Here is a 57,671-nt window from a genome sequence, read left to right as displayed (position 1 = left end):
GCCCTTGAAGGATTTAAGGAATACGGGATAGAGGCAGTGGAACAGTGCCTGCCCCACTGGGATATGGAAGGTTCGGCATTCATCCGCAGGAAGGTCAATGGGATCCAGATCATGCTGGATGAATCCATCCATGAGCCTGTGGACGCTGCCAGGGCCTGCCGCCTTCAGGCCGCCGACATACTCAACATCAAGCTGATGAAATGCGGTGGCCTGTATCCGGCTGCCAAAATCAATGCCATTGCCGAGGCAAACGGGGTCACCTGCATGGTGGGCTGCATGCTTGAGACAAAACTGGCAATCACCGCCGGGCTGAGCCTGGTAGCTGCCAAAAAGAACGTGACCGAAGCGGACTGTGACAGTTTCCTGTACTACAGCGCAAACCCGGTGGAAGGCGGCTTTGTCCGTGATAAGGATACCTTCACACTGTTTGACAAGCCTGGATTTGGCGTAACCCTTAACCTGTAGGATCCGGGAAATGAAATGCCGGTATAACAAATAACGAAAGAGGTACGATTATGCAATTCCCCATGTTCCAGACAACCGATGAATTATTAACAGTAATCTTAGTAATGGTGGCATTTTCCCTGTGGGTACAGCGGTTCAGGGTATTCAAATATGTGGGTCCGGCCTTAACGGTCATCCTCATTGGCCTTACGCTGGTCAACCTCCGCATTGTGCCTGGCTATCAGGACGTGTACGGTGTGGTGATTACATACTGTGTCCCCATGTCCATTTCCATCTATCTTCTGAATATCAACCTCAAGGAACTGGCAAAGCTTTCAGGCAAGGCCCTGGTGGCCCTGGTATGCGCCGTATTCAGCGTCTGCCTGGTAGCCACGGCCTTTGGCGCTGTATTTGGCAGCAAGATGTTTGAGGGCTGGAAAATCGCCGGCATGTTCGTGGGAACCTATACAGGCGGCAGTGCCAATCTCACCGCCATCGCAGTGGGCCTTAATGCTGCCAATGAAACCATTGCCGCAGCCAACGCAGCGGACTATGTCATCGGCATGCCCACCCTGTTCCTGATGTTCGCGGCCCCGGCCCTGTTCCAGAACATAAAATTCCTGAAAAAATTCTGGCCCTACCACCTGACGGACGAGGAGCGCATTGGCGACAATGAAGAACCTATACTGATGGCCGAGCAGAAATGGAGCATCCAGGATATTGCGTGTCTTCTGGCTGTCTCGGTTACCGTTGTCACCATTTCCACCAGGCTGGCATCCTTCCTGCCGTCTGACTTTGCCAGCGCGGGCAGGATCCTCCTGATATCCACCCTCTCCATTGCAGCCGCACAGATTCCGGCTGTGGGGAGGCTGAGAGGAAACCTGAACCTTGGCCTGTTCTTTGGCCTTATGTATCTGTCCATCATCGGCTTCAGCGTGGACCTGGCCTCCTTCTTCGGTTCCACCATAACCATTACCCTCTTCTGCTTCTGCGTCATTGTGGGAAGCATCGGGCTTCACCTATTCCTTTCCAGGATGTTCAAGGTCCCATATGAGTATGTCATCCTTGGCATTACCGGAGCCATTGCAGACGGTACCACCGCATCCCTGGTGGCATCCAGCGCCAGATGGAACCGTCTGGTCAGCGTGGGGCTGCTCATGGGGGTTCTCGGCGGCGTCTGCGGAAACTATGTAGGTATCATGGTTGCTTATCTGATCCGGTTCATCATCGGCGCGTAAGGAGTGTGCATATGGAGCAATGGAATTTTTATCTGTCCGGAATACTATACGGAGTATTGGAAAATAGAAACGGCCGCATCTATCACAGACCGCTGGATGTATATACAGGCAAGCTGGATGACTGGCAGGAGCTTGAAAGCGGGAACAACTGGTACAGGGAACTGGGGAAGATGGATGTGCGGGAAGCGCTTCTTGGGCTGAAGGACTATGAGGCCGGGGTGCGGGGGTGCGCAGATGGGGCGGATGACTGCATGGATGGGACGGCTTCCTATACGGCCAGGGCGGCTTCCTATACGGCCGGGGCGGCTTCCTGTACGGCCGGTCCATCTTCCTGTAAACGGTTCATAACCCCCCGGGGTGAAATATTTGAAAAAAAAGATAAAGATGCATATGTACAGCGTAATATAAAATTCCCCAAGGACCTGATACTTGAATCCGGGACTATCGCAGCATTCGTCACCCCCTACCGTGACCAATGCGCAGTCCTGGTAAAGGACGGGCTTGAGGACAGGACAATCCTTAAGCAATGGACAGACATAAACCGTTCTCCCCTTTATGCGGTAAAACCACCTGTAACGGTCACGATTCCCATGCGGGACCAAGTCCGCCTGGCAGCAGACATCTATCTGCCTGCTGCCGCTGTAACCGGAGAAAACAATGGGAATCAGACACCTGGAAAGGTGCCGGAAAGAATCCCGGCAGTATTAATCCGCACCCCGTACGGAAAAGGCGCCGGGGCATCCTCCTATTTCCGTTTCGTACAGCGCGGCTATGCCGTGGTGATTCAGGATGTAAGGGGGAGGGAGGACAGTGAAGGCGAATGGCTTCCCATGTACTACGAAGTGGAGGACGGCGATGACACCCTGACTTGGATCAGCGCCCAGACCTGGAGTGATGGAAATGTGGGAATGACCGGAGGCTCTTATCTTGGATATGTCCAGTGGGCCGCTGCCGCCAGCGGTAACCCACATTTAAAGGCCATGCTCAGCAGTGTCTGCGCCGGAAGCCCGTTCATCGATGTTCCAAGAAGGGGAGGCTGCTTTAACTCAGGCATGCTGGCCTGGGCCTTCATGGTTTCCGGCCAGCGCGCCAATCCATTGCTGATGGCCCGTGATGACTGGGATGAGGTCCTGGATATCCGTCCCCTGGAAGAACTGGCGCCAAAAGCCCTGGGATACGATATCCCGTTCCTGAAAAAATGGTTTGAACACATGGACTATGACGAGCTGTGGCAGCAGGGGAACTGGAAGGAGCGCACCAAATCCCACCGTGTACCGGCGCTGATCATGTCGGGATGGTTTGATGACAATGGGATGGGAACAACGGAAGCCCTGGATTTATACCATGATTACCAGGAGAAGAAGGTAATCCTTGGACCCTGGATGCACTCAGGCAATGCCAACTACGATATCCACGGCTTCGCCCTTGGAAACAACGCACTGCGCTACGATATGGACCTGATATGCCTGGCCTGGCTGGAGCATTACCTGAAGGGTGTGGAAAATGGAATTGACCGCACACCAGCCGTGGAGTATTACACAATGGGCACCAACCAGTGGAAAACCGCAAAAAACTGGCCTGTACCCGGAACAAAAGAACTGAGCCTGTATCTGGACGGCAGTCATGAAAATGCCGGGACAGGAAACAAAGGCCGCCTGTCCCCGAATGCCCCCCTTACCCCTTCCCTGGATTCCTATATCTATGACCCGAAAAATCCGGCAGTCCACCTGGTTGACATGTCCGAAAACGAACTGGAGGTGCCCGGCGATTACGCTGCGGAAGAACAGCGGTCTGATATACTGTGCTATTCCACCGACATATTATCCCAGGACCTTACCATCACGGGAGATGCCTGCGCTGAGCTTTACCTTTCATCCGATTGTGTGGATACGGACCTTGTGGTACGCATCACGGACGTGGATGAGGACGGCCGTTCCATGAAGCTGGCCGATGGCGTCATCAGTGTACGATACCGCAACCAGTTTCATTTTCCTGAGTTCATGGAACCTGGAACCATTTATCCGGTCCATATACGGACCACCAAACTGTCACATACATTTTTAAAAGGACACCGGCTGCGGGTCACCATAACCTCCAGCGCCAGCAATTTCATCTTTCCTAACAGAAATACCAAAGATGGGTTCAACAGCGAGGAAACACGGGTTGCACACAACTGCATCCATAGGGGTGGAGAGTATGCTTCACGGGTGGTTTTTATGCAGGAACCGGAATAGGATATCGCATCTGGGAAGAAGAGATTTTTTTAAATTGTTTTTCTTAGAAGGGTAGGATTTGTTTTTGGTTATTGTTTTATATTGGCAGGTGTAGGTGCAGAAAGGAATTAACAAGTGTTAGTCCTAACTGTTTTCCTGCGGAAAAGAATCCCTTAAGAGCTACAGCCCTTAAGGGATTTGCTTTGTAATACAATGCATATACCATCTTTTTATTGCCGATATCATGATTATGTGGAGTTCTGTATAATACTGATTTTTCTACACCGTTCACTCCTGAATATGAAAAATTTTTTATTTAAAACATCTTTTGAGCAAATACGTGATTTTGCGGCTTTTGCAAGATAAAACCATCTAGCCCTCGAAGGCTGTGACAAAATAATGCGGTTGGAGGATATCGCAGGTGTGACTATTTCAATCCACACAGCCCTCGCAGGCTGTGACTTACCGGGTATTCGCATCCAGGGATGATACGGATGATTTCAATCCACACAACCCTCGCAGGCTGTGACCCGATTTTGTAATATCGTACCGTTCCACCTTTTGAATTTCAATTCACACAACCCTCGCAGGCTGTGACGTAACGAGGGCAGATAGGATGTTTTCATGACACTTATTTCAATCCACACAGCCCTCGCAGGCTGTGACCATGGTAAATGAAGCGTATACCCATACCACGAAATTTCAATCCACACAGCCCTCGCAGGCTGTGACATTATGGAAAGCATGGTATTATAACGATTTCAGAATTTCAATCCACACAGCCCTCGCAGGCTGTGACGTGACCCATTCATGGATTTTTCCAGGTAATTCGGAATTTCAATCCACACAGCCCTCGCAGGCTGTGACCCCTGTCTTTTATTGGTTTCTGATTTGCGTAAAGATTTCAATCCACACAGCCCTCGCAGGCTGTGACCTACGTTACACTGTATAAAGATGATTATACTGATATTTCAATCCACACAGCCCTCGCAGGCTGTGACCTTGCTCATGGGCGTGAAGCTGTTCATGATGCAATTTCAATCCACACAGCCCTCGCAGGCTGTGACGCCCTTGCTGATAAGGTGATGACTAAACTTCTAGAATTTCAATCCACACAGCCCTCGCAGGCTGTGACAAAAGTATGTAGCACAAGTGGTCATCCCTGCAAGGATTTCAATCCACACAGCCCTCGCAGGCTGTGACTGGTTTGTACATAGTAACACAATACTTGCGGGAATTTCAATCCACACAGCCCTCGCAGGCTGTGACTTTCTTGCCAGGCCTGTAGCATTGCAAACATCCTATTTCAATCCACACAGCCCTCGCAGGCTGTGACACAATATCATTCCCCAAACAGTGATGTTTATATGAAATTTCAATCCACACAGCCCTCGCAGGCTGTGACTCAGCCCTTTCATTCCTTGTCGGTTCCCTTTTACGATTTCAATCCACACAGCCCTCGCAGGCTGTGACATTCATATAATCCCCGACATATAACTTTGATACATTTCAATCCACACAGCCCTCGCAGGCTGTGACAGGTACTTAGGCCCCCTCGCTTTATAATATAGATAATTTCAATCCACACAGCCCTCGCAGGCTGTGACCCGTCAGGGTGATGGCTGCGGTCTGGTATCCAGTATTTCAATCCACACAGCCCTCGCAGGCTGTGACTGTGGATAAATATGCGGTAGGTTCTCAGCTTTTTATTTCAATCCACACAGCCCTCGCAGGCTGTGACGGTCAGATATGGCTTAGCCGCCACAACAGTCGGGATTTCAATCCACACAGCCCTCGCAGGCTGTGACTTATAGGATTTTTCACACGGATAAAAGCGGATTGAATTTCAATCCACACAGCCCTCGCAGGCTGTGACGTGTAATATCTAAGGTGGCTTTTGAAACTGAGTTAATTTCAATCCACACAGCCCTCGCAGGCTGTGACTTTGACAAGAAAATTATTGGAATCATACATACCATTTCAATCCACACAGCCCTCGCAGGCTGTGACATATGGACATGGACCAGGTTGTGGACTACAGGGCAATTTCAATCCACACAGCCCTCGCAGGCTGTGACCCTGCCCAACCAGGAATACCGTCTGGGATTTCTGATTTCAATCCACACAGCCCTCGCAGGCTGTGACCCTGATTTGTACTGGTATTCCAGATTGATTATATCATTTCAATCCACACAGCCCTCGCAGGCTGTGACTATTAGAGCCTGATATGCCGCGACATATGTTTTATTTCAATCCACACAGCCCTCGCAGGCTGTGACCCGATGAGTCTGCAAAGCATGTCAAGTCTCTGCAGATTTCAATCCACACAGCCCTCGCAGGCTGTGACCCAGGCCATCAATGGCCTTATCAAAATTCAGGTTATTTCAATCCACACAGCCCTCGCAGGCTGTGACAGATACCGTCCCCTGGCGGTTCCCAGGGGAGAAAGATTTCAATCCACACAGCCCTCGCAGGCTGTGACACTTCTCCCAGGTGCTACAGGATGCACTGATTGATAATTTCAATCCACACAGCCCTCGCAGGCTGTGACAAAGTTAAATATAAGTAATTTGCTATATTAGTAAATTTCAATCCACACAGCCCTCGCAGGCTGTGACGCGGATATATGCGGTTAAATGGTGGATGGAACAATTTCAATCCACACAGCCCTCGCAGGCTGTGACGCAAGGACCTAGAAGAGGCAAAAGAAAAAATCACAATTTCAATCCACACAGCCCTCGCAGGCTGTGACCGGCTCCGGCCTGGCCAGGAATTTCCCTGGGAGAATTTCAATCCACACAGCCCTCGCAGGCTGTGACGTATGGACGGACTACCAGCCAGCACAAGGGGTTCTATTTCAATCCACACAGCCCTCGCAGGCTGTGACGTCCTGGAAAGGTGATGCCGATTCGTTCAGTAACATTTCAATCCACACAGCCCTCGCAGGCTGTGACTGTCATGGTATATCCTCCAATCCTCAATTTTACAGATTTCAATCCACACAGCCCTCGCAGGCTGTGACATACATCATTGGCGAGGGGATATGTCCCCGTGGATTTCAATCCACACAGCCCTCGCAGGCTGTGACTTCATTGTACACGATGGGATGTAACGAAGATTATAATTTCAATCCACACAGCCCTCGCAGGCTGTGACGGGAGACCTATATCTGCTTCCTGCGCAGGATGTCAATTTCAATCCACACAGCCCTCGCAGGCTGTGACTGGGTTCTGGTTGGCATTGATACTTTGGATAGTGATTTCAATCCACACAGCCCTCGCAGGCTGTGACCAAGGGTTCCCTTATACGGAGCAGACATACCACATTATTTCAATCCACACAGCCCTCGCAGGCTGTGACGAACTGAATATTGTGACATTATGATACAACCTATGATTTCAATCCACACAGCCCTCGCAGGCTGTGACTGATAATCAATCTAAAAAATAAATCACTGAGGTGATTTCAATCCACACAGCCCTCGCAGGCTGTGACACTCATCAAACAGTATGACGAGCTGTTACATAAATTTCAATCCACACAGCCCTCGCAGGCTGTGACCAACAAACGCCCCTATTAATAAGCCTCACTAAAATTTCAATCCACACAGCCCTCGCAGGCTGTGACTACGCAGCATCCACACGATGGCCTCGTTGCGGTCCTTATTTCAATCCACACAGCCCTCGCAGGCTGTGACGGAACAGGATTGGGTTACAGTTCGAGGGTTTCAAGATTTCAATCCACACAGCCCTCGCAGGCTGTGACGATTTGGGCTATTGTATCACAGGGGGTGATTCCATGATTTCAATCCACACAGCCCTCGCAGGCTGTGACTTTGTTATGTAATTTCATGGATTGATATGAGGATATTTCAATCCACACAGCCCTCGCAGGCTGTGACTCAACAAACGCCCCTATTAATAAGCCCCACTAAAATTTCAATCCACACAGCCCTCGCAGGCTGTGACATCCGCCTGGCGGAGGCAATGGCCCAGAACTGGGGATTTCAATCCACACAGCCCTCGCAGGCTGTGACTTACTGGACAGGCCGTAACTGGCACCCGGTTCCGTATTTCAATCCACACAGCCCTCGCAGGCTGTGACTCAGGTCCGGGTTGTCAAACAGGCTGCTTGGGATATTTCAATCCACACAGCCCTCGCAGGCTGTGACTATTTGCGCCGTATCAAAAACAGCAGAGCCGTTTTATTTCAATCCACACAGCCCTCGCAGGCTGTGACACTTTGATGTGGTGCGCCGCGATCAGATATTTGGCATTTCAATCCACACAGCCCTCGCAGGCTGTGACTTTACTGCACTTATCACAACGCGCATGATGATTACTCGCAGGCTGTGACAGCCCTCGCAGGCTGTGACCCACGCAGCACGCTTCTTTAAATCCACCAGAACAGCGCAGGCTGTGACAGCCCTCGCAGGCTGTGACAGCAATTATGCTCAACAAAAACCTCATACCAACAAACATTATTACATATAATTCATAAAGTCCATTTCCAAATTCTCATGAAAATAAAGAACGCCTCAATTTCCACCCTACTATTCCGGGTGCGAATCCCCCAGTAATTTTATGTTCACTTAGGATTCGCACCATCATTTGCTTTCTAACATTTATATATCCTCTTCATCAACTCCCGAATACCAAAATTTCCCATTTCCGCTGAGAATAAACCTATTTCCATACAAATATTATACAAGGTTTTTCCACAAAAGAAAAGTCCAACACTGACTCATACACGACATATGCATAATCCAAGCTACATGTCCCTGTCATATGCTTTATATAAACAAAGTCCCATCCGGATCTAACCGATGAAACGCTTCTTTTAGCCCCATTAACAGTCTTTCATCCAGCTGTTCCGGGAGAAGAAGCTCAGCCTGTGGGAATGTTCTGCCTATCCCGGAATCATACTTTGCCCCATCCGTAAATATGACAGCCCCCACATCCTTGCCCTTCAGGCCGCTTCGGTTGTAAAGCAGTTCCTCCAGCCCCTCCGCATCCCCTAAGGGATTGATAACCATATTCTTTCCCCCATCCTGAATCAGGCAGGTGCAGCCCTGACTGCCCGACAGGTTCAGTCTTCTCCATGACAAATGCGTTTCCTTCATCCCGGGCCGGTGTTCCGAAACCACAAATGCATCCCCATGTCCCGGTATTATGATATCAGCATCCCTGGCCGCCTTCCTGATGCTTCTGCGCGTCTCATCCAGGTCTTCATTGAACCAGTATCCATCCAGATTCTCAAAATATTCCGGCCCCATGATAGTATCACCAGCCACAAGGACGGATCTGCCACGGCTTTTGAATATCAAACCAGTCAAACCAGGAGTATGCCCCGGAAGAGGGTAAAGCCGGACACCCTCTGTCAGCTGGCCGGGAGCCGGACGGAATCTGTCAATCTCCCCTTCCACTAACGATGCCAGGCTGTCATCCCCCGCCGCTTTTTCCCTGGCTGACTCCATGTCCCGGATACTGGCCTGTGACATGTAGCACACCGCATTTTCATACATCCCCATATCCACCCTGTGATCCCCATGGTAATGGGTTGCAAACACAATATCCACATCCCCGGGTTCCAGCCCGCAGTATTGTTTCAGCTTTGCCTTCATTTCCTCAAAGGGCTGTGAGGGGTCTGCGAGGATTACGGTATCCCCATCCCGGATAACGGTTGTGGTGGCCAGGACAGGATGGTAAGCCCGGCTGTCACTTTCACCCCAGTACTTATTCCTTGACAAATGCCCGATTGTCAGTTGTTTCCACTCTATTCCACTCATCTGTCCTTGCCCTCCTGTCCAAATTCTATCAGATACGCCCGATATGTACCAATAGATGAAATAACCAGCTTATCCGTACCCTCCTGGAGAACAGCTCCTTCCTGACCCAGTTCCCATATTCGGTCCGGAATCCTATCCGTCCACCAAAACCCAGCCTGCTGGCTAATGGGTTCCCAAACCGTGGTACCATTAAATCCGCTCAGGTTAATCATCTGCAGGAGATACTGTCCCTTTCCGCACGGACCATAAAATACCTCCAGGCTTTTATGCGCGGTGACAATGAAATCATCCTTCAGGCACCCCATATTGCGGATTATGTCCAGTATGATATCCTTAAATGCTTCATATCCATGCTGATAGTAAAGGGTTCCTGGCTGCCATGGAAGATAAATATTCTTTTCTTTATAGATGGTACCGCCCGGAATCTCCGTGACCTCATGTCCAAAACACCGTTCCGGAGGGCCGTACATGGCAGCGGACACGTAGGGGAGTATGGCATTTCCCTCTCCCTGCATCCGGTAAAATTCCCTGTCCATATAAATCCAGTCCTGTTCCTGAAATGATTGGAACATGTCTTTGGGCTGGGTCAGGATATAACTTCCTCTCACTGGTTCCACCTTTTCCGTCAGCGCCTGCCCAAACAGTTCCTTAAGAAGCGTCCCATTGTGTCTGAAACTGCATCCTGTGGCCAGAATCACTGCGTCTGACGATTTCAGGGCCTGGGCAAAATTCCGGCTGTCCACATCCTCAATTCCCGGAAGAATGATGAGTTTATATTGTTCCAGGTATTCAGCCGCCATGTCCAGCCCCTCCTGCATGATTACATCAAACTGGATATGGGACTCTTTCAGCATCCGGAACACGCCCCGGTACTCCGAAGAAAACTGCGTTTCATACGGCGGATTGGGCTGTACCAGCAGTACCCCTGCATCAGAACGCAGATTATCAAAATAAGCCTGATACCGCTTCTGGAACCGGAATACCTCCTTCACACCGTCATAATTCTTCCTGTCAGGATAATCCTCAAATGCCCCGATGATACACCAGTCCAGATTGGAACCATTTGCCATATTCTGATACAGCCTTATCTGGTTCAAGAACGGTGATACCCCCATGAAACGGTACGGTATATCCACTGCATTGATGGCACAGTTGCTGGATACCTTTCCAGGAAATGTCCCCTCCACCGACGCCGTATTGTCAGAAGCGGAATAAATCCAGAAAGGGTATGGACGGTCCAGCGCCGAGTTGGACTCCGTTCTTACGATATCCACACAATGCCCGCTGTACGTACTCAGCGCAATCTCCGGATTGACCGAATCAATGGTCCTGCGGATTTTCTCCAGGATATCCCTGACCGTATACTCTTTGAATTCCCTATATCTGCGGTATATGGGGTCATCCTCGTTTTCTTCTGTTGGAAGCATTTCCCCGTACATCCCTAAAAACCGTCTTTTGCAGTTTTCACACTGGCAGATGCCCACATACCGGTTGTCATAATCCCTCGTCTGATAGCCGAACATGTTAAAGAAAATACCGTCCACCGGATATTTCCCCAATATTTCTTTTATGATTTCCAGGGCCTTGACCTGCTGGTATCCACCGTTTATGCAGGCAGCCACCGTATCGTTAAAACAGATGGCAGAACCATCCGCCCGCCTGGACAGCCATTCCGGATGGATGTCTCCAAGGCTTTCATGGACCTTGCTCACATCGAACCTGGCAATCACCTTTATGCCGTTATCGTGGCACCGTTCTATCAGTGTCCCGAACATATCATTTTTAAGATACGGACTTGGGACCTGGCAGTCCAGCCCGGATGGTGAAAATGCACTGATTCCCCCGCATCCGATCTGTACCACATCCGCGCCGAATTCCTTCAATTTTTTTATCTCCATGTCAATGTCCAGGTCCGCATCAATATCCCTTAGATTATTTTGAATCATACGGAACCTGTGTTCCATCCACCATTTCATATAATCCCCTTCCTTTCGCCATCTGCAATATCCCCGCTATGCCATATTCCCACTGCCAGGCTGCTGTTCCTTCACCCTTTCACGGCCCCTGCCACCATTCCGTCCACAATTTTTCTCTGTAAGAAGATATACACCACGATAATGGGTACCACCGCCACCATGACCGCGGCGCACTGCAGGCCGTAATCCACAAAGAATTCCCCCTTTGCGGAAGCTAAGAGCATGGGAAGGGTATGGAATTTGTTGTTGGACAGCAGCACCATTGCATATGCGTATTCATTCCATATGCTGACAAATGACAGGATAATGACCGTCACAATACCATTCTGGCTCATGGGCATAATGATTTTGGTGAGTACCTGGAAGGAATTACACCCGTCGATAATGGCTGACTCGGCAATCTCCCCGGGGAGCGACTGCATGAATCCCACCATGAGAAAAACCGCCATGGGAATCTCAAACGCAGCGTAACACAGGGTGATGGGATACTTGTGGTTTAAGAATCCAAAGGTGTTGAAATTCTGGAACGTGGTAATGAGAATGGCCAGCCTGGGAATGATGATTCCGATGACAAACAGGTTCTGAAGCCACCTGGACATCCTGAACCGGTACTGGGACAGCAGGAACGCAGCCGGGATGACGCAAATCAGCATGATGAGCAGTGTTGCCATGGTCAGGGAAAAGGAATTCCAGTAAGCTCCCAGTATATTTTCCTTCAGTATGTTCACATAATTGACAAGATAGGTAAAACTTTCCGGCAACAGGACGGTTGCGGAAAAAATCTGGTCATTCGTCCTGAATGAATTGGTAAATGTCCAGAAAAGCGGAAAAACCGTCACCAGGGCATAGGCGGACAGGAGTACATATTTTACAGCCGCGGATATCTTCACCTTTTTTCTCTTCATATTTTCTCCCCCATCTAATCATTCAGACGGGCAAAGCCCGCCCTGACTGCCGTAACAAAGATACCGCTGAGCACACAGATAACCACCGCAACGGCCGTCCCCATACCATACTGCATGCCCGCAAAAGCCTTGCTATACATCATGGTAGCCGGAACCTGGGTGGAATTCACCGGTCCGCCCCCTGTGAGCATATAAATATAATCGAAGTTCTTGAATGAGTTGGATACGCTAAGTACCACACAGATCTGGATAATAGGAAGCATCAATGGAACGGTAATCCTCCAGAACAGGTTCCATGGGCCTGCGCCGTCAATCTGCGCTGCCTCATACAGCTCCTCCGGGATGGACTGCAGCCCGGAAAACATAATCATTATGAAAAGACCCATGGCCTGCCATATAGGCACCGCAATCGTGGCATAAAATGCTACCGACCGGTCCCCCAGCCATACATGCTTTAAACCGTCCAGCCCCACTGCACCCAGAAATGCGTTTATCAGTCCTATATCCTTATCATACATAACCGTAAACATGACGCAGACCGCCGCAGAGCTTATGACCACCGGAATGAAATAGGCTGAGCGGAAAAAGGAATTGCACTTTGCCTTTCCTCTCAGTAAGAATGCCAGGCCCAGACCGATACCGGACTGCAGTATGCCCGCCAGGACGGCCCACTTAATGACCCTCAGGACACTTTCCTGAAATACACGTTCATTCAACAGTATTTTAAAATTCCTAATGCCGTTAAAAACAGGTTCAAAAATGCCGTCCCATTCAAAAAAACTATAGTACAGCGTCTGTACAAACGGATAGATAAAAAATACAGAGTAAATCAGCATCGCAGGCAGAAGATACAATGACAGCCCCTTCTTGAATTTTAATATCCCCATCCGGAATCCCCCTTTCTAAAGCGTGTTCCCTGCAGGATTCCTGCAGGGAACACAGCACCGGCCAACAGCCTATTCCTCATAGAACAGTTCTTCACATTTCTGTGCAAATTCCTCTCCGGTGATATCTCCCAGCCACAGTTCCGTATAAAAGCTGTAGAACGAATCACGCTTGTTGGCATCACCGTAGCTCAAGAACCAGAGAATCTGTTCTGCATCATCGGCCAGTTCCTTTGCTTCCAGAAATACCCGGTCAGCCTCCGTATCCCCTATTTCCAGATTGTTAATCGGCTCTAAGGAACCGGTCTGCGCGAACAGTTTTCCCGCAACCTCAGGACTTGTATATCTTTCAAAAAACTTTGTGAGTATTTCTTTTTTAAGCGGGTCATCCCATGCTTTCGTGCTGACATAGAATACACTGGTAAGGCTCTTATCCTGTATATGTCCCGTGTCCCCTTCCGCCCCCGGTATCTCAGGAAACCGCAGGGCTACCATTTTCTCCTTAATCTCATCCGACAGTTGAGGCATGGAATAGGAACCGTTGATAAAATAGCAGGCCTGCCCGGAGTTGATGTATTTGGAGGTGGCCTGGGAATCATCCAGTGTCATGCTGTCCACCGCGCAGTTTCCGCTTACAAGCTGTGCCAGGCTCTCAGATGCCTTTACAGCCTCCTCTGATGTAAAATGCGCCTTTCCACCAAACAGGTTCAGTGTTCCGTTTTCGCCGTACATGGTTGTGTACCTTGAAAAGATATATCCCAGCGGACGCTCCCAGGCGCTGGCATATGCCTTGGTAGACACGCCCCATGGAATATAGCCGTTTTCTTTCAGGACGTCCATGGAATTCAATAGTTCGTCCCACGTCTCCGGTACCGGCAGGCCACAGTCATCCAGAATCTCCTTATTGGCCAGGAACATGATAAATGAGTATTCCATAGGCACCGCATAGAACTTGCCATCCACGGTGCATGTTTTCATTGCATGGTCCGCAAACCGGTCCCTAAATGCTTCCATCCCCAAAAGCTCCGACAAATCTGCAAAGGCTCCCTTTTCAATATATTTCGGACAGCCGTGGGTAGTGGAATCAGGCCGCCAGTACTGCACCAGGTCCGCCACATTATCCGTGGATACATCCATGGCCATCTTGGACACGTAACTGTCCTGGGCCGTCTCCTCTACCTGCAGCTCCACATTGGGATAATCTTTCAGGACGTCATTCATGACCTCTTCCACAATCCCTTTAGACCCTAATGTCATGTTCATGCTCAGCCGCAGCACCACCTTTTCAGTAGATGAACCGGCCCCCTGGCTGCCCTGAGCCGTACTCCCCTGTTCCGTACTTCCCCCTGTCACTGTCTCCTGTCCGGCGCCACACCCGGTAAGGCATCCCATGGTCATGGAAGCGGCTGCCAGTAAGCTGATGATTTGTTTTCCTTTCATTCATCCTTCCCCCTTCATTGTTTTCTCTATGCTAAAAGAATACTTTTTTTCCGGCATTGGGACAATGGAATTTTTTTGGAAACACAGGTCATTTTATTGGCATTTCGCACATAAAACCCCCTCACCTATAGCTGTATATTGACACATTTTCACTAAAATCCTATAATGACATTGTTAAAATACATTGCAGGAGGATTGATATATGCTGAAAGTACTGTTAGCCGATGACGAATACCTGGTACGCATCATGTTGAAAAACTGTGTGGACTGGAACGGATTAGGCTTTGAGATTATAGGTGAGGTGGATACAGGTGACCAGATACTGCCAGCATGTCAGACAATGCTGCCCGACCTGCTGCTCTTAGATATCAACATGCCTATTGTCAGCGGATTGGACGCCCTGGAACAGCTGCGCGCCCATAACCTGTCAGTCCATGTCATCATCATCTCCGGTTACAGTGAATTTGAATATGCCAAACGCGGCATCCGGCACGGCGCGTTTGACTACCTGCTTAAACCTATTGATTCAAAGGAACTGACCGAATGTCTGTCCAAAGCGCACCGTCAGATTCTGGAAAACCAGGAAACAACCCGCTTAAAAATCCTTCCCCACCACTCGTCGTCCGAACTGGCCGATTTTTTGGACAGGCCGGAGTCCGTCCCTGACTTCTGGGATGAATCCTATATCCTGGGGAACCACGACAGCTGCTGTGCTGTCATAGAAATTGACAACTTCTATGAAGTGTTGAAAAACTATAATCATATCGACTTTATGAAATCCCAGATTCAGTCCGCCCTGCTAAAACAGACGTCCACAAAGCCTGCTGTATTCTACAATGACTGGAACCGTCTGACCGTGATCCTGCTGGGGGAACCACATCCTTCCCATGTGTTCCGTCCGCTATGTGACGGCTCATTGCTGGATTTAAGCATATCCATCGGTTTGAGTTCCATGGGAAGCATTTATCAGGTCAAACAGCTGCTCCGGGAGGCAGAGGACGCCATCCAACTCAAATTCATCCTGGGAAGCAGGTCTTTCATCCCTTACGATTCCCAGCTTATGAGACGCCTGTCCGAGACCCCGTTTTACTTTCCCAAACAGGAAATCCTTAACGCGTTCAGGACAGGGCAATCCGGTATCCTGTCCGAGACACTGAAGGGATACTATTGTTCCATACAGCCATCCACCAATTTCCAATTTCTCAAAGCACAGTCCTATGATGTATTTATCCAGGCTTCCTATTATCTGCAGAGCCGCGGCATTCTGTTAGAGCAGCAGTTCCTGCAGGATGCCACATCCTCATTTTCCCACCTGGAAACGGTCATGGAACTGGAAAAATGGATGTGCTCCTCCCTATCCGGCCTGATAAGCCAGATGCCGGACAGCCAGAACGCCAATGGGCCCATCATAAACGCCTCACTCCACTATCTGCAGCAGCATATGTATGACAGCGACCTGACCCTGGAACGGATGGCAAATGAACTGCATGTCAATGCATCCTATCTGAGCCACATTTTCAAAAAAAGCCAGAACATCGGTCTGAACAGTTATATCCAAAAGGAACGCATGGCCTTTGCACTGACCCTGATTAACAGCAGTCATCTGAAAATGTCAGAGATTGCCTCCATGTGCGGTTATAAGGATCCTGTTTACTTTGGGAAATGTGTCAAGAATTACTTTGGCCTCTCCTTTTCACAGCTGCGGGATTCCTGCCTTACCGAACCGGAAACGAGGTGCCCTGATCATGCAGATTAAATCACTGAAAACAAAAATCATACTTCTGTTTTTAGGCACCATTGTATCCATCTCCATCCTGACTGCAATCATACTGTTTGTAGTGTCCCTCCGTATCTTTGAGCAGCAGATGGATGATGGAATGGATGCGGTAGCGGGTATCATCAACAATAACATCGACACCCTGAATAAGGAGATTAATGGGATAGCGGTCCGTTTCTCCCTCAATTCCCCTGTCCGCATCCTGCTGACTGCATCCAACAGCCATCCCTATTCACCTCTAATAGACTCAGTGGATATTCATGACATCGCCGATGCTGTCTCCTATGCGGAGAGCGAACGCCTCACCAAAAACCATGTGCAGGGCATCACCCTGTATGACAGACGTTACCAGGAGATTGCAACCATCGGAAGCTATGACACCAATGTCCATTACACAAAGGAATACAGGGACTATACAAGCCATATGCTGTCCCAGGCCCAGACATCCCCGCTCATCCGCATGTATACCGGTCTTGAAGGCATCCCCTCACAGCCAGTGCTGGAGGTTTATACTCCCCTATTTGATTTAAACACCCTGTCACCCATTGGATACCTGCGCCTTATGTATGACCCATCCGCTATCTTCAATAATTACAGCGAAAAAGATGACAGCCCAATCCTGTCCTTTCTGGCGGACAGCAGCGGGGATTTCATCTATCATCCGGGTGCGCAAGCTTACATCGGCAGCTTCGGCATATTATACGGTCAGACAGGCAGCAGCAGTCTGCGTTTCAATTCCCAGCTGGAATCGGGCCGGTACCGCGTATCCAGTTACCCCTGCGCCATGCCTGACCAGCTTTTAATCATCGCATCCCCCTTTAATGGTGTTGAAAATAAGATGTTGGGCATCTATATCCAAATCATGGCCGTTGTCATTTTCTTCCTGGCTGCCCTCTTTATCCTGTTCAACCGGTCCCTGAAGCATATCCTGGAACCAGTACAGAAGCTGACGCAGATTGTCTCCTCTGCCGGGGCGGACAACGATTTTGCGGCTCCACAGCTGGAAGCCTTTGTGTCAACGCTTCCCACCAGCGATGAAGTCAGCCGTCTCAGCCACAGTTTCCATGAGATGACACGGAAAATCAATGAAAACATCTGTCAGTTGGAGTCTACCTATCTGCAGAAACAGGAATTGGAGCTGCGCCTGCTGCAATCCCAGATCAACCCGCATTTCCTCTATAATTCCATTGATTCCATATGCGGGCTGGCTTGTATTAAGTCTTATGACGAAATCTATTCCATGGCAAAAAACCTGGGTAATTTTTACAAATTGAGTTTAAAGAAAGGAAAAATATATACCGATGTGGCGTCTGAAATCCAACACGTGGAAAGTTACCTGAAAATTGAAGAAGTCCGGTGTAACCATTCCTTCCTCTATACAATCAAATGCCAGCCGGAATGCCTTACATATTCCATCATAAAAATCATCCTCCAGCCCATTGTTGAAAATGCGGTCCTGCATGGCATCCGCGGCTACCCCAAGCAAGGATACATCCATATCACCTGCACCTTGGCAAACGGATTTTTGATATTCCAGATCTTTAATAACGGTTTTCCTCTCAACCCCAGCCTGGCGGAAGCGGTAAACTCCGGTTTTGCACATGACAGTGAATCCTTCGGTTTCGGCATCAGGAACGTTTACCAAAGACTGCAATTATATTATAAGGGCGCCGCTTCCATTCACTATAACATTGACGATGGCACCCTGGTCACCATTAAAATCCCAGCGGGAGATACCTTTATAGGATGAAAATGCCTCCATCCTCCACAAGCCTGTTTCATAAGCTGTGGGGAATGGAGGTGTTTTTTTAATTTGTCTTAATTGGGATGATTCTGGCTTTTTCTTGGTCTTTACAGCTTGGATGGATTTTAATTTATATAGCCATTGCAGGCTGTGACAATTCTTGACCAGGCAAATATCAATACAAGTTTTATTTCAATCCACACAGCCCTCGCAGGCTGTGACTATTGGATAGGTTCAAACGTGCGAGCGAGCAGTGATTTCAATCCACACAGCCCTCGCAGGCTGTGACTGTATAGCCTTTTTCCAACGGCAATAAAACGCTTATTTCAATCCACACAGCCCTCGCAGGCTGTGACCTGGACGGACGCCGAGCAGCTATTGCTGTTAGATATTTCAATCCACACAGCCCTCGCAGGCTGTGACGCTATTAAGGATTATAAGTACGCAACAGGTGCTGAATTTCAATCCACACAGCCCTCGCAGGCTGTGACCCTCATAGCTATTTGCACTATCTTTTGCTATAATATTTCAATCCACACAGCCCTCGCAGGCTGTGACGATGCAGGGATTGGCTAAAGGTATCCGGGATAACAGATTTCAATCCACACAGCCCTCGCAGGCTGTGACTAATGTCTCTGGTCAGTGAAGTTCATTATTACATAATTTCAATCCACACAGCCCTCGCAGGCTGTGACTATTTTCCGCGCTGGGCATAATGCAGGCTCTACTCATTTCAATCCACACAGCCCTCGCAGGCTGTGACGCGCCCCACTTCATCCCGGAACACGCGGGATGGGATTTCAATCCACACAGCCCTCGCAGGCTGTGACTCTGCGAAAGTTGCTCACTACTTGCTGATTCAAATTTCAATCCACACAGCCCTCGCAGGCTGTGACGAGCAGCTGGAGAGGGACAAGGAGGCCAATGAAATTTCAATCCACACAGCCCTCGCAGGCTGTGACACTGCACATCCACCAGGCCATCCGTTGAATCACAGACATTTCAATCCACACAGCCCTCGCAGGCTGTGACACTGGGAGACCGGGGATGTCATGATCCTGGGGGAATTTCAATCCACACAGCCCTCGCAGGCTGTGACATGGGTTCTGCTATGTGAGTTTCAAAAACAACGGATTTCAATCCACACAGCCCTCGCAGGCTGTGACATTTTGTATTGTGTATTGTTCAAATTTGATGGGGATTTCAATCCACACAGCCCTCGCAGGCTGTGACGTTCCAGATATTGGGGCAAATGTAAGTTGCACAAAATTTCAATCCACACAGCCCTCGCAGGCTGTGACGCACAAAATATCTACGATAATAGCCGTTTTTTAATTTCAATCCACACAGCCCTCGCAGGCTGTGACAAGAGTATGAAACTGAACGGACATACTATTTAAAATTTCAATCCACACAGCCCTCGCAGGCTGTGACTAGCAGACCAAATTGTAGAATGGGGGAAAGAAAATATTTCAATCCACACAGCCCTCGCAGGCTGTGACATGAGAAAGGGGGAATAATATGTTATTTACATTTATTTCAATCCACACAGCCCTCGCAGGCTGTGACGTGAGTTAGGTGGGTATGGGGAGTTGTACGAAGTAATTTCAATCCACACAGCCCTCGCAGGCTGTGACATGGCACATGGACACGTATAAGTGGATATTAGGGGATTTCAATCCACACAGCCCTCGCAGGCTGTGACGTAATCATGGCACTGGCAATGGGCGTGAGGTTATATTTCAATCCACACAGCCCTCGCAGGCTGTGACCATGATATTGCAACTAATACAATAGTTTAATTTATTTCAATCCACACAGCCCTCGCAGGCTGTGACACAAACAGGAGCGCAAAGGTCTTTAGATAAGCCGATTTCAATCCACACAGCCCTCGCAGGCTGTGACTAAATCATCAGCAATCAGCCAGCCCGTGAAGGATGTATTTCAATCCACACAGCCCTCGCAGGCTGTGACGCTGTTCCCGTTGTTCCTCCGGCTCCGCGCCAGGGATTTCAATCCACACAGCCCTCGCAGGCTGTGACGTCACTACATTTAAGCCCTGTATTTTGGCGTATATATTTCAATCCACACAGCCCTCGCAGGCTGTGACAAAATTAATGATGTGGATTATATTCCACTTAAAATTTCAATCCACACAGCCCTCGCAGGCTGTGACTATCACCAAAATGTGGTGCATGCTTAATGAGGATATTTCAATCCACACAGCCCTCGCAGGCTGTGACGAAATAGAAGATTATGGTTATGATTACTTCTATATTTCAATCCACACAGCCCTCGCAGGCTGTGACATTATGCCGTACTCTAATACGGGACTTTGAAGCATTTCAATCCACACAGCCCTCGCAGGCTGTGACGTTTGTTTTCATTCTTTCCAACTCTTCCGGTTTACGATTTCAATCCACACAGCCCTCGCAGGCTGTGACAAAGTTGCTGAATGGTTTTAAGATGGCACACACCGATTTCAATCCACACAGCCCTCGCAGGCTGTGACGCTATTTACAAATTATAAGTTGCGTTGCTCCATTATTTCAATCCACACAGCCCTCGCAGGCTGTGACTGCAATAATACCCAACATAAACAAAATTCCAACAAACATTATTATATACAATGCATAACATTCCTCTTACAAATTCTCTTTTAAAAAAGAAAACCTCAATTTCTGCCCTGCCTTATTGGTGCGAATCCCCCAGGAATTTTATGTGCACTCATAATTCGCACCATCACCTGCTTCCTGACATTCATACCCTCTGCATCCACTCCTTCTCTATTCTCCAATAAAACAATAACTCCACTTTGTATAACATTATACAAAATTTTTCCACAAAAGAAAAGCTAATCTGATTTCAAAGAAAACCAAGCCAGCTTTAAAAAATAAGTAGATTCCTACGATTCTCACAACTCACCATCTTAATTCACTCCAAAAACTGATGTAGTCAACAATCCCCCACTCCTGCTGCAATCAAATTCCCTTATCCTGCATTTTCCACATTACCTTCTAAACCCATTATAACCATCTTCTTCCATTCCCTCAGTACAGCATTATATAAAAAGGATATCATTTTCATTGTCCCCATCTTAAATGCATCCAACATTTCTCATATCTGTTATATACAGCTTCTCCTAAGATATGGTATGCTCTTTCATCCTAAAGAAAATGTAACGCCTTCCGCATCAATCCCTCCCCGCCTCCTAACCAGGCATACCGGACCTATAATCCTAATCAGCTCCATCTTCACAGATTTCCCGGAACCATATATCTTTATGAAACCGTTACATCCTCCAAGATACACCGCCAGTTCATCCTCTTCTCTCACATGCGCTGCATACCAGCTATGCCCCGTCCCATATAAAATAATCCCATCCAAAATGTTTCCGAAATTCTGTATTCTTTCCATGGATTAATAATCCAAACCACACCATTGCATACAGAAACAAAATATACCCCTACCTAAAACATAGGACCTGACCAGGGTTGTCACAAAAATCAGCATGTCTCATAAACTGGTATTGAGAATAAATATCGAAAGGAGCGTCCATCTATGGATATATGCACTGATATAAGCAGAGAATGCTGCAATTATGACCAGGAACAGGTTTCTGCCTGTCCCCATGGCCAATCCGGCTGTCCCTCTAGCTGCCAATCCTATTATCCGGATATGATTCAATTTCCGGTTGCAATGGCATTCGTGCCCTGGCAGCAGTGGCAGCCCACTTACGTCCCGGAACAGGGGCTGGAACAGGGAACCATTTTCCCTGACCTGAATCTTCCATTTCATTGCGGGAGGTGTGGCATATGATGAATTATGATTTTAACAGTCCACGGGAAATGATGTTGAAACAGGTAAATGAAACAGGATTTGCCGTTGTTGATTCCAATCTTTATCTGGATACCCATCCCTGTGATGCAATGGCAATTAACTACCAAAATCAGATGGCTGAAGCATACCGCTGTTCATTAGCTGAATATGAAGCACAATTCGGTCCTTTGAGGGCCTCTGACAGCAGGGACGCACAATACTGGTGCTGGGTCAACGGTCCATGGCCATGGGAAGGAGGGTGCTGATATATGTGGATATATGAAAAAAGACTGGAGTTCCCGGTTAATATCAAGGAACCAAATGCAAGACTGGCAAAGTTCATCATGAGCCAGTACGGAGGCCCTGACGGTGAAATAAGCGCATCCATGCGTTATCTCTCACAGCGCTATTCCATGCCATATAATGAATGTAAAGCCGCCTTAACGGATATCGGTACTGAAGAATTGGCACACATGGAAATCATTGCCGCCATTGTCCATCAGCTAACCAAGAACCTGACCGCCGACCAGCTGGTAGAACAGGGCTTCGGACCTTACTATATTGACCACGGCACAGGTATCTGGCCTCAGGCAGCGGCAGGTATCCCCTTCAATGCCTGTGAATTCCAGTCCAAGGGAGATGTGATTACAGATCTTCACGAAGATCTGGCTGCGGAACAGAAGGCCAGGAGCACCTACGACAATATCCTGAGGGTCGTGAAGGATTATGACGTATGTGAACCGATTAAGTTCCTAAGGGAACGCGAAGTAGTCCATTACCAGCGTTTCGGCGAATGTCTGAGAATTACCCAGGAGAAACTGGACAGCCGGAACTTCTATGCATTTAATCCGGAGTTTGATATGCAGCCAGGGCCATACCAGCAGTGAGGATGTAGCAGGAAAATGTGAGGCAGCGGATAAGAAAGGGGCATTGCAGACAGCCATATGCAACGCCCCTTTCCTGTTGTTAGTATAAACAGATGGAATGATTCATCCAGCCCTTTATTCCTGCTCCAATTCCAGGTGAGGAATCAACAAGTTTATTTCTACTACTTCATTATCCGTTGCCACGCGCAGGGGCGGTCCCCATGTTCCTGCGCCAGAAGTGACAATTACCTGGGGCGTTGTCTCCCCAGCCCTGTAATACCCATAGTCCACATCAAAGACTGCGTTGGTAATAAGATTGAACGGGAACATCTGACCCTGGTGGGTATGGCCGCACAGGATTAAGTCAGCTTCATTTCCATATTCATCAATATTTCCCGGTTGATGGTCCAGTACGATTACAGGAAGGGATTTATCATCAGGCAGTCCCTCCAGGTTCTTGCGGGAATCACCATGAGCGCCAATGGGAAATGAATCCCTCCGCCCAGCCAGCACAAACCGTTGGTCAATCACCACCGCTTCATCCATCAGCACACGGATGCCTGCCCCGTCCAGAAAATCAAGCATCTGCCGGTAACCGTCCCCCGCATCATGATTGCCAAGACATGCAAATACGCCATATTCTGATTCCATTTTTTCAAACAATACCTGCAGTTTCTCAGGATTTGATAACGAGGTGATATCGCCATCAAAAATATCGCCGGCAATGCATATAATATCTGGTTTAAGCGCATTGACAGCCGCAACTACCTTGGCAAGATGCTCTTCCTCAATTACATAGCCCAGATGTATATCACTGAGTAAAACAAGGCGCAGTGTATCCATTTTCTCCTGTTTCGGTCCAATACGTACATTGTATCGGCGTGTCTGAATATTTGCGGCGTGAACCGTCCCATAGACCGTAAGCCCGGTCACCAGAAACAGGGATAATACGGCTGATATCATCTGCACACTGCGGGGCGTTGGGGCTTGAATCAGATGGACAAGCCTTGCGGCAAATAGAAGGAGGCTTACCGTATTGGTGACAATTACCACATAAGCCAAGGCCCCCAGCGCATAGTGGTCTATGAGGAACAGGGTCCGATAAGCACCCAATCCAGGTATACGGCTGACAACAAACACCACCAGGACCGCCAGCACCAGTAAACCAAAAAACACACTGAATATGGGCTGGTTCATACCTTTAAATAGCAACATAAGCCATAGATAAATCTGCCTTCCCGCATTGATAAACAATCCCAACAGAATAATCAGCATGAAAACCACTGCCACAATCCGCATATTATCCCTTACCTCCATGTCATCATATTTGCTCTGATGGACAGCATCGATTACAGTCCGGCAAATTCCCTTCATTTCATATAAGCGTTCAAGTAAGCCTCAAACAACAGCCGTATCCTGACTCCTGCAATTAGGTACCTTTCCCATATTACCTTATTTCAAACAGGGACTTTTCATAATCCTTTACAAAATATTTTATATTCGTCCTTCCTTTTTGGATGATGGTATGGCCTTCTGCTTCCAGTTTTACTTTTTGCGCTTCCATACCACCGGGAAAGTTTGAATTTAACTCCCCATTGGCTTTCAGTGTCCTCCAATAAGGCGTTATATCATCCAAGCGCTGATAACTTGCCCAGGCTGCAATTGAAACAAAAATTCCTGCTGTAATAGGTTCAGTAAAATCTGCCCCGTTTAATTCAGCAAGGTATTCACGGATTTTTCCCACTGTAATTACCGTTCCATAAGGAACCTGTCTCATGATCCTATCATATTCCATTGGCGGGGCAAAATACATTCTATCCCCGCCATACCTGTCAATGGTTTTCTGGTCTGTAATTATCTGAAGTTTCAGCATATCCCTGCCATCATGAAGCATGGCATTAAAATCTTTTTTATCCTCATCAGACATAGCCCTGTCTCCTATTTTCCCAATGGAACTTCCATCACAAAGGGCTGATTCCAGTAAAATGCCGCCCCATTGAATTTGAGTGTTACCGAACTGTCCCCTTCATCATAAAAGACCCGGAAACCGCTCAGGTTGCCATCCTTGTCGAAGTCATATCGTTCGTGTTCCCACCCAGTCCACCTTAACTTTCTCTGGCAGATCAGCCCCTTTAATGCAAGATCCTTATCTGCATGCGTTGCCTGCACGTCGATATATACAGCAGGCCGCTCCCTTACTTTTTCTTTCCCTTTCCCATCTGTTACCGCTACAGACTGCGGCTCCATCCTGGTAATTCCTAAAATACGTACGGAACCTTCCTTCCACGGGATTTCCTCGTTTAATGCTTCATAATCATCCGGGATATCCAGCGTAATGTGAGGGGATTCTTCATGATTCAGGAACGTAATCCCAGGAATATCCATACGGTAAGACCCGCTCTGATTATCCTGGGGGACATCAAACAGACATGAGTAACGCCGTCCATATCCTTCCACATCTGACAGCCTGTACTGTCCTATATTATTCCAATATGGATTGGCAGGTAATTCCTTCATTGGATATTGTTCCTCTTTGCCGGATAGGATTGGTAAATCTATTTCCTGATATGGCGGTTTGTAAATAATACTTATCTGCCTGCCTTCCCTTTCACTGTACACATACCAGGATATTAAAATCCCCTCTTTTACCTTTTCCCCCATACTTATAATAGAGATGCCATCATGGGTATCCATACCTCCATGCTCCCCTTCCACTAATTCTTCCAGCGTCCCATACTCAGACGCGCGCTTCATGACAAATTCCAGTGGTTCTTCAAAATCGAGAACCCGGAGCGCATATCCAGTCAAAGCATTTTCATGTTCAGATATGGATGGGATTTCAAATCTTGCTTCAATGAAATAACGCATATGTCCATATGCCTCTAAATAATCGGGATAAGAAGCATATACTGACTCCTGAGGTTTAATTCCGGCTTCCTGGATACCAGGTCCTGTTAAAAACAAGCCTTCCCCAGACACCCAAAGCTGATTCTGATACCGTCCTGAAGCAGCCATTCCCCCATCTCCCGGCGGTTCATATCCGCTGTCCTCCAATGAGTCCCCGCCAGCCGCGGTTTCCCGGACTTCCGAATAATCATCCATGACAATACTTACTATCAATTCCTGATTTTGACAGATAGCTGATGTCAAAACCAGTGATTTTTCTTTCTGGGGTATCTTAGTTTCAATAACCGATTCCAGTTCATAGACCGGATATTCTGATTGGAAAATTCCATACGTCCTGACAAATTGATATGGAAGAGCGGAAATCCGCTTGTCTGTCTCTGTTTCCACCTTCTGCCCTGCTTTTGGGTTCTCCCTTCCAGTTTGCTCCGTTCCGGTGTTTTCTCCTCCCTTGTCATCATTTCCCTCTTCGGTATGTCCCTCTTCCATGCTGATAACCAGCTCCGATGCAACCTCTGAAGTTCCTCCTCCAGATTCCCCCTTTGCCTGGCAGCCGGACAGCAGGACAGACAGCAGACCTGCTATCATAAAAACAGATACTGAATTTCTTTTCATGGCGAGCCCTCCTCTTTCCAACAGAATTCATATACACTTACCTACATTTATCATAACAGGGCTGTTTCTTTTGTTCTTTTCTTATTCCTTAAATCTTCCAGACGTAAACATTAATTCCTTTCCGGTCACACAGTTGAATATATAGATACTGTTTCCCTAGCCGTTACAGACCTGAAGACATATTATGAGCTGTTCGGTCTCCTGGGCATGCGCCTGCATTATGGCACTTACTGCACTCATGACACTTCGATACAGCGGCCGGATTACTGATATTTATTTTAATGGTACACCTTCATTCCCCATCTCTCTTAAACAAACATACACATCCTCCTGCCATATGGATACCTATTACAAGAATAGCGATACATCCTCCGTATGTCCATTTTCAGGCTCTGCCACAAATGTTAAACTACTGAAATAAAAAAGAGCTACTAATCCCATATTTGACAGTTAGTAGTTCTTTTTATTCACATTGAAGTGGAATTTATTCCGATACCCGCTTATAACAGATTGGCTCATCATAGCCAAACGTCCTCTTTCCATTTACTTCCATTGTCTCGGATACTTCCAGACACTCCTTTGAAAAACGTTCAAGTAACTGAAATTTCATCACAGGCGTAAACATACTGGTACTGCCCCCTTCCCAGACACCATCCTTCTCCTGAAACAGCGCTGGCGTAAACTTTTCCGAAGTCTTTAAGCATTGGAAATCCACCATGTTCATATTGTTATAGGAAAACACCGTTTTGTCATTCCCCTCCGGGATATCATAAGAAGTCAGCAAAATTCCTTCCGGTTGCTCAGTAAACAGAAACAGATGGGAAGACGAATGCCGTTTTCCGTTTACCTCGTAAATGCTCTCCTCCACCATGAATTTCCCCTGAAATTCTGGTGGTATATTGCTGATTTTATCATTGCAGACCGTATTGATGTGCTCCGCATAGGGAAAACCATTTTCCTCTTTCCGCAATGTATCATACTGTTCCCTATTATTGAAACTCCCAGTCAGTAGTGCCATGAATCCGTCCAGTTTTACCATATATGCTCCTTTCTACTACAATACATTGTTTCAATTTCCTGCATTCCTGTATATCAGAATACCTCAAAATCGATTGACTATCAATATGTAATTGTCAATGTATATTAATTGCTTGAATAACAAGTGAATGTTTCAATGCGTATGGCCTTTGTGGAATGTGAGTTTTTGTACTAAGAATTGTTATGGAGACTTTGTAATTTAAGCCCACACAGTCCTCGCAGGCTGTGACCTTGAAACTATACTGGGGTTTAATGTATCTTACATTTCAATCCACACAGCCCTCGCAGGCTGTGACAATTGCCAAGATTTACCACGAAGTGGTATCCGGCATTTCAATCCACACAGCCCTCGCAGGCTGTGACGGCGCCGGAACGGCCATCAGCGACATTGTGATAGATTTCAATCCACACAGCCCTCGCAGGCTGTGACACAGGCATGTGGCCGACTGGTTCCTGGACCCAGGATTTCAATCCACACAGCCCTCGCAGGCTGTGACCTGGAACTGTACCGTCTCAACGCCGAACTTATGATTTCAATCCACACAGCCCTCGCAGGCTGTGACTAGGGGATATTTATACTTTGGGTTTATTAGAAGGTATTTCAATCCACACAGCCCTCGCAGGCTGTGACGAGTAAGTTTGATTGTCTATGATGGCATGGATTATATTTCAATCCACACAGCCCTCGCAGGCTGTGACACCGTGTCCCAACTGCGGGAGGATTATGGCAAAAATTTCAATCCACACAGCCCTCGCAGGCTGTGACGGTGGAAAGGATAGTATGGGAATAATTGGGATATGATTTCAATCCACACAGCCCTCGCAGGCTGTGACCGCTGTAACTTAAAATAATCACGGTATTCCTTCTTATTTCAATCCACACAGCCCTCGCAGGCTGTGACCGAACGCCATGAACCCAAGGATAAAAACCATAAAATTTCAATCCACACAGCCCTCGCAGGCTGTGACTGACTGCACGGCCTCCCTTGATTATGTCCTGTCTGGATTTCAATCCACACAGCCCTCGCAGGCTGTGACTCTGCTCCGGCGAGAACCCGGCATCCAGGAGGCTATTTCAATCCACACAGCCCTCGCAGGCTGTGACTTTCCAATCGTGAAAAATTGGAAAAACGATATAGAATTTCAATCCACACAGCCCTCGCAGGCTGTGACGGCAAACTTCCCCCAAAATCTTCCACTCCTATAATTTCAATCCACACAGCCCTCGCAGGCTGTGACAGTGAAAAAGTTCTTTATAAAGGCCGTATAAATATTTCAATCCACACAGCCCTCGCAGGCTGTGACAAATATCATCTATAGTATAATAAGTATTGTAAGATTTCAATCCACACAGCCCTCGCAGGCTGTGACTTTACTGCACTTATCACAACGCGCATGATGATTAAATTTCAATCCACACAGCCCTCGCAGGCTGTGACTGGCGTAGATACGCAGGACGACAGATTTGAAATTATTTCAATCCACACAGCCCTCGCAGGCTGTGACTTTTTAGCGGTTACTGCTATTCTTTAAACATAAAAATTTCAATCCACACAGCCCTCGCAGGCTGTGACAGCACTGGTGGCAGCATAACAGGGAGGTGAAACAATTTCAATCCACACAGCCCTCGCAGGCTGTGACTTCAGTAAATCAGTTACCAGTTCCCAGCTTTCCATTTCAATCCACACAGCCCTCGCAGGCTGTGACCAGACGCAAAGTTTGAAAACCCTATTTCTGCGCAGATTTCAATCCACACAGCCCTCGCAGGCTGTGACGCTGGACTGCCGAAACTACGCAACGGCAGCCATTGATTTCAATCCACACAGCCCTCGCAGGCTGTGACAGCAATCATACCCAAAATCACCTACATATAAACAAAACTAATTTGTACATAATATACAGTAATTACTTATCAACTCCACAACCAAACCAACATCTCTGCCTTTCCCAGTATCTTTTTCAGTGCGAATCTCCCAGTATTTTAATGTGCACTTATGATCCGCACCGAGATTTTATATTTCACAGTAATATATACTCTCCCCTCTTCTATCACCCACCATTTTTCTATTCTCAATTACGATAATACCGTTTTTATATACCATCATTCTATATTTATTCATATATATACTTTCTTTCATATCATTATACATGAAAACCCATTAAAAGAAAAGGCATGACGAATCATACGCCATGCCTTTCAGGGTTCTAATATCGAACACCAGATAAAAAGTCTAAAATGTTTACTGCACACAGGCTTGTGTCAAGTTAATGACACTCTTCCTGCCACTTTTTATACCACTTTGGAATAATCTTTGATACTCTGATAAGTTGACCATTTTTATAAATAGCAAACCTACGAAACTCATCTGTGTTATCATATAATGCGACCAAATCACACAAATCGATAATTTTATGAAGATTCCTCAAACTCTCCCCAAATCTTTTCTCAACATCTTTGTCCGGTATTCCGTGGCCTCCCATTTTCACTCTTTCTGCAATTCTCTTTTTCGCTATCGCCGGCGAATCAACACAGACATAATGCAATTCAATTACATAACCCAATTGCTTTGCCCTATATATTGTCTGTAATATCGAATGTCCGCATAGGGTTGTTTCCTAATTAAAAGTAATTCCCGCCGATAGGTAAGAGTTTAACCGTTCAACAGCGATTCTGCCTGCTTTCATTAAATCTGAGGTATTTCTCCAATCTCCGAATTCCCTCAATATTTCATCTGTATTAATGCGCGGCATCATATCCTGATAATGTGTAGTCATGTATAATGTTGACTTTCCTGCGTCATTTACTCCAGCATATAAAATATATTTCCTCTTTTAAAACCTCTTTTGGGCAATTACATGCTTTTGCTTTCTTTGCAATATAAAATCACTCAGCATAGAAAAAAAGTCCTGTTCTTCTTCTGTTTCTGCACTTAATACTAAATCCATAGTTTCTTCTATATCCATGTCCTTGCATTCTTCATACAATTTCCTTGCTGCTTCCGCCTTTGACATAAAATATTTCTCCTCCTTTTCCTCTAAAAACGGAGGTGATGCTGAAAGTCATAGCTATTGACTCTTCCAGCATTTCCATCCACACCACCTTTGTAGGTGGTGACATATATGCCATATGTGTCATACGCCATATGGGACCACATTTCAATCCATATCACTTCCGCAAGTGATAACCAAGAGGATACCTTACATTATACAAGAAAAATATCAAAAAAAGGCGTAAAGAAATTTTTCCTACGCCTTTTCATATTCAATAAAATCCAGTCCATTTACTGCACAAAGGCCCCGCTCTCATCTACCCTGAACCCATCCGGCGTAGTAGTATTTGTGAGCATGGCTCCATCTGCCCCCAGGTAGAACCACAGGCCATTCTCCTCAACCTTTTCCCACTGATTCCTGGCCATAGCGCCGTTGGAACGCAGGAAATACCATTTCCCGTCTATCTGGCGCCATCCCTTTGCCATATATGTATTGGAATCAATCCAGTAGGCTGCCCCATCCACGGTAATCCATTCATTGGATGCTTTGGCGCCGTTATCTTTTACATAATACCAGCCGTTGCTGTCCTGAATCCATCCCTTCCCGGCTGTGGTCCCAGGACCCGCATTACCCGAACCGGAAGGAGCCGCATTGCTGCCGGTCCCATTGCCTCCCAATGCGCCGGCCTTAGCAAGCTCAAACCCATAATCAAACATTGCCTTTGTATCTGTATAATGGGTGGATTTGCTCTTCATCACCACTGCGATGAGCCTTACACCATCCTTCTCCACAGCGGTCACCAGCGTATTTCCAGCTTTGGAGGTATAGCCTGTCTTGCCGCCTATGACGCCCGGATAATATCTCGAATCACTGGGATTGAGCATCTTATGTCCCATGGTCACTGTGAGACCTGAAGGGTTCTTGATTGTCGGGGGCAGTGTATACGTCCTTGTGGAAGCCACGGTCTTAACAGTATCATTCTGGAACGCCGCCCTGGCAATCAGCGCCATATCACGGGGTGTTGTGTAATGATTGGTGTCATTCAGCCCATGGGGGTTGGTAAAATGGGTATTGGTGCATCCAAGGGCCGCTGCCTTGGCATTCATCATCTCCGCAAACTTGGCATTGCTGCCAGCCACATGCTCCGCCAGGGCGTTGCCTACCTCATTGGCGGACTTTAAAAGCAGGGCATACAGACACTGCCGAACGGTCATCACATCCCCCGCAGTCATGTTGATGGAGACAGCGCCGGATTCCAGATTGGTGGTGGCTGTGGATGAAAATGTAACCTTATCATCCAGATTACAGTTTTCCGCCACCAGCAGGGCTGTCATCAGCTTGGTGATGCTGGCCGGATAAAACTTTGTATCCCCATTCTTGGAAAACAGCACATTACCTGTGGCCGCATCCAAGAGGGCCGCGCCCTCCGCCTCAATGGCCGGCTGCTGAATGGAAGATGTATCCACAGTACCCTGATTGGTTCCTGTATTAGTTCCTGTATTGCTTCCCGCATTAGCTCCCGCACTGACGCCCGTATCAGTACCCGGGCTGATACCAGTATTGCTTCCCGTCCCTTCCGGTCCGGTAACCGCTCCATTCACTGTCTGGGATGGCCCTGATGGGTTGTCAGTATTGTCAGCGGAAGGCCCGCTGGAGGATACCACTCCGGCGCCGCTGCTGTCCACGCTTCCATTGACACTGCCTGTCCCACTGCTGCTGCCGTCCGGCCCCTGTCCCTGTGCAGGACTGCCGGACTGGAAGGACGCTACCTGGCTCTCTTCCAGCGGTGTAATAACAACCGGGTTACCGTATACGGCCGTGCTCATCATAAGGGCACTGGCCATGAATATGCTTAAAAATGATTTCCATTTTTTCAATCTCATCCTGATACCTCTCCTGCATGTCTTATAAAAACAGTCCAGCATCAGTATACCATATTTCACGGTTACAAAAAACATCTATTTCTGACGATAAACTTACAATTTTTATAAGTTAGTCCCCCTGCCCGGCGCACAGATACTGCTTTAAAAGTTCCAGTTCATCCATGTAGAGACAGTTAGGAAGGGTCCCCTGCCCCACTGCTTCCATACATGCGTCAAGTTCCATCCACATCACGCTTTCCACTTCCTCTTTTTGAAGCTTCAGCCCCTGTATGTCAACTGGTTCCCGGTACACATAAACATGGCTGTACTCACTGTCCCTGAACATTTTCCCATAAAATTCTTCTTCCATATAACCTTTGTGGACTCCTGCGAATTCCAGCTGCCCCGCATCTGCCTGAATCCCCAGCTCTTCCTCCAGTTCCCGCAGCGCCGTGGGCAGGAAGTCGTCCCCGGCCTGCACATGCCCTGCCGAAGAGATATCGAAACACCCGGGATAGGAATCCTTTCCCTGGCTTCTCTTCTGAAGAAGGATGTCAAATCCCCCATCCCGGCGCCCCCTGACAATCCAGGTATGGGCCGTACCATGGAGGTCCCCGTCCATGTGGACCATGGTGCGCTCCCGCACCATCCCGGTCCTTTGACCTTCCCCGTCCCTTATATCAAAAAGTTCCAGCGGCTTCCCTTCCAGCGCCGCCTCCACCAGCCGGTCCCCTTGGTAGGACAGCTTCAGGGAGAAGAAGGGCGCATCCTCATGAATCAGGCGGTGGAATATCTTATCCCCTTCCCAGATATTTAATTTCAGCACATCCTCCTTCTTCACCCATTCCAGCACGCCTTCATTGCAGGGAAGGAGCTCTCCTTCATAACTGTCCGCGGTATACAGACACATGTACTCCGTATCCCAGCCCTCCGCCACAAAGGTCACAAGCCCTCTGAACCGCCAGGAAGTAAGGGTCAGGCCTGTTTCCTCCTTCACCTCACGCAAAAGGCATTCCTCCGGGCTTTCACTTAACTCAAAATGCCCGCCAACCCCAATCCACTTATCCTTGCATACATCATGTTTCTTGCTGATCCGGTGGAGCATCAGATATGCCCCGTCCTTTTCTATATAACACAGCGTTGTCATTTTTGCTTCTATACCCATCCTGCGCCTCCATTTTCCAAAACAAAAGGGTACCCGCCGGATAATCCTGACGGGTACCATTATTAACCATACTTAATACCGTCCTGCGCAAATACCACCGAAGACAGTACGAATGCCGTCCGGCACCCGTTATTCCTCAATCGAATAGTTGGGAGCCTCTTTTGTGATATGGATATCATGGGGATGGCTCTCTTTTAAGGATGCAGCGGAAATCTTGATGAACCTTGCTGTCTCCTGAAGGGTCGGTATATCCTTTGCACCGCAATATCCCATGCCGGAACGCAGCCCGCCCAGCAGCTGGAATACGGTGTCCTCCACCATGCCCTTGTATGCCACACGGCCTTCCACGCCTTCCGGCACCAGCTTCTTGGCGTCGGTCTGGAAGTAACGGTCCTTACTGCCGTTCTCCATGGCTGATATGGAGCCCATGCCGCGGTATACCTTATACTTACGTCCCTGATACAGTTCAAATGTTCCCGGGCTTTCATCACACCCAGCAAAGATGCTTCCCATCATACAAACGCTGCCGCCTGCCGCGATGGCCTTGGTCACATCGCCTGAGTACTTGATTCCGCCGTCGGCAATAATCGGCACGCCGTACTCCTTGGCAACGCGGTAGCAGTCCATGACAGCGGTAACCTGAGGCACACCGATACCTGCGACCACACGGGTGGTGCAGATGGATCCGGGTCCGATACCGACCTTGACACAGTCAGCGCCTGCTTCAATCAAATCCCTGGTTGCCTCTGCCGTGGCCACATTGCCAGCCACGATCTGAAGCTCAGGAAATGCTTCCTTAATCATCTTGACGCAGCGTACCACATTGGCGGAATGGCCATGGGCGGAATCCAGTACAACCACATCCACCTTTGACTTAACCAGTGCTTCCACACGCTCCAGCACATTGGCCGTAATGCCTACGGCAGCGCCGCACAGAAGACGTCCCTGTTCGTCCTTTGCGGACAGCGGGTACTTAATCTGCTTCTCAATATCCTTGATGGTGATAAGTCCTTTCAGGTTAAAATCGCCATCCACGATTGGCAGCTTCTCCACCTTTGCCTTGGCCAGGATGGCCTTGGCTTCCTTCATGGTAACACCCTCCCTGGCCGTAACCAGGTTCCTGGATGTCATGCACTCCCTGATTGGGCGGTCAAAATCCTCTTCGAACTTCAGGTCGCGGTTGGTGATGATGCCGACCAGTTTCCTGCCTTCGGTAATGGGCACGCCGGAAATGCGGAACTTGGCCATCAGATCATTGGCATCCCTCAGTGTATGGTCTGCTGAAAGGAAAAATGGGTCTGTGATGACTCCGTTCTCAGAACGCTTTACCCGGTCCACTTCCTCTGCCTGCTCTGCGATTGACATGTTCTTGTGTATCACGCCGATACCGCCCTGTCTGGCCATGGCAATTGCCATGCGGTGCTCTGTGACCGTATCCATGCCGGCGCTCATCATTGGGATGTTCAGTTTGATCTTCTTGGTCAGATTGGTAGTCAGGTCCACCTGGTTGGGAATCACTTCTGAATAGGATGGTACCAGAAGTACATCATCAAAGGTTATGCCTTCGCCGATAATTGTACCCATTTTGAATTTCCTCTCTTTCTGCGTGTTTGCTTTGACATTTGTTTTGCAAGGACGCGGGGCCTGTCTGGAACAGGACTCCTGCCCTGGAACGTATCCAATAGATATTGTTTGAACTGCCTGTCTGCTTCTTATTAGTATCTAATACTAGCAAATTTTATGTGGCTTGTCAAATCAAATTGAAAGGAAAAATTCATTCATTTTACTTATAGGTATCAATCAGCCCATCTAATAGATTTCAGCAATAATTTTCCAGTTTATGGATGGCACTGCACATCATTTCTTCTGAAATGACATCAAATGGTTTGGCGCGCATCAGCACGTCATTCACTGCTTTGTGGGCCACCTTTTTTATATTGTCATCGGTAAATTCCAGGTTCAGTCCCTTAAAGGTAGGCGTAAGCTCCAGACTGCGGTAAAATCCGAATAACTCCTCCAGTTCTTCCCTTGGACTCTCAAGCACCATCAGCTGTACCCCGATTCCATAGGCCACCTTTTCCCCGTGTGTAACGTCATGGCTCCCCTCCAAAAGGGTGAGGCCGTTCTGTACCGAATGGGCAATGCCGTTCCTTACCGCCTTGATTCCCAGGGCCTGCACCGTGGATGCTGTATAAATATTCAGATTCACAACATCAATAAAATCCTGCGTCACTGTCTTTTCCTTCATGGACCTGACGGCGGATACGGCCTTTTCATACATCTGTGCCTTTAACATCCCTGCCACGGCCAGCGCCATATGGTCAAATATATCGCTGTTGTCCGAGCCGGGCAGGGAAGCGCTCCCCTCATACCACTTTGCCAGCGAATCATAGATGCCTGAAATAAAATACCCCTGCGGGGAATCCACAATCACTTCCGGGTCCACCAGGACAAGCGGGGGGTTTGTTTTAGGATAGATATTCTCCAGATATTCCCCTTCATCGGAATACACGATTATCTGGTTGCTGGACGCCGCACAGGTGGCTGCTATGGTGGGCACGGTGACAATGGGGATATTATACAGTTCAGCTGCATATTTAGCCGTATCAATGGATTTTCCCCCGCCTGTGCCAATGATGAACTCCGGTTTAAATTCCTCACACAGGTCTAATATCTTCTTTACGTTATTCATGCTGCTTTCGCCGGAGAATCCATTCACCACATACTGGATTCCCGCTGTATCCAAGGCTGGAAACAGCTTTTCCCTGATGGAAGCCCTGGACCTGGTCCCGCCGCTGACCACTGCCCGTTTTCCAAAGGAAGGCAGGATCATGGCCGCTTCCTTCCACACATCCGTCCTGCAGCAGTATCTTGCCGGACCTGATTTATTATATTTAACTGTCTCCTCAAGACTGAATTTTCCCATAGAAACCTCCTTTTACCCGCCCAGGTATGATTTGTTCACCTCTTCATTGCCCATAAGCTCCGTGCTGTCCCCGCTGAGCTTGATGGTACCGTTCTGCATGATATAACACCGGTCAGAAATACTCAGCGCCATATATGCGTTCTGCTCTACCAGAAGCACCGGTATCTTTTTTTCCTTATTGATCCTTGTGATGACCCGGAACATATCCTCCACAATCACCGGGGCCAGGCCCAGGGATGGCTCATCAAACATGATAAGCCTGGGGTCGCTCATAAGTCCCCTGGAGATGGCTAACATCTGCTGCTCCCCCCCGCTCAGGGAGCCTGCTAATTGTTTCTGCCGCTCCTTCAGACGCGGAAAAATATCATACATCTCCTCTATCTTCCCGTTCATCTCCTTTTGGGAATATTTCCTGCAGTAAGCCCCCATCTCCAGATTATCCCGCACCGTCATTTCCGGAAATACCTCCCGGCCTTCAGGCACATAGACAATCCCCCTGGACACAATCCTGGTATTCCTGATTTTAGTCAAATCCTCCCCATCAAACAGGACTTCTCCCCTGGCCGGTTTCAACAGTCCCATGACGGTCTTCATCAGGGTGCTTTTACCCGCCCCGTTGGCTCCTATCAGGGAAATGATTTCGTTATCCCCCACCTCCAGGCTGACGTCATACAGCGCCTGGACTTTCCCATAAAATGCGTCAATATGTTTAATCTCCAGCATCGGATCGTCCCCTTTCTGCCTGCGCCATTTTTTTCCTGTACCCTTCGCCCAGATAAGCCCGGATAACCTCCTCGTTGTTCTGTATTTCCTTTGGGCCGCCCTCCGCAATCTTGCACCCAAAGTTCAGCACCGTGATGTCGTGGCTCAGGTTCATGACAACATCCATGTTGTGCTCAATCATGAAAATGTCCACGCCGCTTTCATAAACCTTTCTTATGATATCAATGAATTCCCTGCGCTCCGATGGGTTCAGCCCGGCTGCCGGTTCATCCAACAGGATCAGCCTGGGATCCATCATCAGGGTCCGCCCCAGCTCCGTCATCTTCTGCCGCCCATATGCCAGATTGCTTACCACCTCATCCCGGTAACGTCCCATACCGATAAACGCAAGTATGGACTCCGCCTTTTCCCTGAGTTCCCGCTCCTCCCGTCTGGACCTTACCACATTTACCAGGTAGCTTAACAGGTTCTGGTTGGTGTTGTACTGAGCGCCTATCATCAGGTTCTCCAGGACCGTCATGGTGGAGAACAGCTTGATGTTCTGGAAGGTGCGTCCAATCCCCCTCTGCGCCCGCATATAAACAGGCAGCCTGGATATGGATTCCCCAAACAGCAGCACGTCCCCTTCTGTCTGCGGACCGTCGCCTGTAATCATATTGACCGTAGTGGTCTTGCCGGCCCCGTTGGGTCCAATCAGGGCGTGGATCCTGCGCTTCTTTACCTGAAAGCTTAAATCGCTAACAGCCACCAGTCCTGAAAACCGTTTCACCAGATTCCTTACCTCCAGAACAGTCTCTGCCTCACTGCCCAAACCGCTCACCGCCCTTTCCTGTTTTTTTCACCAGGTGCCTGAATCTCCCTGGCAGTGAGACCAGCCCGTTGGGCAGGAACACCGCACAGAGCAGTACCATGGTACAAAAAGTAATCTGATAGTAGTCCCCCAGGAAGCGGAGCATTTCCGGAAGGATCGTGATGACAATGGCGCCGATTATATTGCCCAGGATATTACCGATTCCCCCTATCATCAGCATGATGACATAGGAGATGGACAGGTCGGTCGTAAATGAAAGGGATGTGACGAACTGGTTAAAATGGGCGTACAGCGCCCCGCCCAGCGCGCCATATACCGCGGCCAGGGTAAATGCACGGATTTTAATCTTTTTAATATCCAGTCCAAGGGATTCGATTGCCTCCACATTATCCTTTACCGCCTTGAATTCCCTGCCCCATTTGGAATGGGCAATCCGCATGGACAGAAGGCACAGCAGCACGGCCACGGTCCATACAAAGTAAAAGTATTTCACATTGGTATCCAGGTTCCAGAACAGGACGCGGAACCGGGGTATATTCTTGATTCCCTGGGTTCCTCCTGTAATATCCATCAGGTTGGTTGCCAGAATCCTGATAATCTCAGAAAATGCAAGGGTCGTCAGGGAGAGATAAACCCCTTTCATCTTGAGGCTGGGATATCCCAGTCCCCTGCCGATTAGGAACCCCACAACCAGGGCGGCTACCATGGTGAGCCAGGGTGACAGCCCGAAGTTCCTGGAAAGCAGGGCCGACGTATAGGCGCCCAGGGCATAGATTCCCGCTGTCCCAAGGTTCATCTGTCCGGCAAGACCCGTGATGAAATTAAGCCCGAATACAACAATCATGTTGATAACCATCTGGTTCAGGATCGTTATGTAGTAATTATTGGACATAAATAACGGAACCAGTGCTAATATGAGAAAGGCTGATGCCATCATTGCATACTGCCAGTTTATTTTCTTATTCACGTTTTCCACCTCTGTTCCTTCCATCCGTTTTCCACTGGGCTGGCATATTTGACAATTCATTCCTGCCGCCTGTGCGTCTTATCGCGTCTTTCCGGTAATTCCTGCGGGCCTGATTAACAGAAAGCCCACAAGCAGGACAAAGGCTACAATATCCTTATAAACGGATGGCAGTACCATGGAAGCAATATTCTCCACAATCCCAATACACAGTCCTCCAAGAATGGCCCCGGGCAGGTACCCGAACCCTCCGATGACTCCGGCTGCAAACCCTTTAAGCCCGATCATGTTGGACATGGTGGTGGTGATATTAAGCAGCGGGGATACTAAAAGCCCAATCAGGCAGCATATCATCATACTGATCATAACCGTCACGGTCATGACCGTCCTCACATCAATCCCCATGAGCTGGGCCGCTTTCCGGTTCTGCGCCACACACCGCATGGCCTTTCCCGGTTTTGTCTTATACAGGAAAAGCTGCAGCGCCAGCACACAGAAGGCTGCTGCTGCGATAATTGCAATGTTGGCAATGGAAATGACCACATCCCCCACCTTCACGGTGCCAATCAGGAAACCAGGCACGGAAAACGGCACCGGCCCCCAAAGCAGGCGGATGGCCTCCACGATAATCTTCCCCAGCATGACAGTGGCCATAATCGTATATATCATGGTCATGTTCCTCAGCGGAATGAAGATGACCCTTGCCACCACAATACCGAGAAGGGCCACTGTTATAAGGCTGAGCAGGATGCCTGGTATGAAATCCATCCCCAGGCCCAGAATATAGGTTCCGCCGAAAATATAAGCGCCTGTTGTAATCATCTTATCATGGCTGAAATTAAGGACGCCGGACGCATTCCATATCAACGTGTACTCAATCCCCACCAGCGCATAGATAAACCCCATAGCAATCCCGCTTACAATCAGCTGTATCAAAATCCCAAACATAGGCATACCTCCGCATTTTTCTACAGGGATGCAAGAACCTGCTTTTGCATCCCTGAACCGTACAACTGATTAATCCTCTACTGTAATGGAATCCAGGTAAACCGCGGTGCCATTCTCCAGCTTGCAGATGATTCCTTCATGGACCATTTCCCGCATGCTGTTAGGTTTGTATTTTCCTACCACGCCCTGAAGGTTATCTGTCTCATTCAGTGCTTTTAACAGCGCATCGCTTTCCGTGGTCCCGGCACGCTCAATGGCATCCTTGAGAATATAGATGGAGCCATAGTAGGTGGCCGCATAAAGCTCCGGCGTTTCATTATATTTTGCCTCAAAATCTTTGACAAACTTCGTCACATGGTCACTTGTATTGGAAGCGGTAAAGTCCGTCACGCAGTACCAGTTATCCAGCCACTGGGGCTGGCAGAGTCCGGATACCTGCGGAGTGGAGATGGATGGTGAACCGATAATCGGCACATCTAATCCCAGGTCATGGAACTGTCTTGCAGCCAGGGCTGTCTCAGCATCATCCGTCCATATGATGACCCCGTCCACGCCGGCGTCCTTTAACTTAAGAATCTGGCTGGTCATATCCGTGTCGCCCGTATTATGGGCTTCAGCTACATATGCGGTTCCGATGCCATCCAGGTATTCCTGTATGACATTCAGGGCGCCGGAGCCGTAATCGTTGCTGTTGGTAAACAGGCCCAGTTTCCTGCAGCCCAGGTTCTGGGTGGCATAGGTTGCCGCCAGCTTTGCCTGTACCGTATCTGCTGCACGGATCCGGAACAGATATGGATTATCAATGGTGGTAACCAGCTTGGGACTGGTAGCGCCTGTGAGCATGGGAACCTTGGCCTGTGACAACAGGCCTTCCACTGCGAGGGCCATGCCGGACAGGTTTGGCCCCACCTGCGCCACCACATCCTGGCTGATGATAAGATTGGCCGCATTGATGGCCGTATCCTGGGCGCCGCCGTCATCTGCGACAAACAGTTCGATCTGCCGGCCCAGCACACCGCCGGCCTCATTGATTTCATCCGCCGCCATCTGTGCCCCCTGTTTTGTCCTCAGGCCATTGATGGGAGCTGCTCCGGTGATGGATCCCGATACCCCAATCAGGATTGTCTCCCTGGAAGCGCCTTCTGCCGTATCATTTGAGGATTCCCCCGCGGTCCCTGCCTGCTGGCTTTCCTCCTTTGTATTACCGGCAGCCTGTGTCTGTGATGGCTGTGGTGTCTGACCGCCGCCGCATCCTGCCAGGGCGGAGAGTGCCAGACACATTGCCAGGGTTATACTCAGATACCGTTTCTTCTCCATTATGTAACCTCCCTTTATCCAATTTAATCAATACAATGCCTCACACCCTACAGGATATCCCCCATATCTGCCAGCAGCGCATCCACTTTCTTCTTCTCCTCAGGAAGCAGGTCGCCTAAAGGCATCCTTGGAAGGCCTGCATCGAATCCCTGGCACTTGAGCACATATTTAAACACCTCATGCCAGTGCGGGTCATTGGTATTATATGTAATGAAGTAATCCACGAAAGGCTGGATCCTGGTCCAGTATGCATTGGCCTTGTCAATATCCTTCTCAATGGTACAGATATCAAACAGGGTGCGTGCAAATTTGGGGAAAATGGCCGGCATTCCGCTGAGCCATCCGTCTGCCTTTGCAAAGAAACCTTCCATGGGGGCGTAATCATGGCCGTACATCACGGTCAGCTTATCGCCGCAGTGGTATTTTAACTCATGGATCCTGTTTGCATCCCCATGTGCCGCCTTGATGCCATTGATTAAGCCTTCATCCACCATGGCCTTAATCTCAACCGGGGTCATCTCATATCCGCAGAACCTGGGATTGTTATAGAGGATGATATCAATGTCAATGGCCTCCCTCAGTTTCCTGAAGTGGTTCACCACCGCCCTCTTATGCGGCTGCAGGTAATAAGGCATGATGACCAGCACCCCTTCTGCCCCGCACTTCTGTGCATACTGGCTCAGTTCTATGGTCTGTGCCGTGGAGTATCTGCCCGTGCCCGGGTATACCGGTACCTTGTGGTCCACGGATTTGATGATGCTTTCCATGATATACTTCTGCTCCTTAGTGGACATGGAAATATTGTCGCCGGTACTTCCCACGCAGGATATACTGTGTGCACCCTTATCCAGCACCCACTGGACATACCTTAATGTCTCCTTCTCATTGTAAGATTCATCTGCATTCCACATTGTCATTACTGCCGGCATAACGCCCTTTCCCACTGTTCCCATAAGTTTCTTCCTCCTTAATTGATAAAATAAAAGTTTCTTATAATAAACACCTGTGTGCTATTATCTGAGTTGAAATATAAAATTAAAAATTAAAAATTTTTTAAAAAAGGGCATAAGAACCCCTATATGATGTTAAATAAAGATTCCTTATGCATCCCTCCTTCCCGTCCCCCAGAACATGTCTGGCACTGCCGTACTATTCGACCTTACTTTTAATCCTCTCCTCCATATTCATGATGTGGGTCTGGATCAGGCCGCGTACTTCCTGGACATCCTTTTTCTTAAGCGCCTCCACCATCTGCAGATGTTCATTACACGCCACCCTCTCATGGAACAGGGATGTGCCCGTGGTGGTCCGGATGACCATATACCGGTTGCTGAGCACCATATACAGATCCATCAGGCATTGGTTTCCAGCCATCTCCACCAGCTTTTTGTGGAACGCCATATCCGCCAGAAAATAATCATCAAATTTTCCCTCTTCAAAGTACACCCGGCTCTTCTCCACCATGAATTCCAATTCCTTAAGCTGCATGGTTGTTATATCACTGCCAAGCTTCACAAGGGCCTGCTCCTCAAACAGCAGCCTGGCCTCACAGACATCCGCAATGTCCTCCCTGGTAGCAACCGGTATCTCATATTTTCCACCCGGCATCAATTCTACAATATGCTCATGGGCCATCCGCTTCAGCGCCTGGATAATCGGTGTCTTGCTAATCTGGTAACGCTCTGCCAGCTCGGTCGGGTCCAGCCTTGTCCCGGCTACGTAATCCCCGCTGACAAATCCCATACAGATTGTTTCATATACAATATCATCTAAGTTCTTTTTAAGTGACATATGCTACTGGTACATCCCCTCTGTTTTTTTTAATGGTATCATTTTAAACTGGCATATGCAATCGGTAAAGTATATAATTTCCCCTATCTACCGTACAGCGCCACAACTTTACCCGGATTTAAAATACAATGAGGGTCGAATGCTTTCTTGATTCCTTCCATCAGCCTCATCTGGCATGGACCGCACTGTTCATCCAGATACATGCGCTTAGCATACCCAATCCCATGCTCGCCGGACACAAGACCGCCGAAATCCCTGGCCTTTTCGTACATTTTTTCAAATACATCCTGCTTTTTATATTCCCAGGTCCCTTGATCCATATCATCCCTGCACAGATAAATGTGGAGGTTTCCGTCACCTGCATGACCAAAGCTGGGGATACGCATCCCGGATGCCCCTGCCAGCTCATGGGTATATTTGATGAATTCCGCCACGTGGCTTCTGGGAACCACCACGTCGCACTCATCCATCTCCGTGGTGGATGCCTTGATTGCCTCTAAAAAAGCGCCCCTGGCGTTCCACACGCTCTGTCTGCGCTCCTCGGTATCCACCAGGAACACATCCTTTGCTCCCAGTTCCAGGCATAAATCCGCTGCCCGCCCATAATTCCGGTCCACCTCTTCCCTGCTGTTCCCGTCAAATGTCATCAGTATATATGCATTACTTCCCGTATCCGGGAACCGTTTCCCAAGATAGTCCTCTGCAAACATGATTGTATTCCGCTCCATGAATTCAATGGCCGTGGCCTGGACCTGGGCTTCTATAATCCGCGGAACGGATTCAATGGCGGCTTCCATGGTTTCAAATGGCACCAGAAGGCTCAGTGTCCTGGAAGGAAGTGGCAGGAGTTTCAGGACCGCCTCCGTGATAATTCCCAGCGTGCCCTCAGAACCAATCATAAGGTTCAAAAGGCTGTAGCCTGAACTGTTTTTTACCACCTTCCCCCCCAGCTTCACCACATCGCCGGAGGGAACCACCACCGTAAGCCCCCTGACATAATCCCTGGTGACCCCATACTTGACCGCCCGCATCCCTCCGGCATTGGTACTGATATTCCCGCCAATGGTGGCCGACTTTTCCCCTGGGTCCGGTGGATAGAACAGATTATTTTCCTCCACATAGGCCGCCAGGTCCATAAGAAGCACCCCCGGCTCCACGGTCACGGTCAGGTTCTCCCTGTCCAGCTCCAGAATGCGGTTCATGGCCGTTGTATCCAGCATGATTCCCCCGTGTACGGCCACAGCGCCTCCCACCAGACCGGTGCCGGCTCCACGCACAACCACCGGTATCTTTTTTTCCGATGCATAGGACATGATTCCCGCCGCTTCTTTTGTGTTCATGATTTTTACAAGGACTTCCGGCATGGAGAAAACGCCCCCCAGTTCATCGTGTCCGTAATCCTCGCTGATTCCTTCCCCTGTAAGCACGCGTTCCGGGGAAACGACTGATTTTATATAAGAAATATCCTGTGAATCCATCTTTTTATAATTCATTCCAGTCCCCCCTTCAATTGCCTAATCAATTCCGGAATGATTTCGTATAAGTCCCCCACAATCCCATAGTGGGCAACATCAAAAATAGACGCCTTCTTATCCCTGTTGACCGCTATGATACAGTCCGCTCCCTTCATACCCGCAGCAAACTGGACAGAACCTGATATTCCGGCTGCTATGATCAGCTTTGGTTTTACCGTCCTTCCGCTTAAACCGATCTGCTGCCTGGGGTCAAACCATCCATTTTCAACCAATGGCCTGGTACAGGCCATCTGTGCTCCCAATTGGTCTGCCAATTGCCGCAGAAGTTCCAGGTCTGCCTGTGATTTAACCCCTCTGCCCACCGCGACAATCATATCCGCCTCAGATATGTCCACCTGCTTTTCCTTTGGCGTACCCCCCAGAACCTGTATCCTGTCATCCAGGAACCCTTCCTCCACCTCCATATGTACCAGGGTTCCTTTGGGGTGTTCCCTGCGTCCTGCCATGGAACATATCTTATACCTGACCGTACAGAACTGGGGCCTGTGCCTGGGTGTCACGATCTGCGCCATGATGTTGCCTCCAAATGCCGGGCGGATCTGAACCAGGTCCGTGTCCTCCTTCATCTGCAGAACGGTACAGTCAGCCGTAAGACCGGTCCTGAACCTGGCCGCTGTCCGAGGTGCCAGGGAACGCCCGGTATTGGTAGCCCCTACCAGGACCGAGGACGGTTTTATCTTCCGTATAAAATCCTCAAACACATTGGTATAAGAGAGGACATTAAATTCAGCCAGTCCCGGATGGTCATAAAGAAATACCTTGTCAGCCCCGTATTCCAGAAGCGCTTCAGCCTGCTTTTCCATCCCGCTTCCCATTACAAGGACATAAACCGGATGGCCAATCCCTTCCGCCAGCTCCCTTGCCTTTCCCAGAAGCTCCAATGTGACAGGATGGATGGACTCCCCGTCATGCTCCGCATAAACAGCAATCCCCCTCCATTCCTTTTTATCCACGGATGCAGGCGCCTCTTCCTCCACCCATCGTACAACGCCTTCCGGCCCTTTCTTTACACACAGCCGGCACATCCTGCATGCCGCCGTAACGGACAGGCATCCCCCCTCCTGTGTAATTGCCCCAAAGGGACACAGCGACTGGAGCTGCTTTGCGGATTCCTCCGTCACCCTATCCTGGTTTATCTCTAAATATGCCATGGTATACCTCACTTCAAACAGCTTATATGAACTTATGCTTTCTAAGGATTGCAGCCATCGACGTGGCCAGTTCCCGGCTGGTTCCTTCAATCATTTCCTTATCCGTTTTCTTGTCAGGCGGGAAAATGCGTTCCACCTGGGTAGGTGATCCCTTAAGTCCATAGTGGCTGGGATTCCTGTCATCCAAATCATCCAGGCTCATGACCTTGATACAGTTCGGGTCCATCCCAATCCTTCTTTTATAAGAAGGAAGCCTGGGCGTGTTCACATCCTTATCCACGGTCAACAGACATGGCAGTTCCATCTTCTGTGTCTGTATCTTATTCTCCAGGTTCATCCTCACCGTGATGAAGGTATCCCCTGTTTCCAGGACCTCCAGTATATTGGTGCCATGGGCAATTTCCAGGAACTCCGCTGTTTCCGCCCCTACCTGCGCCGTGTCCCCGTCCGTGGTCTGCTTCCCGCACAGGATCAGGTCATAGGTTCCTGATTGCCGGATGCCCTGGGATAAGGTATGGCTTGTAGCGCACACGTCCGCGCCTGCAAAACGGCGGTCCGAGATAAGATATCCCCTCTCCGCCCCCATACATACAGCTTCCAAAAGCACTTCCCCGGCCTGGTCCGGCCCCATGGTAATAACAAAAACATGTCCCTCTGTCCTTGCCGCAAGCTCCAGCCCGAATTCCAGCGCATATAGATCATATGGATTCATCTTAGCTTCAATACCATCCCGCTTCAGTACGCCTGTAACCGGATCCACCTCCACACTGGTGGTTCCCGGCACCTGCTTTATGCATACCAGAATCTCCATTCCTTCCTCCTGTTACATTGTCCTTCTTTCCAGAATTAAAAATTTAAAATTTTGTATACACTGTTTATGGTTAAATAATAGCATATGGAAACAGCCAACACAATGCCTATAATATCCAAATTGAAAAAATTTTTTTGTGCATTTTATACATTAATTCAAATTTATCTTTCCCCAGCCCCCGCACAATTAGTAATCCATCCTAAATCCCACCCTTGACATCCCTCACATCCCATGTTATATTGTATATATACGATATATACAATATAACCACCCAGGCAATCATCACCGCCACAATCCCAACCACTACCCATACCACGGAGGCAGCGCAGTGAATATCATTATCAGCAATTCCAGCGGCAAACCAATCTACGAACAGATAACATCCCAGATAAAGAACATGATCATGACCGGGCAGCTGGATTCCGGCGATGCCCTGCCAAGCATGAGGACACTTGCAAAGGAACTGAGGATCAGCGTCATCACCACCAAGCGCGCCTACCATGACCTGGAACAGGAAGGCTTCATCGAAACCATAACAGGAAAGGGAAGTTTTGTGGCTGCAAAGGATACCGAGGTCATCCGCGAGGGAAACCTGAGGATTGCGGAGGAATACTTGGCAAAAGCAGCTGACCTGGCTAAAAAAAGCGGCATTTCCCTGAAGGAGCTGGTGGAGGTGCTGGAACTTATATATAACGGAGAGTGAGGAGATGTCCATGGAGTACGCAGTGAACATAAGAGGGCTTTCAAAGGCCTACAAGGATTTTTCCCTGAAGGATGTTGACCTTTTACTTCCAAAGGGAGCCATCATGGGACTGATAGGCGAAAATGGGGCCGGCAAGTCCACCACCCTCAAGGCCATGCTGGATGTTGTCCGTCGGGACAGCGGCACCGTCGAGATCCTGGGCCTTAACCTGGACACTGACCAGCCGCGTATCAAGGAACAGATTGGGGTTGTGTGGGGCGAAAGCCATTTTCATGAATTCCTGAACGGGATACAGGTATCCCATATGCTGGGCAGGATTTACAGGAACTGGGACCAGGAACTGTTCCTGGATTACCTGCACCGTTTTGCCCTGCCTGGGAAGAAGAAAATAAAGGAATATTCCAAAGGAATGCAGATGAAGCTGTCCATTGCGGCTGCTTTGAGCCACCATCCCAGACTGCTGGTCCTGGATGAGGCAACCAGCGGCCTGGACCCGGTTGTCCGGGATGAGATCCTGGATATATTATTTGGGTTCATTGAGGACGGCGGGAATTCCGTCCTGATTTCCTCCCACATTACCAGTGACCTGGATAAGGTGGCTGACTATATCACCATGATCCACAACGGCTCAATCCTGTTTTCAGAAGAAAAGGATTCCCTTATCGAGGACATGGGAATCATTAAGTGCAGCCAGGAGGAACTGGAACACCTTAAGGACATGGCAGGCCGCGGTGGGATTACCATGGTGGGGATCCGCCAAAGCGCATACCAGTCAGAGTGCCTGGTGCGCAACCGCCGGGAAGTGATGGAGCGTTATCCCAACCTGGTCATGGACCGCACCAACATTGAGGAAATCATGCTGTTTCATGTAAGGGGGCAGATGCGATGAAAGGATTACTGTTAAAAGATTTTTATTGTTTAGGACAGAACATTAAGAGCCTGCTGTTCATCGTTGTCGTATGGGGTCTTGTATTCCTTCCCCAGAAGGACGGCGGGCTGCTGTTCATATCCCTGTGCATGATGGTAAGCGCCATGTTTACCTTCACCCTTTCCTCCTATGACAGACAGGTGAAGTGGGATACCTATGCGCTGAGCATGCCCCTTTCCAGGACCGTCATGGTTCAGGAAAAATACATCATTTCCATACTGATGCTTATGGCCGCGGCCGCCGTATCCTTTCCCATGACAGGGATTGCCTGGGTCATCCGCACAGGAGGGATTGATACTGAGTTTCTGTATGCAATGTGCACTACCCTTTTGACAGGGACTGCCATATCGCTCATTTACACGGCCCTGGCCCTTCCCTGCTCCCTGTGGCTTGGCGCTGAAAAGGGCCGCTACATCCCCAGTGTGCTGTTTGCAGCCATCTTCTTTACAGGTGTCATCATAGCGCGGGGCGGCAGGCTTAAGAATATAAGTCCGGCCATCCTGTCCAATTTCTGTATCCTGCTGCTGGTTCTGTCACTGCTGATGTTTGCAGCATCCTATTTTATCAGCATTTCCATCTATAAGAAGAAGGAATTTTAATCCTTCCAGGCAGGAGGACGCGATAAACAGGTGCCTGGTACCGGACCAAAAGGGACAGCTGCTCCTGACGGGAATCCCCATATCCCCTCAGGCCAGCTGTCCCTTTCTTCTTATCCACATGCTGCCATTCCCTATTCACGGAATGCCACCGTTCCCTATACACAGAATGCCATCCGTCCTTATCTACCAAGCGCGTCCGTCCCCATCCACCAAGCGCCGTCCGCTCCCTGTCCGGCTACATCACAAGCTTTCTTGGGAATGTCCTTCTCATGGCGCCAATCATCTTCTCATTCGGTTCAATCAGGACCTTGAAGTTATCTGCCCCCTTCTGGTACATAAGTGCATATACCTTGGCTTCCTTCCTGCCGGACGAAAAATCCTTTACCTTGGCGCCCTGGCGCTCATAATCCTTTAACACAAAGGAATCAGCCGGAGCCACCACCTGCACATCCTCTTTATCACAGTCAAATACCCTCTTCCTTCTGGCCTTGCCCAGGATACGGTCCACGGTGAGTCCGCCTTCCGCAAACAGGTATTCATATTCCACGCTCATATTCAGGAAAACAAAATAAGTCCCTGCCGCCGCTGCCAGGAGAAAGACAATCCCAAATATGGTCTGCATGGCCAGGAAGGCAGAAATAACACACAGGACAATCATCAATATCTTAAGGGGAATGGCATAGGCCGGGTCTTTCCTCTTCACAAGCCACTCTACGTAATTATCATCGTTCATTCTGTTCTCTCCTTTTATCATGTTGTAAATGTTTCATGCACTTATCAGGTCCTGTTTCGCATATTTCCCATTATACAATAGTTTGCCCCATATTTCCAGTGATACCTTACAGGCTTTTAAGGAAAGGCAGCATCCGCTCCATATTCCCCACGGTCCTCCGGTTGATATAGTGCTCAATCTTCTCCACCTGCTCCAGCTCACTGTCCGTATGGTTCAGGGCGCAGAAAAATTCATGCAGCACCTGGTGCCGGTGCAGCAGATACCGTCCCTCCATATGCCCCTTATCCGTGACCATGATGGTGCCGTATTTCCTGAAGTCAATATATCCGGCTGCCTTCAGGTTATCCAGCATCTTGGATGCGGAGGATGGGCGCACATGCAGGTTGGCGGCCAGAAGGCTTACCCGCACCGGATATCCTTCCGCTTCCATGCGGCAGACCATTTCCAGGTAATCTTCCATGGAAGACGTAAGCTCCTCACCGTTTACCCGTTCATATCCTTTCATGGTATAGAAACCTTCCTTATCCATGCCCGGTCCGTTTTTTTCATGTTTTCCATCCATACCAGTAACCAAAGTGTCCCTCCTGCAATATTATAAGAGTAAGAAAATGTTTCCCTATCCTAAATCTATTGCGAGGTATTGTAAATATGAAAGAAATTCATTGTCTGAGTGATATAAAGCCCGGCCAGCGGGCACACATTAAAGAACTGACTGCCTGCGGCAGCATCCGCAGACGCCTTCTGGATATCGGCCTGGTAGAGGACACGGAAGTGGAATGTCTGGGCCAAAGCCCCCTTGGGGACCCATGCGCCTACCTGATACGCGGCGCTGTCATCGCCATACGTTCCGAGGACTGCCGGGGCATCCTGATTCATGAATGATGATTAAAATATATAAATCTAAAAATATATAAAAGGAGTATTAAAATGGGGCTGACAAAACAATCAGTAGGAATGGGCGCTGTCGATTCCGGATTGGAGATAAAAAAACAGACACCCGAAGATAAGGTCATTGCCATAGCAGGTAATCCCAATGTAGGTAAGAGCACCCTCTTTAATAACCTGACCGGCATGAACCAGCACACCGGCAACTGGCCCGGCAAAACCGTGACCAATGCCCAGGGATTTTGTAAAACCAGGAATCATGGATACGTGCTGGTGGATATACCTGGCACTTATTCCCTCATGGCCCACTCTGCCGAGGAGGAGGTTGCCCGCAACTTCATCTGTTTCGGGGGCAGTGACAGCGTGGTGGTGGTCTGCGACGCCACCTGCCTGGAACGCAATATGAACCTGGTGCTGCAGACCATGGAGATATCAGACCATGTGCTGGTATGCGTCAACCTTCTGGATGAAGCCGCGCGCAAGAACATTTCCATTGACTTGGAAATGCTTTCTGAAAAGCTGGGGGTACCGGTTGTGGGCACCATTGCCAGGAAAAAGAAAAGCCTGGAGCATTTCCTTGAACAGCTGGACGCACTGGTGAACGGAAAGAAGGACCTCCATCCCTACCAGGTCCAGTATTCCCCCATCATTGAGCAGGCCATTGCCATGGCAGAACCGTTGGTAAAAGCCAGGGTGGACGGAAAAATCAATTCCAGGTGGCTCACACTGAAGCTTCTTGACTGTGACCCTTCCCTTATGAAGGAACTGAAGGAATATCTGGGCGAAGACATACTTGACATACCGGAACTGGCGGAGGCCCTGGACGAGGCCAGGGAACACCTGTCCAAATACGGTGTCACCAGGGAAATCATGGGTGACCGGGTGGTGGCTGCCCTGGTAGCCTCCGCGGAAAAAATATGCCGGGATACCGTGCATTTTAATCAGGTTGAATATAATGAAGGGGACCGCCGCCTGGATAAGGTGCTGACCAGCCGTTTCACAGGTTATCCGGTCATGGTTGGAATGCTGGCCGTGGTGTTCTGGCTGACCATCACCGGGGCCAACTATCCTTCCCAGATGCTGGCTGACGCCTTCTTTAAGCTCCAGGACCAGCTGACCCGGGCATTCATGGCCATGGGCGCGCCGGAATGGCTCCATGGCATCCTTGTCCTGGGCGTCTACCGCGTGCTGGCCTGGGTTGTATCCGTCATGCTGCCGCCCATGGCCATCTTCTTCCCCCTGTTTACCTTGTTGGAGGATTCCGGATACCTTCCCAGGATTGCCTACAACCTGGATAAACCATTTAAGAGCTGCCATGCCTGCGGCAAACAGGCCCTTACCATGTGCATGGGCTTTGGGTGCAATGCGGCCGGTATCGTGGGCTGCCGCATCATTGACTCCCCAAGGGAACGGCTCATTGCCATGATCACCAATAACTTCGTGCCCTGCAACGGAAGGTTCCCCACCCTGATTGCCATCATCACCATGTTTTTCGTGGGTGTATCCGGGGGAGCTTTTGATTCCCTGTTATCCGCGCTGCTTTTAACGGCATTCATTGTGCTGGGCGTGTTCATGACCTTCGCGGCGTCCAAGTTCCTGTCCATGACCGTATTAAAGGGAATCCCCTCTTCCTTTACCCTGGAACTGCCGCCCTACCGCCGCCCCCAGATTGGCAAGGTCATTGTCCGCTCCATCTTTGACCGGACCCTGTTCGTGCTGGGAAGGGCCATTGTGGTGGCTGCCCCGGCCGGACTTCTTATCTGGATCATGGCAAATGTACAGGTGGGCGGCCTTACCCTGCTGGCCCACTGTTCCGGCTTCCTGGACCCCTTTGCAAGGCTGCTGGGCATGGACGGGGTCATCCTCATGGCCTTCATACTGGGGCTTCCTGCCAATGAAATCGTCATCCCCATCATCATCATGGCTTACATGGCCCAGGGCAGTATCCTGGAGTTTGACAGCCTGGCACAGTTAAAGGAACTTCTTGTGAATAATGGGTGGACCTGGATTACCGCTGTCAGCACCATGCTGTTTTCCCTTATGCACTGGCCCTGCACCACCACCCTTCTCACCATCAGGAAGGAATCCGGCAGTTTCAAGTGGACCCTTGTGTCCTTCCTGGTACCTACCGTGTGCGGCATCGTCATCTGTTTTGCATTCACCTGCGCCGCAAGGATGTTTGTGTAGCAGTCTCCCATCCATCACGGGACTCAGGACGATTCAATCCGCCAGACATGAAAACAGCCTGGAACAGTTGGGTTCATCCCAACCGTCCAGGCTGTGCATGGTCATATCATGTCATGGATTAGTACATTCCGCCCATATCAGGTGCTGGAGGCATTGCCGGAGCCGGTTCCTTGATATTGGCAACAACGGATTCGGTTGTCAGCAGGGTGGAAGCAACGCTGGTTGCATTCTGCAGTGCGCTTCTTGTAACCTTAACAGGATCCAGGATACCTGCTTCAATCATGTCGACAAACTCTTCCTTGTATGCGTCAAATCCGCATCCAACCTTGGATTCCTTAACCTTGTTCACGATTACGGAACCTTCCAGGCCTGCGTTTGCAACGATGTGGAACAGCGGGGACTCCAGGGCCTTTAAGATGATCTTGGCACCGGTCTTCTCATCGCCTTCCAGGCTGTCAACAATCTTCTGCACATCAGCTGCAGCGTGTACATATGCGGAACCGCCGCCTGCGATGATACCTTCCTCAACAGCTGCCCTTGTAGCGTTCAGGGCATCTTCCATACGAAGCTTGGCTTCCTTCATCTCTGTCTCGGTAGCAGCGCCTACACGGATGACAGCTACGCCGCCAGCCAGCTTAGCCAGACGCTCCTGTAATTTCTCCCTGTCAAAATCAGAGGTGGTTTCCTCAATCTGCTTGCGGATCTGGGCAACCCTTGCAGCGATGGTGTCCTTATCGCCCATACCGTCAACGATGATTGTATTCTCCTTCTGTACCTTAACGGATTTTGCACGGCCTAACTGATCCATGGTTGCATCCTTTAAGTCCAGACCAACTTCCTCAGAGATAACGGTGCCGCCTGTAAGGATAGCGATATCCTGCAGCATCTCCTTCCTTCTGTCGCCATAGCCGGGAGCCTTAACAGCAACTACGTTGAAGGTACCTCTTAACTTGTTGACAATCAGGGTGGTCAGTGCTTCGCCTTCCACATCCTCGGCGATGATCAGCAGTCTTGCGCCCATCTTGACAACCTGCTCTAACAGAGGCAGTAACTCCTGGATGTTGGAAATCTTCTTGTCGGTAATCAGCACATATGGATCATCCAGATTCGCTTCCATCTTATCCATATCAGTGCACATATATGCGGACAGGTAACCTCTGTCGAACTGCATGCCTTCAACCAGGTCAAGCTCTGTCATCATTGTCTTGGATTCCTCAATGGTGATGACGCCGTCCTTGGAAACCTTCTCCATAGCGTCTGCTACCATTGTGCCAACCTCATCGTCAGATGCGGAGATAGCTGCAACCCTTGCAATCTGAGCCTTGCCGTTGATTGGTTTGCTCATAGCCTTGATGGCGTCAACAGCTGCGTCTGTTGCCTTCTTCATACCCTTTCTTAAAACGATTGGGTTAGCGCCTGCTGCCAGGTTCTTCATACCTTCATTCACCATTGCCTGTGCCAGGACGGTTGCGGTCGTGGTACCGTCACCAGCCACATCGTTGGTCTTGGAAGCAACTTCCTTGATTAACTGTGCGCCCATATTCTCGTATGGATCCTGCAGTTCAATCTCTTTTGCAATGGTAACGCCGTCATTGGTGATTAACGGAGCGCCGAAGGACTTATCCAGGACAACGTTGCGTCCCTTGGGTCCTAATGTCACACGTACTGTATCTGCTAACTGATTCACGCCTGCTTCCAGAGCCTTGCGGGCTTCTACGCCATACTTAATCTGCTTTGCCATGATGATCAACCTCCAAATTATGTTCTATTCATTATTTTGTAAAATGGTTTCAATTATTCAACTACTGCCAGGATATCGCTCTGCTTAACAATTACATACTTCTCATCCTCTACTTCCACCTCAGTGCCTGAGTACTTGGAGTAGATGACCTTGTCGCCGGCCTTAACCTGCATGGTAATCTCCTTGCCGTCCACAACGCCGCCAGGACCAACTGCAATAACCTCTGCCTGCTGTGGCTTTTCCTTTGCCGCACCCGGAAGGACAATACCGGACTTTGTGGTCTCTTCTGCTACTAACTGCTTTAATACTACCTTGTCAAACAATGGTACCAACTTCATAATTGAATTCCTCCTTACAAACTGTTCTGCTTTTTCTTTCTTGTGTTATCTTTCTAAGCATCTTTATTTTGCTCACATGATAAGTTATATCACCAGTTGTTAGCACTGTCAAGACTTGAGTGCTAATTTCTTTTAATTTTATTATTTTTTTACAAATTGCTGTTTCTTTTTTTTTCCATTCGTATTACAATAGTAGCAATAAGGAATACTATGAATTGTATCGTACTTTTATGCGTTTTATGCGTAATCACTATTAAAAGGTAAGAAGGGGGTTTTTGCATGGCTAAGAAAGGTTGGGGTAAGTTCGTAGCATTTGCGGCTGTCACAGGCGCTGTGGCTGCCGGTGTTTCTTATGTACTCCAGTATAAGACATACCACAAGGAACTGGAAAAGGATTTCCGCGAATTTGAGGACAGCGGTGACGAGGACAGACCGGAGGGAGCGGAAGACCGCACCATTGATTCCCGCAAGCTGGACCGCAATTATATTTCCCTTACGTCCAGTAAGGATGAGCTGAAGGTGGCTGCCAAGGATATGGCCCATGCCACTAAGAATGTGCTGAAGGATGCAGGAAGCCTGCTTTCAGACACAGCCCACGAGGTTGCCTCCGCTGCCGTGGATACCGCCCACATCGCCCTCAACACCATGAAGACCAAGAAGGATGATTTCATGGATGAGCGTGCCCAGAAAAAGGAAGATGATTCCGACCTGTTTGAGGACGAGGGATTCCTGGATGATGATTATGTGGATGAGGATGACCTGTATGACTATGGCCGCATGGACGGGGACCTCGGTACCTCCTATGTCTCCCACGATTATCAGGCGGATTACAGTGATGACCTGATGGATGAGGAGGAGGTTTCCGGACAGGAAGACAGTACCGTGCGTAAACCGCAGGAACCTACTGCCACCATCGAGGAAGATACCCTGGATTAGGAAGATGATTTGGTTTTAGGAAAATACTCAGGATTCAATTGATAACCATACTTTTAGGATAAATAAACCTCCGGGGATGCATAAGCATCTGCCCGGAGGTTCTTTTCTGCCGTTCCCTATTCATCCCATACCAGCAGGTTCACCCACATGGGCATGGCGGCCTGGTCTTCTTCCAGCACATATGCGTGGTTGTCATTGTCCTCAGACAGCAGCTGGTATTCCCCTGTGGATTCCACATGATTCCATCTGTTGTCCAGGATTGCGATTCCGTGTCCCGCCTTCAGTTTCCAGGTTGAAACCTGGTCCTCCTCATTCATGCTGGTATAGACCACGTCGCCCTCCATAAGGTCCTGGGAAAATGTTCCTGTCTTGCAGATATCCCTTGCCTCCCCTTCCGGGCTTCCCTCAAAATAGCAGTATCCTGTATGGCCTTTGCCCTCCATCCTGCCGTCTTTCCAGATTCCCTGGGAATAATCATATCTGGGCGCGTCCAAATCCACCACCTGCAGGGCCGTGCACTGTCCTTCCGGCTTCCCGGCTTTAAACGTACCGTAATACACGGTACCCGCCTTGGTAAATACCATTCCCCGGCCATCTATGTCAGACCGGAAGGAACTGCCGTCATAAAGATATCGTCCACCGTCCATGACAGTGTAGAACATATCTGCCAGCATATCCTCCTCACGTACCATCACGGCAGCCGCCTCCTTAAGGTTTCCCTTTTCAAGCGCTTTCATGATGTCTGACACGGTTATCAGCTGCCTTTCATCCAGGACCACGGGGGCGGCCTCTCCCGCTGCCCCGCCATCTGCGCCTGCTGTCATCCCCGCCATGCCGTTTCCATCCGCGCCTGCTGCCTTTCCCGCTGCTCCGCTTCCATCCCCGCCTGCACCGTTGCCGTCCACGCCAGATCCGCTCCTTCCGGCCATACGGCCTGCACCGGCATTTCCTCCATCCATGCTTCCAGAGGCCCCATCTGCACTGTCCATGCCCATGTCCGCTGAATCTGCTGCTTCCCGGAGTACGGCAGCACCGTTTCTCCCTGGGACATTTCCCTGTTCCTTAAGCCCCCATATGCTGCTGATTCCCAGCACCATGGCAAAGGCCGCTGCCGCCGTTATATCTATGACACTGTACTTTCTGTCCTTCACTCTATATCCATTCCTTTCATCACGGGTTCAGGACCAGGCCTGCTTTAACAGCCCGGTACCCTTTTCAATCTCAGCTTCGCTCAGTTTCGCATATCCCAGCATGACCGTGGACGGGTAAATATTCTGTTCGGGGTGGATGAAGCAGTCCGACATGCCATAGACCTTTACGCCGGCTGCCGCGGCCTGTTCTGTCAGCTGCTTCTCACTGCCGCCCCAGCGATAGGTCAAAAGCACATGAAGCCCCGCGTATTCCCCGCGTATGACAAACCGGTCCTCCAATTCCCTTAGCCCGTTTAGCAGCACATCATGCTTTGCCTTGTACACGGCCCTCATACGGTTTAAATGGCGCTCATAATGGCCCTGGGTGATAAACTGATAGAGGATATTCTGGTCAATCCTGGACACCGTGGACGCATAAAAGCCAGCCTTTTCCCTGTACACCTTCATGAGATGTTCCGGCAGCACCATGAATCCCACACGGATGGCAGGCGCGATGGACTTTGAAAATGTCCCCATATAAATCACCCTCCCGCCCCTGTCCATGCCCTGCAGGGCCGGGATGGGCTTACCCTTGTAGCGGAACTCACTGTCATAATCGTCCTCAATCAGGTACCTGTCCTGGCCGCTGTAGGCCCAGGCCAGCAGCTCCTGGCGCCGTTTCACCGGCATGACGATTCCTGTTGGATATTGGTGGGACGGCATCACATAGGCAATCTTTGCCCCGCTGGCCTGGAGGCGCTCCACGTTCATCCCATACCGGTCCATGCCCACCGGAACCACATGATACCCCTCTCCCTTCAGCACACGGTAAGCCTGTTTGTAGG

Annotated in this window: 45 protein-coding genes and 3 CRISPR repeat arrays (2 of these 48 running past the window's edge); of the genes, 14 read left to right on the top strand and 31 right to left on the bottom strand. The window is 49.1% G+C overall.

The features are described 5' to 3' along the window. The 3 genes in view from LK536_RS37665 to LK536_RS37655 are tightly spaced (at most 50 nt apart) and all read left to right on the top strand, a layout consistent with a single transcriptional unit that may run on beyond the window. Window positions 1–465, top strand: partial view of a mandelate racemase/muconate lactonizing enzyme family protein gene (locus LK536_RS37665; RefSeq protein ID WP_227795324.1) — the 3' portion only. Its footprint begins 606 nt before the window's first position; only the last 465 of its 1,071 coding nucleotides appear in the window; its start codon lies off the left edge, out of view; it ends in the stop codon at window positions 463–465. Between the two features lie 50 nt (window positions 466–515). Beyond that, window positions 516–1,682: a DUF819 family protein gene (locus LK536_RS37660; protein ID WP_008721786.1), complete on the top strand. Its 1,167-nt coding sequence runs from the start codon at window positions 516–518 to the stop codon at window positions 1,680–1,682. Window positions 1,683–1,693: 11 nt separating this feature from the next. After that, entirely contained in the window at window positions 1,694–3,916 is a 2,223-nt protein-coding gene (locus LK536_RS37655; RefSeq protein ID WP_227795323.1) for a CocE/NonD family hydrolase, read from the top strand. A 408-nt stretch (window positions 3,917–4,324) separates the two neighbouring features. Continuing rightward, a CRISPR array of direct repeats spans window positions 4,325–8,202; the repeat unit is 33 nt; unit sequence ATTTCAATCCACACAGCCCTCGCAGGCTGTGAC. Between the two features lie 485 nt (window positions 8,203–8,687). Here the strand turns inward: LK536_RS37655 and LK536_RS37650 are convergent. From LK536_RS37650 to LK536_RS37630, 5 genes are all read right to left on the bottom strand, one after another. Next, window positions 8,688–9,683: an MBL fold metallo-hydrolase gene (locus LK536_RS37650; RefSeq protein WP_227795322.1), complete on the bottom strand. Its 996-nt coding sequence runs from the start codon at window positions 9,681–9,683 to the stop codon at window positions 8,688–8,690. Continuing rightward, complete coding sequence (locus LK536_RS37645) at window positions 9,680–11,659, bottom strand: alpha-amylase family protein (protein ID WP_227795321.1); 1,980 nt, start codon at window positions 11,657–11,659, stop codon at window positions 9,680–9,682. The genes LK536_RS37650 and LK536_RS37645 overlap by 4 nt, the downstream gene beginning before the upstream one ends. A gap of 71 nt (window positions 11,660–11,730) precedes the next feature. Then, window positions 11,731–12,564, bottom strand: a complete 834-nt coding sequence (locus LK536_RS37640; RefSeq protein ID WP_227795320.1) for a carbohydrate ABC transporter permease — start codon at window positions 12,562–12,564, stop codon at window positions 11,731–11,733. A 14-nt stretch (window positions 12,565–12,578) separates the two neighbouring features. Then, entirely contained in the window at window positions 12,579–13,451 is an 873-nt protein-coding gene (locus tag LK536_RS37635; RefSeq protein ID WP_025483166.1) for a carbohydrate ABC transporter permease, read from the bottom strand. A gap of 69 nt (window positions 13,452–13,520) precedes the next feature. Then, a complete protein-coding gene (locus LK536_RS37630; RefSeq protein ID WP_227795319.1) occupies window positions 13,521–14,888 on the bottom strand; it encodes an ABC transporter substrate-binding protein in 1,368 nt (455 codons plus the stop codon). A gap of 202 nt (window positions 14,889–15,090) precedes the next feature. On the opposite strand from LK536_RS37630, the gene LK536_RS37625 reads away from it, so the two are divergent. Continuing rightward, the gene (locus LK536_RS37625; protein WP_227795318.1) at window positions 15,091–16,644 is read left to right on the top strand and encodes a response regulator transcription factor; all 1,554 of its coding nucleotides are present in this window, start codon (window positions 15,091–15,093) and stop codon (window positions 16,642–16,644) included. Next, complete coding sequence (locus tag LK536_RS37620; RefSeq protein WP_227795317.1) at window positions 16,634–18,415, top strand: sensor histidine kinase; 1,782 nt, start codon at window positions 16,634–16,636, stop codon at window positions 18,413–18,415. Before LK536_RS37625 ends, LK536_RS37620 begins: the two co-directional genes overlap by 11 nt. A gap of 183 nt (window positions 18,416–18,598) precedes the next feature. Further along, a CRISPR array of direct repeats spans window positions 18,599–20,988; the repeat unit is 33 nt; unit sequence ATTTCAATCCACACAGCCCTCGCAGGCTGTGAC. 583 nt (window positions 20,989–21,571) lie between these two features. On the opposite strand, the gene LK536_RS37615 is transcribed toward LK536_RS37620, so the two are convergent. Continuing rightward, a complete protein-coding gene (locus tag LK536_RS37615) occupies window positions 21,572–21,826 on the bottom strand; it encodes a hypothetical protein (RefSeq protein ID WP_506092102.1) in 255 nt (84 codons plus the stop codon). A 144-nt stretch (window positions 21,827–21,970) separates the two neighbouring features. Here LK536_RS37615 and LK536_RS37610 point away from each other — a divergent pair, with 144 nt between their 5' ends. From LK536_RS37610 to LK536_RS37600, 3 genes are read left to right on the top strand one after another with little or no spacing between them, the layout of a single operon-like run. Continuing rightward, complete coding sequence (locus LK536_RS37610; RefSeq protein WP_130789447.1) at window positions 21,971–22,228, top strand: spore coat associated protein CotJA; 258 nt, start codon at window positions 21,971–21,973, stop codon at window positions 22,226–22,228. Then, window positions 22,225–22,494, top strand: coding sequence for a spore coat protein CotJB (locus LK536_RS37605; protein ID WP_008721775.1), 270 nt, complete (start codon window positions 22,225–22,227; stop codon window positions 22,492–22,494). Before LK536_RS37610 ends, LK536_RS37605 begins: the two co-directional genes overlap by 4 nt. 3 nt (window positions 22,495–22,497) lie before the next feature. Then, window positions 22,498–23,115, top strand: coding sequence for a manganese catalase family protein (locus LK536_RS37600; protein ID WP_008721773.1), 618 nt, complete (start codon window positions 22,498–22,500; stop codon window positions 23,113–23,115). Window positions 23,116–23,229: 114 nt separating this feature from the next. Here the strand turns inward: LK536_RS37600 and LK536_RS37595 are convergent, their stop codons facing one another. The 19 genes from LK536_RS37595 to LK536_RS37505 form a co-directional block, all read right to left on the bottom strand. After that, the gene (locus LK536_RS37595) at window positions 23,230–24,468 is read right to left on the bottom strand and encodes a metallophosphoesterase (protein WP_506092101.1); all 1,239 of its coding nucleotides are present in this window, start codon (window positions 24,466–24,468) and stop codon (window positions 23,230–23,232) included. Between the two features lie 73 nt (window positions 24,469–24,541). Then, window positions 24,542–25,021, bottom strand: coding sequence for an MGMT family protein (locus LK536_RS37590; RefSeq protein ID WP_227795314.1), 480 nt, complete (start codon window positions 25,019–25,021; stop codon window positions 24,542–24,544). 11 nt (window positions 25,022–25,032) lie between these two features. Next, window positions 25,033–26,613, bottom strand: coding sequence for a hypothetical protein (locus tag LK536_RS37585; protein ID WP_227795313.1), 1,581 nt, complete (start codon window positions 26,611–26,613; stop codon window positions 25,033–25,035). 484 nt (window positions 26,614–27,097) lie between these two features. Next, complete coding sequence (locus LK536_RS37580) at window positions 27,098–27,652, bottom strand: hypothetical protein (protein ID WP_008721760.1); 555 nt, start codon at window positions 27,650–27,652, stop codon at window positions 27,098–27,100. A 196-nt stretch (window positions 27,653–27,848) separates the two neighbouring features. After that, window positions 27,849–29,494: direct repeats of the CRISPR family, unit length 33 nt; unit sequence ATTTCAATCCACACAGCCCTCGCAGGCTGTGAC. A 989-nt stretch (window positions 29,495–30,483) separates the two neighbouring features. Next, window positions 30,484–30,663 (bottom strand): hypothetical protein, encoded by a 180-nt coding sequence (locus LK536_RS37575; RefSeq protein ID WP_117560450.1) that lies wholly within the window; start codon window positions 30,661–30,663, stop codon window positions 30,484–30,486. 269 nt (window positions 30,664–30,932) lie between these two features. Then, a complete protein-coding gene (locus LK536_RS37570) occupies window positions 30,933–32,525 on the bottom strand; it encodes a serine hydrolase (RefSeq protein WP_227795312.1) in 1,593 nt (530 codons plus the stop codon). A gap of 109 nt (window positions 32,526–32,634) precedes the next feature. Beyond that, window positions 32,635–33,669: an NUDIX domain-containing protein gene (locus LK536_RS37565; RefSeq protein WP_227795311.1), complete on the bottom strand. Its 1,035-nt coding sequence runs from the start codon at window positions 33,667–33,669 to the stop codon at window positions 32,635–32,637. A gap of 129 nt (window positions 33,670–33,798) precedes the next feature. Then, on the bottom strand, window positions 33,799–35,253 hold the full coding sequence (gene guaB / locus LK536_RS37560; RefSeq protein WP_008721754.1) for an IMP dehydrogenase: 1,455 nt from the start codon (window positions 35,251–35,253) through the stop codon (window positions 33,799–33,801). Window positions 35,254–35,488: 235 nt separating this feature from the next. Beyond that, a complete protein-coding gene (locus tag LK536_RS37555; protein WP_008721753.1) occupies window positions 35,489–36,595 on the bottom strand; it encodes an iron-containing alcohol dehydrogenase family protein in 1,107 nt (368 codons plus the stop codon). Between the two features lie 12 nt (window positions 36,596–36,607). Next, entirely contained in the window at window positions 36,608–37,318 is a 711-nt protein-coding gene (locus LK536_RS37550; protein WP_008721751.1) for an ABC transporter ATP-binding protein, read from the bottom strand. Next, window positions 37,305–38,138, bottom strand: a complete 834-nt coding sequence (locus LK536_RS37545) for an ABC transporter ATP-binding protein (protein ID WP_227795310.1) — start codon at window positions 38,136–38,138, stop codon at window positions 37,305–37,307. Before LK536_RS37545 ends, LK536_RS37550 begins: the two co-directional genes overlap by 14 nt. Next, a complete protein-coding gene (locus tag LK536_RS37540; protein ID WP_025483186.1) occupies window positions 38,119–39,096 on the bottom strand; it encodes a branched-chain amino acid ABC transporter permease in 978 nt (325 codons plus the stop codon). The genes LK536_RS37545 and LK536_RS37540 overlap by 20 nt, the downstream gene beginning before the upstream one ends. A 78-nt stretch (window positions 39,097–39,174) precedes the next feature. Beyond that, on the bottom strand, window positions 39,175–40,041 hold the full coding sequence (locus tag LK536_RS37535; protein WP_330668548.1) for a branched-chain amino acid ABC transporter permease: 867 nt from the start codon (window positions 40,039–40,041) through the stop codon (window positions 39,175–39,177). Window positions 40,042–40,110: 69 nt separating this feature from the next. Next, a complete protein-coding gene (locus LK536_RS37530; protein ID WP_227795309.1) occupies window positions 40,111–41,358 on the bottom strand; it encodes an ABC transporter substrate-binding protein in 1,248 nt (415 codons plus the stop codon). Window positions 41,359–41,405: 47 nt separating this feature from the next. Next, window positions 41,406–42,311 carry a dihydrodipicolinate synthase family protein gene (locus LK536_RS37525; RefSeq protein WP_008721739.1) on the bottom strand — a complete coding sequence of 302 codons (906 nt, stop codon included), beginning with the start codon at window positions 42,309–42,311 and terminating at the stop codon, window positions 41,406–41,408. 196 nt (window positions 42,312–42,507) lie between these two features. Further along, window positions 42,508–43,149 (bottom strand): GntR family transcriptional regulator, encoded by a 642-nt coding sequence (locus LK536_RS37520; protein ID WP_008721737.1) that lies wholly within the window; start codon window positions 43,147–43,149, stop codon window positions 42,508–42,510. An 83-nt stretch (window positions 43,150–43,232) separates the two neighbouring features. Further along, on the bottom strand, window positions 43,233–44,642 hold the full coding sequence (locus LK536_RS37515; RefSeq protein ID WP_227795308.1) for an FAD-binding oxidoreductase: 1,410 nt from the start codon (window positions 44,640–44,642) through the stop codon (window positions 43,233–43,235). Further along, window positions 44,639–45,835 carry an electron transfer flavoprotein subunit alpha gene (locus LK536_RS37510; RefSeq protein WP_227795307.1) on the bottom strand — a complete coding sequence of 399 codons (1,197 nt, stop codon included), beginning with the start codon at window positions 45,833–45,835 and terminating at the stop codon, window positions 44,639–44,641. The genes LK536_RS37515 and LK536_RS37510 overlap by 4 nt, the downstream gene beginning before the upstream one ends. A 22-nt stretch (window positions 45,836–45,857) precedes the next feature. Continuing rightward, window positions 45,858–46,646 carry an electron transfer flavoprotein subunit beta/FixA family protein gene (locus LK536_RS37505; protein WP_227795306.1) on the bottom strand — a complete coding sequence of 263 codons (789 nt, stop codon included), beginning with the start codon at window positions 46,644–46,646 and terminating at the stop codon, window positions 45,858–45,860. A 328-nt stretch (window positions 46,647–46,974) separates the two neighbouring features. Between LK536_RS37505 and LK536_RS37500 the strand changes: the two genes are divergently transcribed. The 3 genes from LK536_RS37500 to LK536_RS37490 are packed head-to-tail and all read left to right on the top strand — an operon-like array spanning window position 46,975 to window position 48,876. Next, complete coding sequence (locus LK536_RS37500; protein WP_008721728.1) at window positions 46,975–47,349, top strand: GntR family transcriptional regulator; 375 nt, start codon at window positions 46,975–46,977, stop codon at window positions 47,347–47,349. 10 nt (window positions 47,350–47,359) lie between these two features. Further along, complete coding sequence (locus LK536_RS37495) at window positions 47,360–48,238, top strand: ABC transporter ATP-binding protein (RefSeq protein ID WP_130789432.1); 879 nt, start codon at window positions 47,360–47,362, stop codon at window positions 48,236–48,238. After that, window positions 48,235–48,876: an ABC-2 transporter permease gene (locus LK536_RS37490; RefSeq protein WP_008721725.1), complete on the top strand. Its 642-nt coding sequence runs from the start codon at window positions 48,235–48,237 to the stop codon at window positions 48,874–48,876. Before LK536_RS37495 ends, LK536_RS37490 begins: the two co-directional genes overlap by 4 nt. Window positions 48,877–49,111: 235 nt before the next feature. Here the strand turns inward: LK536_RS37490 and LK536_RS37485 are convergent, their stop codons facing one another. Continuing rightward, window positions 49,112–49,609, bottom strand: coding sequence for a DUF6106 family protein (locus tag LK536_RS37485; RefSeq protein ID WP_025483192.1), 498 nt, complete (start codon window positions 49,607–49,609; stop codon window positions 49,112–49,114). A gap of 106 nt (window positions 49,610–49,715) precedes the next feature. Next, the gene (locus tag LK536_RS37480) at window positions 49,716–50,183 is read right to left on the bottom strand and encodes a metal-dependent transcriptional regulator (protein ID WP_330507573.1); all 468 of its coding nucleotides are present in this window, start codon (window positions 50,181–50,183) and stop codon (window positions 49,716–49,718) included. 74 nt (window positions 50,184–50,257) lie between these two features. Between LK536_RS37480 and LK536_RS37475 the strand changes: the two genes are divergently transcribed. Both LK536_RS37475 and feoB read left to right on the top strand, forming a co-directional pair. Then, a complete protein-coding gene (locus tag LK536_RS37475; protein WP_008721720.1) occupies window positions 50,258–50,491 on the top strand; it encodes a FeoA family protein in 234 nt (77 codons plus the stop codon). 45 nt (window positions 50,492–50,536) lie between these two features. Next, a complete protein-coding gene (gene feoB / locus LK536_RS37470) occupies window positions 50,537–52,681 on the top strand; it encodes a ferrous iron transport protein B (protein WP_227795305.1) in 2,145 nt (714 codons plus the stop codon). A gap of 118 nt (window positions 52,682–52,799) precedes the next feature. On the opposite strand, the gene groL is transcribed toward feoB, so the two are convergent. After that, window positions 52,800–54,422 (bottom strand): chaperonin GroEL, encoded by a 1,623-nt coding sequence (gene groL, locus LK536_RS37465; protein WP_008721716.1) that lies wholly within the window; start codon window positions 54,420–54,422, stop codon window positions 52,800–52,802. Between the two features lie 53 nt (window positions 54,423–54,475). Further along, window positions 54,476–54,760, bottom strand: a complete 285-nt coding sequence (locus LK536_RS37460; RefSeq protein ID WP_008721713.1) for a co-chaperone GroES — start codon at window positions 54,758–54,760, stop codon at window positions 54,476–54,478. 279 nt (window positions 54,761–55,039) lie between these two features. On the opposite strand from LK536_RS37460, the gene LK536_RS37455 reads away from it, so the two are divergent. Beyond that, window positions 55,040–55,696 carry a hypothetical protein gene (locus LK536_RS37455; RefSeq protein ID WP_008721711.1) on the top strand — a complete coding sequence of 219 codons (657 nt, stop codon included), beginning with the start codon at window positions 55,040–55,042 and terminating at the stop codon, window positions 55,694–55,696. 116 nt (window positions 55,697–55,812) lie between these two features. Here the strand turns inward: LK536_RS37455 and LK536_RS37450 are convergent, their stop codons facing one another. Together LK536_RS37450 and pdxR are read right to left on the bottom strand one after the other, a co-directional pair. Continuing rightward, window positions 55,813–56,847, bottom strand: coding sequence for an MORN repeat-containing protein (locus LK536_RS37450; RefSeq protein ID WP_227795304.1), 1,035 nt, complete (start codon window positions 56,845–56,847; stop codon window positions 55,813–55,815). Window positions 56,848–56,874: 27 nt separating this feature from the next. Continuing rightward, window positions 56,875–57,671, bottom strand: the 3' portion of a protein-coding gene (pdxR, locus tag LK536_RS37445; protein ID WP_506092100.1) for a MocR-like pyridoxine biosynthesis transcription factor PdxR. It continues 667 nt past the right edge of the window; the window shows 797 of its 1,464 coding nt (coding positions 668–1,464); its start codon lies off the right edge, out of view; its stop codon occupies window positions 56,875–56,877.

The sequence above is a fragment of the Clostridium pacaense genome (assembly GCF_020709765.2).
GTDB lineage: Bacteria > Bacillota > Clostridia > Lachnospirales > Lachnospiraceae > Enterocloster > Enterocloster hominis.
The sequence above is the reverse complement of the archived record's forward strand: the minus strand, read 5'-3'. Positions and strand labels throughout refer to the sequence as shown.

Coding starts and splice junctions, on each gene's coding strand:
- LK536_RS37660 (WP_008721786.1), top strand. CDS start 516: ATGCAATTCCCCATGTTCCAGACAACCGATGAATTATTAACAGTAATC.
- LK536_RS37655 (WP_227795323.1), top strand. CDS start 1,694: ATGGAGCAATGGAATTTTTATCTGTCCGGAATACTATACGGAGTATTG.
- LK536_RS37650 (WP_227795322.1), bottom strand. CDS start 9,683: ATGAGTGGAATAGAGTGGAAACAACTGACAATCGGGCATTTGTCAAGG.
- LK536_RS37645 (WP_227795321.1), bottom strand. CDS start 11,659: ATGAAATGGTGGATGGAACACAGGTTCCGTATGATTCAAAATAATCTA.
- LK536_RS37640 (WP_227795320.1), bottom strand. CDS start 12,564: ATGAAGAGAAAAAAGGTGAAGATATCCGCGGCTGTAAAATATGTACTC.
- LK536_RS37635 (WP_025483166.1), bottom strand. CDS start 13,451: ATGGGGATATTAAAATTCAAGAAGGGGCTGTCATTGTATCTTCTGCCT.
- LK536_RS37630 (WP_227795319.1), bottom strand. CDS start 14,888: ATGAAAGGAAAACAAATCATCAGCTTACTGGCAGCCGCTTCCATGACC.
- LK536_RS37625 (WP_227795318.1), top strand. CDS start 15,091: ATGCTGAAAGTACTGTTAGCCGATGACGAATACCTGGTACGCATCATG.
- LK536_RS37620 (WP_227795317.1), top strand. CDS start 16,634: ATGCAGATTAAATCACTGAAAACAAAAATCATACTTCTGTTTTTAGGC.
- LK536_RS37615 (WP_506092102.1), bottom strand. CDS start 21,826: ATGGAAAGAATACAGAATTTCGGAAACATTTTGGATGGGATTATTTTA.
- LK536_RS37610 (WP_130789447.1), top strand. CDS start 21,971: ATGGATATATGCACTGATATAAGCAGAGAATGCTGCAATTATGACCAG.
- LK536_RS37605 (WP_008721775.1), top strand. CDS start 22,225: ATGATGAATTATGATTTTAACAGTCCACGGGAAATGATGTTGAAACAG.
- LK536_RS37600 (WP_008721773.1), top strand. CDS start 22,498: ATGTGGATATATGAAAAAAGACTGGAGTTCCCGGTTAATATCAAGGAA.
- LK536_RS37595 (WP_506092101.1), bottom strand. CDS start 24,468: ATGAAGGGAATTTGCCGGACTGTAATCGATGCTGTCCATCAGAGCAAA.
- LK536_RS37590 (WP_227795314.1), bottom strand. CDS start 25,021: ATGTCTGATGAGGATAAAAAAGATTTTAATGCCATGCTTCATGATGGC.
- LK536_RS37585 (WP_227795313.1), bottom strand. CDS start 26,613: ATGAAAAGAAATTCAGTATCTGTTTTTATGATAGCAGGTCTGCTGTCT.
- LK536_RS37580 (WP_008721760.1), bottom strand. CDS start 27,652: ATGGTAAAACTGGACGGATTCATGGCACTACTGACTGGGAGTTTCAAT.
- LK536_RS37575 (WP_117560450.1), bottom strand. CDS start 30,663: ATGTCAAAGGCGGAAGCAGCAAGGAAATTGTATGAAGAATGCAAGGAC.
- LK536_RS37570 (WP_227795312.1), bottom strand. CDS start 32,525: ATGAGATTGAAAAAATGGAAATCATTTTTAAGCATATTCATGGCCAGT.
- LK536_RS37565 (WP_227795311.1), bottom strand. CDS start 33,669: ATGGGTATAGAAGCAAAAATGACAACGCTGTGTTATATAGAAAAGGAC.
- guaB (WP_008721754.1), bottom strand. CDS start 35,253: ATGGGTACAATTATCGGCGAAGGCATAACCTTTGATGATGTACTTCTG.
- LK536_RS37555 (WP_008721753.1), bottom strand. CDS start 36,595: ATGGGAAAATTCAGTCTTGAGGAGACAGTTAAATATAATAAATCAGGT.
- LK536_RS37550 (WP_008721751.1), bottom strand. CDS start 37,318: ATGCTGGAGATTAAACATATTGACGCATTTTATGGGAAAGTCCAGGCG.
- LK536_RS37535 (WP_330668548.1), bottom strand. CDS start 40,041: ATGTTTGGGATTTTGATACAGCTGATTGTAAGCGGGATTGCTATGGGG.
- LK536_RS37530 (WP_227795309.1), bottom strand. CDS start 41,358: ATGGAGAAGAAACGGTATCTGAGTATAACCCTGGCAATGTGTCTGGCA.
- LK536_RS37525 (WP_008721739.1), bottom strand. CDS start 42,311: ATGGGAACAGTGGGAAAGGGCGTTATGCCGGCAGTAATGACAATGTGG.
- LK536_RS37520 (WP_008721737.1), bottom strand. CDS start 43,149: ATGTCACTTAAAAAGAACTTAGATGATATTGTATATGAAACAATCTGT.
- LK536_RS37515 (WP_227795308.1), bottom strand. CDS start 44,642: ATGAATTATAAAAAGATGGATTCACAGGATATTTCTTATATAAAATCA.
- LK536_RS37510 (WP_227795307.1), bottom strand. CDS start 45,835: ATGGCATATTTAGAGATAAACCAGGATAGGGTGACGGAGGAATCCGCA.
- LK536_RS37505 (WP_227795306.1), bottom strand. CDS start 46,646: ATGGAGATTCTGGTATGCATAAAGCAGGTGCCGGGAACCACCAGTGTG.
- LK536_RS37495 (WP_130789432.1), top strand. CDS start 47,360: ATGGAGTACGCAGTGAACATAAGAGGGCTTTCAAAGGCCTACAAGGAT.
- LK536_RS37490 (WP_008721725.1), top strand. CDS start 48,235: ATGAAAGGATTACTGTTAAAAGATTTTTATTGTTTAGGACAGAACATT.
- LK536_RS37485 (WP_025483192.1), bottom strand. CDS start 49,609: ATGAACGATGATAATTACGTAGAGTGGCTTGTGAAGAGGAAAGACCCG.
- LK536_RS37475 (WP_008721720.1), top strand. CDS start 50,258: ATGAAAGAAATTCATTGTCTGAGTGATATAAAGCCCGGCCAGCGGGCA.
- feoB (WP_227795305.1), top strand. CDS start 50,537: ATGGGGCTGACAAAACAATCAGTAGGAATGGGCGCTGTCGATTCCGGA.
- groL (WP_008721716.1), bottom strand. CDS start 54,422: ATGGCAAAGCAGATTAAGTATGGCGTAGAAGCCCGCAAGGCTCTGGAA.
- LK536_RS37460 (WP_008721713.1), bottom strand. CDS start 54,760: ATGAAGTTGGTACCATTGTTTGACAAGGTAGTATTAAAGCAGTTAGTA.
- LK536_RS37455 (WP_008721711.1), top strand. CDS start 55,040: ATGGCTAAGAAAGGTTGGGGTAAGTTCGTAGCATTTGCGGCTGTCACA.